Source organism: Paucibacter soli, from assembly GCF_037482845.1.
In the GTDB taxonomy this organism is placed as follows: Bacteria; Pseudomonadota; Gammaproteobacteria; order Burkholderiales; family Burkholderiaceae_C; genus Paucibacter_B; species Paucibacter_B soli.
Genome location: NZ_JBBHJW010000003.1, coordinates 337,287 through 392,936 on the forward strand (window position 1 = coordinate 337,287; position 55,650 = coordinate 392,936).

48 protein-coding genes, 1 pseudogene and 2 riboswitches (2 of these 51 running past the window's edge) are annotated in these 55,650 nt (G+C 68.7%); of the genes and pseudogenes, 28 read left to right on the forward strand and 21 right to left on the reverse strand.

From position 1 onward, the window contains the following. A protein-coding gene (locus WG898_RS09590) for an MFS transporter (protein WP_339602550.1) crosses the window boundary here: on the reverse strand, positions 1–314 show its beginning. The gene continues 1,081 nt to the left of window position 1, outside the view; only the first 314 of its 1,395 coding nucleotides appear in the window; its start codon is at positions 312–314; the stop codon falls past the left edge of the window. A gap of 96 nt (positions 315–410) precedes the next feature. Here WG898_RS09590 and WG898_RS09595 point away from each other — a divergent pair, with 96 nt between their 5' ends. Together WG898_RS09595 and icmF are read left to right on the forward strand one after the other, a co-directional pair. Next, a complete protein-coding gene (locus WG898_RS09595) occupies positions 411–1,205 on the forward strand; it encodes an AraC family transcriptional regulator (RefSeq protein ID WP_339602551.1) in 795 nt (264 codons plus the stop codon). Positions 1,206–1,297: 92 nt separating this feature from the next. After that, a complete protein-coding gene (icmF, locus tag WG898_RS09600; RefSeq protein ID WP_339602552.1) occupies positions 1,298–4,588 on the forward strand; it encodes a fused isobutyryl-CoA mutase/GTPase IcmF in 3,291 nt (1,096 codons plus the stop codon). A gap of 30 nt (positions 4,589–4,618) precedes the next feature. On the opposite strand, the gene WG898_RS09605 is transcribed toward icmF, so the two are convergent. Continuing rightward, the gene (locus WG898_RS09605; RefSeq protein ID WP_339602553.1) at positions 4,619–5,554 is read right to left on the reverse strand and encodes a VTT domain-containing protein; all 936 of its coding nucleotides are present in this window, start codon (positions 5,552–5,554) and stop codon (positions 4,619–4,621) included. A gap of 99 nt (positions 5,555–5,653) precedes the next feature. Between WG898_RS09605 and WG898_RS09610 the strand changes: the two genes are divergently transcribed. Beyond that, entirely contained in the window at positions 5,654–6,028 is a 375-nt protein-coding gene (locus WG898_RS09610; RefSeq protein ID WP_339602554.1) for a rhodanese-like domain-containing protein, read from the forward strand. A gap of 64 nt (positions 6,029–6,092) precedes the next feature. Here the strand turns inward: WG898_RS09610 and WG898_RS09615 are convergent, their stop codons facing one another. Then, positions 6,093–7,313 (reverse strand): NAD(P)/FAD-dependent oxidoreductase, encoded by a 1,221-nt coding sequence (locus tag WG898_RS09615; protein ID WP_339602555.1) that lies wholly within the window; start codon positions 7,311–7,313, stop codon positions 6,093–6,095. Between the two features lie 92 nt (positions 7,314–7,405). Here WG898_RS09615 and WG898_RS09620 point away from each other — a divergent pair, with 92 nt between their 5' ends. Further along, positions 7,406–8,317, forward strand: coding sequence for a LysR family transcriptional regulator (locus WG898_RS09620; protein WP_339602556.1), 912 nt, complete (start codon positions 7,406–7,408; stop codon positions 8,315–8,317). A gap of 119 nt (positions 8,318–8,436) precedes the next feature. On the opposite strand, the gene WG898_RS09625 is transcribed toward WG898_RS09620, so the two are convergent. Further along, positions 8,437–8,892 carry a rhodanese-like domain-containing protein gene (locus WG898_RS09625; protein ID WP_339602557.1) on the reverse strand — a complete coding sequence of 152 codons (456 nt, stop codon included), beginning with the start codon at positions 8,890–8,892 and terminating at the stop codon, positions 8,437–8,439. 92 nt (positions 8,893–8,984) lie between these two features. Here WG898_RS09625 and pdxR point away from each other — a divergent pair, with 92 nt between their 5' ends. The 3 genes from pdxR (at position 8,985) to WG898_RS09640 (ending at position 12,048) form a co-directional block, all read left to right on the forward strand. Then, entirely contained in the window at positions 8,985–10,439 is a 1,455-nt protein-coding gene (gene pdxR / locus WG898_RS09630; RefSeq protein ID WP_339602558.1) for a MocR-like pyridoxine biosynthesis transcription factor PdxR, read from the forward strand. Between the two features lie 78 nt (positions 10,440–10,517). Then, positions 10,518–11,333: a class I SAM-dependent methyltransferase gene (locus WG898_RS09635; RefSeq protein WP_339602559.1), complete on the forward strand. Its 816-nt coding sequence runs from the start codon at positions 10,518–10,520 to the stop codon at positions 11,331–11,333. Between the two features lie 73 nt (positions 11,334–11,406). Beyond that, positions 11,407–12,048 (forward strand): class I SAM-dependent methyltransferase, encoded by a 642-nt coding sequence (locus WG898_RS09640; RefSeq protein WP_339602560.1) that lies wholly within the window; start codon positions 11,407–11,409, stop codon positions 12,046–12,048. Here the strand turns inward: WG898_RS09640 and WG898_RS09645 are convergent. From WG898_RS09645 to WG898_RS09655, 3 genes are read right to left on the reverse strand one after another with little or no spacing between them, the layout of a single operon-like run. Continuing rightward, entirely contained in the window at positions 12,045–13,016 is a 972-nt protein-coding gene (locus WG898_RS09645; protein ID WP_339602561.1) for a lytic transglycosylase domain-containing protein, read from the reverse strand. The two genes, WG898_RS09640 and WG898_RS09645, sit on opposite strands and share 4 nt — an antisense overlap. A 29-nt stretch (positions 13,017–13,045) precedes the next feature. Further along, positions 13,046–14,692 (reverse strand): hypothetical protein, encoded by a 1,647-nt coding sequence (locus WG898_RS09650; protein WP_339602616.1) that lies wholly within the window; start codon positions 14,690–14,692, stop codon positions 13,046–13,048. Between the two features lie 10 nt (positions 14,693–14,702). Then, entirely contained in the window at positions 14,703–16,790 is a 2,088-nt protein-coding gene (locus tag WG898_RS09655) for a TonB-dependent receptor plug domain-containing protein (protein ID WP_339602562.1), read from the reverse strand. A 148-nt stretch (positions 16,791–16,938) separates the two neighbouring features. Between WG898_RS09655 and WG898_RS09660 the strand changes: the two genes are divergently transcribed. Together WG898_RS09660 and WG898_RS09665 are read left to right on the forward strand one after the other, a co-directional pair. After that, positions 16,939–17,988 carry a proline racemase family protein gene (locus WG898_RS09660; RefSeq protein WP_339602563.1) on the forward strand — a complete coding sequence of 350 codons (1,050 nt, stop codon included), beginning with the start codon at positions 16,939–16,941 and terminating at the stop codon, positions 17,986–17,988. Positions 17,989–18,000: 12 nt separating this feature from the next. Further along, on the forward strand, positions 18,001–18,744 hold the full coding sequence (locus WG898_RS09665; RefSeq protein WP_339602564.1) for a helix-turn-helix domain-containing protein: 744 nt from the start codon (positions 18,001–18,003) through the stop codon (positions 18,742–18,744). Here WG898_RS09665 and WG898_RS09670 read toward each other — a convergent pair. The 3 genes from WG898_RS09670 to WG898_RS09680 form a co-directional block, all read right to left on the reverse strand. Then, positions 18,741–20,837, reverse strand: a complete 2,097-nt coding sequence (locus WG898_RS09670; protein WP_339602565.1) for a prolyl oligopeptidase family serine peptidase — start codon at positions 20,835–20,837, stop codon at positions 18,741–18,743. The two genes, WG898_RS09665 and WG898_RS09670, sit on opposite strands and share 4 nt — an antisense overlap. After that, positions 20,837–23,629, reverse strand: a complete 2,793-nt coding sequence (locus WG898_RS09675; RefSeq protein ID WP_339602566.1) for a TonB-dependent receptor plug domain-containing protein — start codon at positions 23,627–23,629, stop codon at positions 20,837–20,839. Before WG898_RS09675 ends, WG898_RS09670 begins: the two co-directional genes overlap by 1 nt. A 113-nt stretch (positions 23,630–23,742) precedes the next feature. Then, positions 23,743–24,438 carry an ArsR/SmtB family transcription factor gene (locus WG898_RS09680; protein ID WP_339602567.1) on the reverse strand — a complete coding sequence of 232 codons (696 nt, stop codon included), beginning with the start codon at positions 24,436–24,438 and terminating at the stop codon, positions 23,743–23,745. A 51-nt stretch (positions 24,439–24,489) separates the two neighbouring features. Here WG898_RS09680 and WG898_RS09685 point away from each other — a divergent pair, with 51 nt between their 5' ends. From WG898_RS09685 to WG898_RS09700, 4 genes and pseudogenes are all read left to right on the forward strand, one after another. Then, positions 24,490–25,416 (forward strand): cytochrome P450 family protein, encoded by a 927-nt coding sequence (locus WG898_RS09685; protein ID WP_339602568.1) that lies wholly within the window; start codon positions 24,490–24,492, stop codon positions 25,414–25,416. A 7-nt stretch (positions 25,417–25,423) separates the two neighbouring features. Further along, a pseudogene (locus WG898_RS09690) lies at positions 25,424–25,763 on the forward strand (antibiotic biosynthesis monooxygenase family protein). 133 nt (positions 25,764–25,896) lie between these two features. Further along, a complete protein-coding gene (locus WG898_RS09695; protein WP_339602569.1) occupies positions 25,897–26,679 on the forward strand; it encodes a PEP-CTERM sorting domain-containing protein in 783 nt (260 codons plus the stop codon). A 103-nt stretch (positions 26,680–26,782) separates the two neighbouring features. After that, positions 26,783–27,277, forward strand: coding sequence for a CreA family protein (locus WG898_RS09700; protein ID WP_339602570.1), 495 nt, complete (start codon positions 26,783–26,785; stop codon positions 27,275–27,277). A gap of 34 nt (positions 27,278–27,311) precedes the next feature. Here WG898_RS09700 and WG898_RS09705 read toward each other — a convergent pair whose 3' ends face one another. Genes WG898_RS09705 through WG898_RS09715 form a run of 3 tightly spaced genes read right to left on the reverse strand, consistent with a single transcriptional unit; the run spans position 27,312 to position 28,746 of the window. After that, positions 27,312–27,566 (reverse strand): Txe/YoeB family addiction module toxin, encoded by a 255-nt coding sequence (locus tag WG898_RS09705; RefSeq protein ID WP_339602571.1) that lies wholly within the window; start codon positions 27,564–27,566, stop codon positions 27,312–27,314. Then, on the reverse strand, positions 27,563–27,814 hold the full coding sequence (locus tag WG898_RS09710) for a type II toxin-antitoxin system Phd/YefM family antitoxin (protein WP_339602572.1): 252 nt from the start codon (positions 27,812–27,814) through the stop codon (positions 27,563–27,565). Before WG898_RS09710 ends, WG898_RS09705 begins: the two co-directional genes overlap by 4 nt. A gap of 35 nt (positions 27,815–27,849) precedes the next feature. Beyond that, a complete protein-coding gene (locus WG898_RS09715; RefSeq protein ID WP_339602573.1) occupies positions 27,850–28,746 on the reverse strand; it encodes a LysR family transcriptional regulator in 897 nt (298 codons plus the stop codon). 70 nt (positions 28,747–28,816) lie between these two features. On the opposite strand from WG898_RS09715, the gene WG898_RS09720 reads away from it, so the two are divergent. Beyond that, the gene (locus tag WG898_RS09720; RefSeq protein WP_339602574.1) at positions 28,817–29,011 is read left to right on the forward strand and encodes a YjiS-like domain-containing protein; all 195 of its coding nucleotides are present in this window, start codon (positions 28,817–28,819) and stop codon (positions 29,009–29,011) included. On the opposite strand, the gene WG898_RS09725 is transcribed toward WG898_RS09720, so the two are convergent. From WG898_RS09725 to WG898_RS09745, 5 genes are all read right to left on the reverse strand, one after another. Further along, positions 28,968–32,525, reverse strand: a complete 3,558-nt coding sequence (locus WG898_RS09725) for an alpha-1,6-glucosidase domain-containing protein (RefSeq protein ID WP_339602575.1) — start codon at positions 32,523–32,525, stop codon at positions 28,968–28,970. The two genes, WG898_RS09720 and WG898_RS09725, sit on opposite strands and share 44 nt — an antisense overlap. A gap of 117 nt (positions 32,526–32,642) precedes the next feature. Further along, the gene (locus WG898_RS09730) at positions 32,643–33,710 is read right to left on the reverse strand and encodes a lactonase family protein (protein WP_339602576.1); all 1,068 of its coding nucleotides are present in this window, start codon (positions 33,708–33,710) and stop codon (positions 32,643–32,645) included. A gap of 13 nt (positions 33,711–33,723) precedes the next feature. After that, a complete protein-coding gene (locus WG898_RS09735) occupies positions 33,724–34,854 on the reverse strand; it encodes a DUF5009 domain-containing protein (protein WP_339602577.1) in 1,131 nt (376 codons plus the stop codon). Then, on the reverse strand, positions 34,854–37,475 hold the full coding sequence (locus tag WG898_RS09740) for a TonB-dependent receptor (RefSeq protein WP_339602578.1): 2,622 nt from the start codon (positions 37,473–37,475) through the stop codon (positions 34,854–34,856). Before WG898_RS09740 ends, WG898_RS09735 begins: the two co-directional genes overlap by 1 nt. A gap of 22 nt (positions 37,476–37,497) precedes the next feature. After that, a complete protein-coding gene (locus tag WG898_RS09745) occupies positions 37,498–38,208 on the reverse strand; it encodes a chitinase (RefSeq protein ID WP_339602579.1) in 711 nt (236 codons plus the stop codon). Positions 38,209–38,329: 121 nt separating this feature from the next. Here WG898_RS09745 and WG898_RS09750 point away from each other — a divergent pair, with 121 nt between their 5' ends. The 4 genes from WG898_RS09750 to WG898_RS09765 are packed head-to-tail and all read left to right on the forward strand — an operon-like array spanning position 38,330 to position 43,097. Then, a complete protein-coding gene (locus WG898_RS09750; RefSeq protein WP_339602580.1) occupies positions 38,330–38,992 on the forward strand; it encodes a response regulator transcription factor in 663 nt (220 codons plus the stop codon). Next, a complete protein-coding gene (locus WG898_RS09755; protein WP_339602581.1) occupies positions 38,992–40,386 on the forward strand; it encodes an ATP-binding protein in 1,395 nt (464 codons plus the stop codon). The genes WG898_RS09750 and WG898_RS09755 overlap by 1 nt, the downstream gene beginning before the upstream one ends. Continuing rightward, positions 40,383–41,888: an AMP nucleosidase gene (locus WG898_RS09760; protein WP_339602582.1), complete on the forward strand. Its 1,506-nt coding sequence runs from the start codon at positions 40,383–40,385 to the stop codon at positions 41,886–41,888. Before WG898_RS09755 ends, WG898_RS09760 begins: the two co-directional genes overlap by 4 nt. Positions 41,889–41,936: 48 nt before the next feature. Next, positions 41,937–43,097, forward strand: a complete 1,161-nt coding sequence (locus WG898_RS09765) for a GGDEF domain-containing protein (RefSeq protein WP_339602583.1) — start codon at positions 41,937–41,939, stop codon at positions 43,095–43,097. Between the two features lie 42 nt (positions 43,098–43,139). On the opposite strand, the gene WG898_RS09770 is transcribed toward WG898_RS09765, so the two are convergent. Next, complete coding sequence (locus WG898_RS09770; protein WP_339602584.1) at positions 43,140–43,937, reverse strand: TetR/AcrR family transcriptional regulator; 798 nt, start codon at positions 43,935–43,937, stop codon at positions 43,140–43,142. Positions 43,938–43,983: 46 nt separating this feature from the next. Between WG898_RS09770 and WG898_RS09775 the strand changes: the two genes are divergently transcribed. Beyond that, positions 43,984–44,997: a GNAT family N-acetyltransferase gene (locus tag WG898_RS09775; RefSeq protein WP_339602585.1), complete on the forward strand. Its 1,014-nt coding sequence runs from the start codon at positions 43,984–43,986 to the stop codon at positions 44,995–44,997. Here the strand turns inward: WG898_RS09775 and WG898_RS09780 are convergent. Beyond that, positions 44,978–46,138, reverse strand: coding sequence for a serine hydrolase domain-containing protein (locus WG898_RS09780; RefSeq protein WP_339602586.1), 1,161 nt, complete (start codon positions 46,136–46,138; stop codon positions 44,978–44,980). The genes WG898_RS09775 and WG898_RS09780 overlap by 20 nt on opposite strands. Positions 46,139–46,569: 431 nt before the next feature. On the opposite strand from WG898_RS09780, the gene WG898_RS09785 reads away from it, so the two are divergent. Next, on the forward strand, positions 46,570–48,228 hold the full coding sequence (locus tag WG898_RS09785; protein ID WP_339602587.1) for an acyl-CoA dehydrogenase family protein: 1,659 nt from the start codon (positions 46,570–46,572) through the stop codon (positions 48,226–48,228). Here WG898_RS09785 and WG898_RS09790 read toward each other — a convergent pair. Continuing rightward, positions 48,223–49,017, reverse strand: coding sequence for an alpha/beta hydrolase (locus tag WG898_RS09790; protein WP_339602588.1), 795 nt, complete (start codon positions 49,015–49,017; stop codon positions 48,223–48,225). The two genes, WG898_RS09785 and WG898_RS09790, sit on opposite strands and share 6 nt — an antisense overlap. Positions 49,018–49,092: 75 nt before the next feature. Next, a riboswitch (glycine riboswitch) is annotated at positions 49,093–49,185 on the forward strand. Between the two features lie 3 nt (positions 49,186–49,188). Beyond that, positions 49,189–49,304, forward strand: a riboswitch (glycine riboswitch). A gap of 91 nt (positions 49,305–49,395) precedes the next feature. On the opposite strand from WG898_RS09790, the gene WG898_RS09795 reads away from it, so the two are divergent. From WG898_RS09795 to WG898_RS09830, 8 genes are all read left to right on the forward strand, one after another. Then, on the forward strand, positions 49,396–50,700 hold the full coding sequence (locus WG898_RS09795) for a D-amino acid dehydrogenase (RefSeq protein ID WP_339602589.1): 1,305 nt from the start codon (positions 49,396–49,398) through the stop codon (positions 50,698–50,700). Between the two features lie 83 nt (positions 50,701–50,783). Continuing rightward, positions 50,784–52,913, forward strand: a complete 2,130-nt coding sequence (fusA, locus tag WG898_RS09800; RefSeq protein WP_339602590.1) for an elongation factor G — start codon at positions 50,784–50,786, stop codon at positions 52,911–52,913. 105 nt (positions 52,914–53,018) lie between these two features. Next, positions 53,019–53,549: a hypothetical protein gene (locus WG898_RS09805; RefSeq protein ID WP_339602591.1), complete on the forward strand. Its 531-nt coding sequence runs from the start codon at positions 53,019–53,021 to the stop codon at positions 53,547–53,549. Between the two features lie 373 nt (positions 53,550–53,922). Next, positions 53,923–54,105 (forward strand): hypothetical protein, encoded by a 183-nt coding sequence (locus WG898_RS09810; protein WP_339602592.1) that lies wholly within the window; start codon positions 53,923–53,925, stop codon positions 54,103–54,105. A gap of 48 nt (positions 54,106–54,153) precedes the next feature. Beyond that, a complete protein-coding gene (locus WG898_RS09815) occupies positions 54,154–54,438 on the forward strand; it encodes a hypothetical protein (protein ID WP_339602593.1) in 285 nt (94 codons plus the stop codon). Beyond that, positions 54,419–54,625, forward strand: a complete 207-nt coding sequence (locus tag WG898_RS09820; RefSeq protein ID WP_339602594.1) for a hypothetical protein — start codon at positions 54,419–54,421, stop codon at positions 54,623–54,625. Before WG898_RS09815 ends, WG898_RS09820 begins: the two co-directional genes overlap by 20 nt. 130 nt (positions 54,626–54,755) lie before the next feature. Further along, positions 54,756–55,595: an HDOD domain-containing protein gene (locus WG898_RS09825; protein WP_339602595.1), complete on the forward strand. Its 840-nt coding sequence runs from the start codon at positions 54,756–54,758 to the stop codon at positions 55,593–55,595. A 9-nt stretch (positions 55,596–55,604) separates the two neighbouring features. Further along, positions 55,605–55,650, forward strand: partial view of a methyltransferase domain-containing protein gene (locus WG898_RS09830; RefSeq protein ID WP_339602596.1) — the start only. Its footprint extends 572 nt past the window's final position; only the first 46 of its 618 coding nucleotides appear in the window; the start codon lies at positions 55,605–55,607; the stop codon falls past the right edge of the window.

Sequence of the window (55,650 nt, forward strand, 5' to 3'; positions counted from 1 at the left end):
GCCAGGCCACCGGCCAGGCTGGCGCCGGTGAACAGCAGCAGGCCGGCCGAGAGCACCGGCCGGCGTCCCCACAGGTCGCTGGCGCGCGCCGCCAGCAGCGTGAAGCCGCCCAGGCACAGCAGGTAGGCGTCGACCACCCAGGGCTGCTGCACGGCGCTGAGGCCCAGCTCGGCGCGCATGCTGGGCAGCGCCACGTTGACGATGGCGCCATCCATCACCACCATGAAGGAGGCGATGCAGGCGATCAATACGGCCACCCAGGCGGGCACGCCGGGGCGCAGCAGGGTGGCGGGTGGGGAGGCTTGAGGCTTCATGGCCGGCTCACAAGGAATGGAACATGAGCGCCAGTGTTGGTGCGCGGGCGCCGGACGCGTTATCGTTGTTCGGACCAAAAATAGCGAGATTCAGCCATGACCCTGGACGCCAGCGAACGCCTGGATGGCCCGGCCCTGATCGCCCTGCGTGGCGATGCCGCCCCCGATACCGAATTCCAGCTCGGCACCCGCGAGGTGGACTGGCACCGCCACGCGCGCGGCCAGCTGTTCTGCGTGGAACGCGGGCTGGTGCATGTGCGCACCGCCCATGGCTCCTGGCTGCTGCCACCCGGGCGCGCCGGCTGGATCCCCGCGGGCATGCCCCACCACAGCACGTTGGTCGGCGCGATCAGCGGCTGGAGCCTGTACCTGCACCCCGACGCCTGCGCCGCCCTGCCCGCCTCGCCACGGGTGCTGGGCGTCAGTGCGTTGGCGCTGGCGCTGGTGCGGCGTGCGGTCGCCTGGTCGCACCGCCTGCCGCTGGCGCCGCCCCAGCAGCGCATGCTGGCGGTGCTGCTGGACGAGGTGCTGGCCGCGCCGCAGCAGGCCCTGCACCTGCCCATGCCCAGCGATCGCCGCCTGGTCCGCATCACCCACGCCCTGCTGCAGGCGCCCGACGACGGACGCAGCCTGGCGGCCTGGGCCGCCTGGGCGGGGCTGTCGGCACGCACGCTGAGCCGGCTGATGCTGGCCGAGACCGGCCTGAGCTTTGCGCAATGGCGCGCCCAGGCCGGGCTCAGCCTGGCGCTGGAGCGCCTGGCACGCGGCGAGCCGGTGGCCCAGGTGGCGGATGCGCTGGGCTATGCCACGCCCAGCGGCTTCATCGCGATGTTCCGGCGCGCCTTTGGCGACTCGCCGGCACGCTACTTCGCCAGAGTCGTCAACAATTGACGTTTACGTAAACGTTAATCAACCTCTAGAATCGCGCCACCATTGCTGCTAGAACCGGGCGTTGCGGCCACGCAGCCCTTTGGAGACATCTCATGACCGACCTGTCCGCCGAATACAAGGCCCTCGCCGACTACCGCCCCACCCACAAGGTTCGTTTTGTGACGGCGGCCAGCCTGTTCGATGGGCATGACGCGGCCATCAACATCATGCGCCGCATCCTCCAGGGCATGGGCGCCGAGGTGATACACCTGGGCCACAACCGTTCGGTCGACGAGGTGGTGACGGCGGCGCTGCAGGAAGACGCGCAGGGCATCGCGATCAGCTCCTACCAGGGCGGCCACGTCGAGTATTTCAAGTACATGGTGGAGCTGCTGAAGGCGCGCGGCGGCGAGGATATCCAGGTCTACGGCGGCGGCGGCGGCGTGATCGTGCCGGCCGAGATCCGCGACCTGGCCGAGCACGGCGTGCGCATCTTCAGCCCCGAGGACGGCCAGCGCATGGGCCTGGCCGGCATGATCGGCGAGATGGTGATGCGCTGCGACCTGGATCTCTCGGTGCACGCGCCCACGCAGCTGGAAGCCATCCAGGGCCATGACGAGGCCGCCTGGCGCGCGCTGGCGCAGCTGATCACGGCCTTGGAGAACGGCAAGGCCGAGGCCGGCCTGGTGGCCGCCTTGCAGGCCGCAAGCAAGGACATCAAGACCCCGGTGCTGGGCATCACCGGCACTGGCGGCGCCGGCAAGTCCAGCCTCACCGACGAGCTGATCCGCCGCCTGCGCCTGGACCAGGGCGACAGCCTGCGCGTGGCGCTGATCTCGATCGACCCCTCGCGCCGCAAGAGCGGCGGCGCGCTCCTGGGCGACCGCATCCGCATGAACGCCATCGGCCCCTGGAAGAACGGCCAGCGCGTCTTCATGCGCAGCCTCGCCACGCGCGACTTCGGCAGCGAGATCTCCAAGGCCCTGCCCGACGTGATCGCGGCGGCCAAGCTGGCGGGCTTTGACCTCGTCATCGTCGAGACCTCGGGCATAGGCCAGGGCGACGCCGCCATCGTGCCGCATGTGGACATCCCCATGTATGTGATGACGCCCGAGTTCGGCGCCGCCAGCCAGCTCGAGAAGATCGACATGCTGGACTTCGCCGAGTTCGTGGCCATCAACAAGTTCGACCGCAAGGGCGCCGCCGACGCGCTGCGCGATGTGGCCAAGCAGGTGCAGCGCAACAAGGAGGCCTGGGGCAAGAAGCCCGATGAGATGCCGGTGTTCGGCACCATGGCCAGCCGCTTCAACGACGACGGCGTGACCGCGCTCTACCAGGCGATCAAGAGCCGTCTGGCCGAGCTGGGCATGGCCTTCGCCGAGGCGCGCCTGCCTGCGGTGCAGACCCGCCATAGCACCAACCAGACTCCCATCGTGCCGGGCGCGCGGGTGCGCTACCTGGCCGAGATATCGGATGCGGTGCGTGGCTACAAGAAGCGCGCGCGCCAGCAGGCCACCCTCGCGCGCGAGATCCAGCAGCTCTGGGGCAGCACGCGCATGTTGCTCGAAGCCAACCCCGACAAGCACCGCGCCCGCGACGCGTTGAGCGAGCTGGCGCAGGCACGCGAGGGCCAGCTCGACCCCGCGGCGCGCAAACTGCTGGCGCAATGGCCCGATATGCAGAAGGCCTACGCCGGCGACGAATACGTGGTGAAGATCCGCGACAAGGAGATACGCACCAACCTCGTCTCCACCAGCCTCAGCGGCACCAAGATCAAGAAGGTGGTGCTGCCGCATTACGAGTGCCATGGCGAGCTCTTGAAGTGGCTGATGCTGGAGAACGTGCCCGGCAGCTTCCCCTACACCGCCGGCGTGTTCGCCTTCAAGCGCGAGGGCGAGGACCCCACCCGCATGTTTGCCGGCGAGGGCGATGCCTTCCGCACCAACCGCCGCTTCAAGCTGGTGAGCGAGGGCATGGAGGCCAAGCGCCTCTCCACCGCCTTCGACTCGGTCACGCTGTACGGCAACGACCCCGACCCGCGCCCCGACATCTACGGCAAGGTGGGCAATTCCGGCGTCAGCATCGCGACCCTGGAAGACATGAAGGTGCTGTACGACGGCTTCGACCTCTGCAGCCCCAGCACCTCGGTGTCGATGACCATCAACGGGCCCGCGCCCTCGATCCTGGCGATGTTCATGAACACCGCGATCGACCAGAACCTGGCCAGGTTCAAGGCCGACAACGGCCGCGAGCCCACCGACGACGAGGCCGCCAAGATCAAGGACTGGGTGCTGGCGAATGTGCGCGGCACCGTGCAGGCCGACATCCTGAAGGAAGACCAGGGCCAGAACACCTGCATCTTCTCGACCGAGTTCAGCCTGAAGGTGATGGGCGACATCGCCGAGTACTTCGTGCACCACAATGTGCGCAACTTCTACTCGGTGTCGATCAGCGGCTACCACATCGCCGAGGCGGGCGCGAACCCGATCAGCCAGCTCGCGCTGACGCTCTCCAACGGCTTCACCTTTGTGGAGGCCTATCTGGCGCGCGGCATGCACATCGACGACTTCGCGCCCAACCTCAGCTTCTTCTTCTCCAACGGCATGGACCCCGAGTACACCGTGCTGGGTCGCGTGGCGCGCCGCATCTGGGCGGTGGCGATGCGCGACCGCTACGGCGCCAACGAACGCAGCCAGAAGCTGAAGTACCACATCCAGACCTCGGGCCGTTCCCTGCACGCGCAGGAGATCCAGTTCAACGACATCCGCACCACGCTGCAGGCGCTGATTGCCGTCTACGACAACTGCAACTCGCTGCACACCAACGCCTTCGACGAGGCCATCACCACGCCGACCGAGGAGAGCGTGCGCCGCGCCATGGCGATCCAGCTCATCATCAACCGCGAGTGGGGCCTGGCCAAGAACGAGAACCCCAGCCAGGGTGCCTTCATCATCGACGAGCTGACCGAGCTGGTGGAGGAGGCGGTGCTGGCCGAGTTCGAGAAGATCGCCGAGCGCGGCGGCGTGCTGGGCGCGATGGAAACGGGCTTCCAGCGCAGCAAGATCCAGGAAGAGAGCATGCATTACGAGATGCTCAAGCACACCGGCGAGTACCCCATCATCGGCGTCAACACCTTCCGCAACCCGCATGGCGACACTGTGCCCGAACACATCGAGCTGGCGCGCTCCACCGACGAGGAGAAGCAGAGCCAGCTGCAGCGCCTGCACGATTTCCACGAGCGCCATGCCGGCGCCAGCGCCGCCATGCTGCAGCGCCTGCAGCAGGCGGTGATCGCCAACCAGAACGTCTTCGAGGTGCTGATGGACGCTGTGCGCGTGTGCTCGCTGGGCCAGATCACCGCGGCGCTGTTCGAGGTGGGCGGGCAGTATCGGCGCAGCATGTAAGCCGCCGGCTACGCACGGAGGCGCGGGGATTCAGCCGCCTTCGAGCGCCTGCCCGTCGCGCACCCAGGCCTCGATGCCGCCTCGCAGCACGCGGGCCCGGCGGCCTTGTTGGCGCAGCCAGACGGCCGCGCGCACGGCCGAGGCGTCCTGCGGGCAGGCGCAGTAGGTAAAGAACTCGGCGTGAGCCGGCCACTCGGCCAGGTCGGTCTGTTCCAGGCGGCCCAGATCGAGCTGGCGCGCACCTGGGATGCGGCCTGGCGCCGGCATGCCGGGTAGACTGGCACGCACGTCCAGCACCACGACATCAGGCTCTCGCGTCAGCAGGGCCGCCAGCGCGGCCGGGTCGATGCGCTCGAAGCGCAGCAACTCGCGCCGCTTGTGCCAGCGCCGCCAGATCCGCCATGCCAGGTAGGCCAGCAACATGGCCAAGCCACCCCAAAGCGCTGCGCTGCCGAGCTCGCCGAGCCCGGCCAGCAAACGCTCGATCTGGCGGCCAAACAGCCAGCCCACGCCTATGCCCGTGGCCGCCCACAGCAGCGAACCGGCCAGATTGAAGAGCATGAAGCTGCGCAAGGGCATGCCAAGTGCGCCGGCCAAAGGCGGCGCCAGCACCGACAGCCCCGGCACGAACTTGGCAATCAGCAGCGTGCGCGCGCCGCGCCGTGCAAAGCTCGCCTCGTTCTGCCGCACGCAACTGTCGGGCGAGATCGAGATGCGGCAGAGCGTGGACAGCACGCGCCGCCCGAGCCGGCGCCCGGCATAAAACCACAGCGTGTTGGCCAGCATCGCCGCCAAGGTGGCCAGCAGCAGGGATTGCAGCGCAAAGCCGGCATTCGCAACCGCCTGCGCGCCGGCCAGCATGAGCAAGGGCGTGGACGGCAGGGGCGCGCCGATCTGTTCGGCAAACACACCGATAGCGACGGCCAGCAGGCCATGCTGCGACAACAATGTGGCAAGTTCCTGCATGACGGGAGCCAGGATAGCAGCGCCGCGCCGAAGCCCCTGCCCCTCGCGGCCGGAGCAAATTCGGGGTAAAAGGGAACTGTCGCTACGAAGGAGGCCGCCATGAACTGGAACACCGGACTGCTACCCATCGAAGCCCAGATGGCGAACCCGCCGGACGGACCGACCGAGCACCCCGCCGAGCCGCCCAGCGCCCTGCCCGAGCAGGCCATGCTGATCGACGTGCGCTCCTACGCCGAGTTCATGCAGGGCCATCTGCCGGGTGCGCATTGCCTGCCGCTGCCCAAGCTCGACGAGATGATCCACGCGCTGGCGCCGGACCCGCAGACCCCGCTGATCGTCTACTGCGCCACCGGCGCACGCGCCGAGCTGGCACTCGGCCAGTTGCAGCGCCTGGGCTACCGCCAGGCCCACTACGGCGGCGCGGCGATGGCCCTGGCCAAACGGCTGGGGCTGGCGCTGAGCGCGGGCATGTAGGCATGCGGCCAGCCTTCGGCACCGCAGCCGGAGGCGGTGTTGAAGGAGGGCGCCAGCGGGCTTGCTAGGCGTACTGCTGCAGGCCGCGCAGCAACTGGGGCAGCATGCGCACAGGCGGTAGCGCCGGCACGGGCTCGGCTGCTGTCAGGCCTATGGTCGAGAGCGTGCTTCGGCAGATGTACTCCTTCCAGGCCGCGGCGTTGGCGCCCGTCCAGACGACGCGGCGCGGCAGGTCTCGGCGGTCCACAAACTGCACCACGCCATCGTGGCGCCCCAGGCTGATATTGCGGAACAGGTACACAAACTGGAATGCCGGAGGCGTTCGGCCCGCCGCCAGCGCCTTCAGGGTTCGTGCCGCTGCGGTGCCCATGGCCAGGGCAGTGGCACTGCCCATGCGGCATGGCCCGGCCGCATCGGAAGCGGCCTGCGCTGCATCGCCAACGGCAATGATGTTGGGGTGGCTGATTGAGCGCAGGCCGCTGTCGGTGAGGATCTGCCCATGCGCATTCACGCCGATGCCGGCGGCGCGTGCCAACGCCGGTGGCGCAAAACCGCTGGTCCAGATGCAGGCATCGAACGCCAGTTCGCTGCCGTCGCTGAATTCGGCATGGCCGGCACGCAATGCAAGCACCCTTGCGCCGCTCCTCAGCGCAATGTGGCGCTTTTCAAACGACTGCTGCAGATAGGCGATGATCCGCCGGTCGAATCCGCCCGGCACCATGGCCTTGCCCCAGGGCTGGTCGATGGCAAGAGTGATTTGCGCGTGCGGCTGGCACTCGGCCAACTCCGCCGCGGTCTCGATCCCCGTCAGGCCGCCGCCTACGACCAAGACGCGTGGCCTCTGAAACTGCGCCAGCGTGGCGTACATCTGCTGTGCGGCGCCCACCGACTGGAAGACATGCGCATGCTCGCGCACCCCTGGCACCACATCAATCTTGGCGCTGCTGCCCAGCGCGTACACCAGGTAGTCGTAGCCCAGTTGCGCTTCGCTGCCGTCGATGCGGCGCAAGCTCAGCGCCGACAAGCCCGGCTGCAGCGCCATGACCTCGGCCTGGATGAACTCGACCCCCAGCGGCGTCAGGAAGCTGCGGTAGTCAAAGCCCGCCAGCGCCTGACCAGCCGCCACCTGGTGCAGGCGAACACGCTCCGTGAATTCGGACTTCGCGTCAATTAAGGTGATCGACCAGCCCCGCTTCTGTTGGGCCAGGCGATGTGCCACCGTGAGGCCGGCGTAGCCGCCACCCAGGATGACGACGCGGAGAGGTTTGGATGCTGCGGCTGCCATGAACTGACCAAGGTCTGATGCGGATGGGGAGAGCTTAGGAGTCATTGACCTGTCTGATAATCCATCTAATTCGGACCACATCTGTCCAAAATATGAAGCAATCCGAGCTTGACCTCAACGCCATCAAGGTGCTGGTGGCGGTGGTGCATGCGGGCAGTTTTTCGGCGGCTGCGCGGCGCATGGGTGTGCCGCCCAATCGTCTGAGCCGGCAGATTCAAGGCCTGGAGGAGTCGCTGGGGCTGCGCCTCTTGCAGCGCAGCACCCGGCGCCTGAGCCTGACCACGGTGGGGCGCACGCTGCTGGACCGCGCCGAACCCGCCGTGCAGGAGTTGGAAGCCCTGTGGCGCGAAGCGGGCGCACAGGCCGAGCTGCCGAGTGGCCATCTGCGGGTGGCGGCACCGGCCGATTTCATGAGCGTGCTGGCTGCGGATCGTCTGGCCAGATTTCTGGACCTGCATCCGCAACTCAGCCTGGAGATCATCCTCTCGGACGAACCGGTGGATCTGTTCGGCAGCGGCATCGACATGGCGTTTCGTGCCGGCCCCATACGCGACGAGAGTCTGGTGGCCCGCAAATTGGTTTCAAGCAAGCTGGTGCTGGTGGCCAGCCCCGCCTGCGTCAAGGCCCATGGGCTGCCCAAGGACGCCAAGGCCCTGGCGGCTTACCCCTGCCTGGTTTCGCGAGGGCGGGAAGGCCGCGCCGTCTGGACCCTGCGCGGCCCACGCGGTACGGTTGCCGTGCCGGTACATGCTCGCCTCAGCATCAATGGCATGGGCGCGCTGGTCGCGGCCGCCATGGCGGGCCTTGGCGCCGCGCTGGTGCCCAAGCAACTCGCCGACGCCGCCATCGCGGCAGGCAGCCTGGTGCGCTTGCTGCCCCGCCACGACCATGACGGCGGAGGCATCTTTGCCGTCTATCCCAGCCGGCGGCATCCACCGGCCGCCTTGCGGGCCCTGATCGACTTTGTGGTGCAGGAGGCTCGGGCAGCGCCCCCCGAGGCATGACACGGCGGCCGGGATGGCTTGCGGTGTAGCCTTCGAAGGCAGCATGCTCGGCGCACAAAGCAGGCAAGCCCTCGACATCATCGGGCCCGCCCTGCCGGACCCGCAAGCCCGGCATGCGCTCAAGCACAGCTGCAGGCGATCAGCGATTCGCCCTGCAGCCGACCCGGCGCAGCGCCGGTCGCCAGCGGGAAGCCGTCGCGGATCCAGAAGTCCAAGCCGCCCAGCATCTCCTTGACCATGAAGCCACGCGAGGCCAGCGCATAGGCGCCCTTGGTGGAGCCGTTGCAGCCGATGCCATCGCAGTAGGTGACGTAGACCTTGCTGCGGTCCAGCCCCGCCAGGCTTGGGTCGTCCTGCAGCAGCAGCTTCAGGCTCAAGGCGCCGGGCACATGGCCTTCCACGTAGGCGGACTCGCGCCGGGTGTCCAGCACCACGACGTCCGCACAGCCGGCCAGCAAATCCTCGGCCACATCCCAGGCATCGGTATGGAAGCCCAGCTTGGCCTGCATATAGGCGGCGCTGTCGGCCGGGCTGGGGGCGGGGAAGGAAAGCACGGAGGAGTTGGGCTTGTTCATGAGACAGGACCTTTCGTTGGAGCTGCGGATAAGACAGTTTCACGTTTATTGGACTTAACATTGATACCAATATTTCAATCCAAATAAGACCAATGCCTCCATCGCGCCTGTGGTTGCAGCTGTTTGAACGCCAGGCCGGCCAGGGCCTGGGGCGTCGTGAGCAGCTCTGCGCCAGCCTGCGCGCGGCGATGCGTGCCGGCGAGCTGGGGCTGGGCGAGCGCCTGCCCGCCAGCCGCGTGCTGGCGGCCGATCTGGGCCTCTCGCGGGTCACCGTCGAGGCGGCCTATGCCCAGCTGGAGGCCGAAGGCTATATGCGGCGCGAGGTCGGCCGCGGCAGCTTTGTCGCGATCACGCTCAAGGCCGGCGGCGGCGGGGCGCGGCGCGCGCCGCATCTGGCGCTGGCGCAGGCCGCGCTCTCGCGCCGCGGCGAGCGCATCGCCCAGGGTGGCGGCTGCAACGATCCGCGCCAGCCGCAGGCATTCGCGGCCGGCAGCCCGGAGCTGCGCGCCTTCCCCATCGCGCTGTGGCGCCTGCTGACCAACAAGCGCCTGCGCCAGCAGCCCGGCCTGCTGGGCTACGGCGACCCGCAGGGCCATGAGGAGCTGCGCAGCGCCATCGCCGGCTACCTGAACCAGTCGCGCGGCCTGCGTTGCCGGGCCGAACAGGTGCTGGTGCTGACCAGCTCGCAGCAAGCCCTGCAGCTGCTGGCCGGCATGCTGCTGGACGATGGCGACACGCTGTGGATGGAGGAGCCGGGCTACCGCGGCGCGCGCACCGCCTTTGCCGCCGCAGGCGCGCGGGTGCTGCCGGTGCCGGTGGATAGCGAGGGCCTGCGCCCCGCTGCCGGCCTGCCGGCGCCGCGCCTGATCTATCTGACGCCCTCGCACCAATACCCCTGCGGTGTGGCGCTGAGCCTGGCGCGCCGCCTGGCCCTGCTGGCGCTAGCGCAGCAGGCCGGCGCCTGGATCGTCGAGGACGACTACGACAGCGAGTTCCACTACGAGGGCAAGCCCATGCCGGCCCTGCAGGGGCTCGACGAGCAGGGCCGCGTGATCTATGTCGGCACCTTCTCCAAGACGCTGTTCCCCTCGCTGCGCCTGGCCTATATGGTGCTGCCCGAGGCGCTGGTGCCAGCGCTGGTGACGGCGCGCAATATCCACGACGGGCACAGCGCACAGCTGGCCCAGGCGGTGACGGCCGACTTCATCACACAAGGCCACTTTGCCGCGCATCTGCGCCTGATGCGCCAGCTCTACCGCCAGCGCCGCGAGGTCCTGCTGCAGGCCTGCCATCAACACCTGACCCCCTGGCTGCACCCCCAGCCCAGCGCCGGCGGCCTGCAGCTGGCGGCCCTGCTGCCCGCTGGCGAGGAAGCGCGCTGGACGCGCGCCGCCGCCGCGCTCGGCGTGCTGACGCCCAGCCTGCGCGCCCTCTATGACGAGCCTCACGGGCCGGCCGCGCAGGACGGCTGGCTGCTGGGCTATGCGGCGCTGACGCCGGCGGAAATCCTGGCCGGGGTCGGCAGCCTGGCGCGCCTGCGTCCCTGACATGGCTTTGTGCAGGGTGAGCGCCGCCGCCCCATACTCCGGGGCAGCCTCTTTTCCACCCACAGGAAACTCCCCGCCATGAAACACTACTGGATACTGCCCCTGCTGACCTCCGCGCTGCTGGCCACCGCGCCCGCTCATGCGCAGGACGTCGCTTTGAAGGCCGCCATCGCGGCGCCGCACCGCACGCCCGCCAACGTCGCTCGCGACGTCTGGCGCCACCCCTATGAAACGCTGAGCTTCTTCGGCATCAAGCCCACGCAGACGGTGGTCGAGCTCACGCCAGGCGGCGGCTGGTACACCGAGATCCTGGCGCCCTATCTGCGCGAGCGCGGCCAGCTGATCGTGGGCGCTGACGATCCCGCCTCCAGCAGTGCCTACTCGCAACGCAGCGCCGCGCGCCTGCAGCAAAAGCTGGCTGCCCTGCCCTCGGTATACGACAAGGTCCAAGTCGGGGTGTTCGACGCTGAGGCCGGCAAGCTGCAATACGCCAAGCCCGGCAGCGCCGATCTGGTGCTGACCTTCCGCAATGCCCATAACTGGGCCGCGCTGGGCGAGGCGCAGACCCTGGCGGTCTTCAAGAGCGCCTTCGACGCGCTCAAGCCGGGCGGCGTGCTGGGCCTGGTGGACCACCGCCTGCCGGCCGATCGCGTGCAGGACGCCAAGGCCAGCAGCGGCTATCTGCACCAGGCCTGGGTGGTGCGCATGGCCGAGAGCGCCGGCTTCAAGCTGCTGGCCAGCGCGGAGATCAACGCCAACCCCAAGGACAAGGCCGATCACACGAACGGCGTCTGGGCCCTGCCACCCACCTATGCCAACAAGGACGAGCAGCGCGCCCGCTACGAGGCGATCGGCGAGAGCGACCGCATGACGCTCAAATTCGGCAAGCCCTGAGTGTTGTTGCCCTAGGTCATGGGCGGCATGCGCATGGCCACGCATGCTGGAGGCATCGCAGGAGAGCGGCCACATGCACCATCCGCAAACACCCGAAGCCCAGCAGGCCGCCCTGGCCCTGTACCAGCGCCGTGCCGAACGCTACGACCTGGAGCTGGCCGCCTTCGACGCGCTGCGCCAGGAGGCCATCGCGGCCCTGCACCTGCAGCCCGGCGAAACCGTGCTGGACCTGGGTTGCGGCACCGGCCTGAGCCTGCCGGCGCTGCAGGCTGCGGTGGGGCCTGGCGGCCATGTGCTGGGGGTGGAGCAATGCCCGGCCATGCTGGCGCAGGCCGAGGCGCGCGTGCGGGCGGGGCATTGGTGCCATGTGCGGCTGCAGGGCTGCGCGGTGGCACAGGCGCGCCTGCCGCGCCGGGCCGATGCCGCGCTGTTCTTCTTCACCCACGACATCCAGCAGCAGGAGGCGGCGCTGGCGCGCGTGTGCGCCCATCTGCGCCCGGGTGCGCGCGTGGTGGCGGTGGGCCTGTGCTGGGCGCCGCCCTGGCTGGGCCTTGCCAATCTGTTCGTGCTGGGCGCGGCGCTGTATTCGATCCGCGCGCCCGACTATCTCGCCAGCCTGAGCCAGCCCTGGCGGCTGCTGGCGGCAAGGCTCGCCAGCCACCGCGTCGAGAAGCGCTGGCTGGACAGCATCTATCTGCTGCGCGGCTGCATCTAGGGTCGCCGCGGCGGCGCCGGCCGCCACAGGTCCAGCACCGGCGAGGGCGGGGTCACCGAGGCGTCGAAGGGGTGCGAACGCTGGCCGTTGATGGCGGCGATGATGCGGCGCACATAGAGCCGCGTCTCGGCATAGGGCGGCACGCCGCGGTAGCGCTCCACCGCGCGCTCGCCGGCGTTGTAGGCCGCCAGCGCCAGCGTCAGGTCGCCCTCGAAATAGGCCAGCAGCCAGCGCAGATAGGCCATGCCGCCGCGGATGTTCTGCACCGGGTCGGTGATGCGGCCGACCTTGAAGCGCCGGGCGGTGTCGGGGATCAGCTGCATCAGGCCCTGCGCGCCCTTGGGCGATGTCGCCAGGGGGTCGAAATTCGACTCGGTGGCCATCACCGCCAGCACCAGATGTGGCGCCAGCCTGTAATCCGGCGCCACCATCTTGACGAAGTTGACGATGATCTCGGGGGCGTTCCTGGGCGGCGGGGGTGGCGCCGGCAGCGCCCAGGCGGCGGGCTTGCCGCGCGCAGTGGCGACGATGGGCTGCGGATCGCTTTCGGGCGGGCGCAGGCATTCGGGCGGCGCACCGCGCGGCTCGCCCATCGCCGCCGCCATATTTTTTGCCTGCTCCAGGCCCTGCTCAGCGGCGGCATTGAAGAGGTGGGCGGCCTGGGCATCGTCGCGCGCGATGCCGCGCGCATGCACCAGCATCCAGGCCAGGTTGAACTGCGCCACCGGGTCGCCATAACGGGCCGCGCGGCAGTAGAGCTGTGCCGCTGCCACCGGGTCGCGCGGCACGCCGTCGCCATGCTCCAGCGCCTCGGCCTCCTGGCGCCAGCGCTCCACCTGGGCCGGCACCACCGGGCCGCGCTCGGGCGGCGGGGTGCTGGGGCGCGGCAGATTCTCCAGGCTCAGGCCGGGGATCTGGGCACAGGCGCTGCCCACGAACAGGGCGAGCGCAAGAGGGGCATGACGCATCGCGCGGCAGTGTAGCGGGCTCAACGGGCTCAATCCTTGCCGCGCCGCCACACCGCGGCGAAGGCCAGCAGCTTGTGCCTGAGGCTCAGGCGCTCGTCCGACAGCGCATCCAGGAAGTCCGAGAGCCGCTTGGACTTGATCATGGTGTAGACGGTGAGCGCAATCGTCACCGCCAGGGTGATCGCAAACCAGGCCAGGCGCTCGGACAGCGGCGCGTCAGCCTCGGCGAGCAGATTCATGCCCAGGAAACCGGTGGTGATGGTGCCCACCAGACCGAAGATGGTCACCACGGTGAGCCGCACCACCGTGTTGGCCTGGCGGCGGATGCTGTCGGTTTCCAGATAGGCGCTCATATCGCCGATGCGCTCCTTCACCTCGGCATAGAGCGCGTCGGTCTCCAGATGCCGGGCGCAGAGCCGGAACAGCGCGCGCGCCTGCGCCTGCTCGGCCACCTCGTGGAACCAGTAGCGGTGCGTGAAGCGCAGAAATCCCTCGAAGCAGCTGCGGATGGCGCGCTTGAAGCGGCGCACATTGTCGGGGTCCTGCACGTTCAGGCGGCGCAGCGCTTCCACCAGCCGGTCGGAGAACATCAAGAGCGCCGCCTTCTGGAAATGCGCCAGCAAAAAGATCAGGAAATGCTGGTGGCGGAACTGCGCCAGCACGCCGCGATCGCGGCAGGTGTAGAAGGCGGCGTCGGCGCGGCCCAGCACCACCAGGGCATGGCCGCAGCTGAGATAACGCGTGTGTGGCGCGGCACCGCCGGGGCTCCAGAAACGGTCGTAGCAATAGCGCTGCTCGAAGTCCTGCAGATGCTGCTCGCCATAGGGCAGGCCACCCTCCCCCGCCCCCGCCACCAGGCCCAGGCGCACGAAATCGCTGCGGCTCAGAGCGCCCGGATCGTCCAGCGCCAGATAGGCCATCACCGGCATGCGGTAGTACTCGATCTGTCGGTAGCGCAACAGGCCCGGCTCATCGGCATGCTCGCTCACCAGCGGGCGCAGCACGAAATCCCAATGCGCGGCGATGCGTGGCGCGCGGTGCGCCTGCACATGGGCGATGTAGCGCTCGCGTTCGCGCGTGTCCGAGCGCGCCAGCACCGCATCGCCCTCGCCCAGCCATTCGGCGCCGGCCAGGCAATGCAGGGGCTGACCCTGCGCGTCCCAGCCCGAGGGGTAGGCGCGGCCCAGGCGGTAGAGCAGTTCCTGCACCTGGGCCAGCGGCAGCTCGGTGGCGGCCAGCTCGACGTTGAGTATCACCACATCGACGTCGAAGAAAAAGTAGAGGTCCACATGCACCAGCTCCAGGCGCAGCGGCTCGTCTCCGGGCCGCAGCCAGGCGCGCAGGGCGCGGATGTCGTGGCGGCGAAACACCTTCATGCCAGATTCGCCGAGCGCATCGTCGGAGCGCTGGCTGGAGCGGCCCTCGCCGTAGAGCACGCGCTGCACATAGGGCAGAAAGGTCACGAACTCCTGGTAATGGCGCTCGTGAAAGGCGCCGGGCTCGCCGGTGTATTCGTCCTGCACCTCGCGCCAGGGGCTGTCCTGCCCGCTGCCGCCCAGTAGCTCCCAGGGCCGGCGCGGCGCGCCCGGGTTGTCGCCAAGCGGCATCAGGCGTAGCGGCCAGAGCAGGATCTGATGCAGGCGCTGGACATGCACGGCGGAGCTCATGGCCGCCATCATGCCCGAATCAGAAGCGCCAGCTGCCCTCCACAGACCAGGAGCGCCCGGCCAGCGGCAGGTCGCCCGGCAGGGTGCCGCCGGGCAGGCTGGGCTCGCGCGGCTTGGCATCGAGAGCATTGCGCAGGGCCAGCGCCCAAGCCAGGCCGCGCTGCTCGCCGCCGTGGCGCAGCTGCAGGTCTACCGTGCGGTAATCGGCCACCGGCGGCCTGGCATCACCGGCGGCGCGCGCACGCCCGCCCACTGCATTCAACTGGGCTCCCAGCACATAGACGCCCGTCAGGCGCCAGTCGGCGCGCGCGAACAGATGGTGATGTGGGGCGTAGCCGGCATCCGTGCCGCTGGCCACGTCGAGAGTGTGCTGCAAGGAGAGCTGCGCCGTCAGCTGCAGCTGACGCAAGGTCTGCCAATGCACTTCCATCTCCAGGCCCTGGCCGCGTAGGCGGCCCAGGTTCTGGTAGCTCGCCCCGGTGGCCGGCGCCGGATTGGCCACCACGCGCACCTGGTCTCGCATGTCGAAGCGGTAGACGTTGAGCTTGAACTGCAGATCGCTGCGGACCTGCCAGTCCAGTGCCAGCTCGTCGGTGGCGATGCGTTCGGGCTTGAGCTGCGGATTGCCGGTGGAGACCGGGTTGACGGTGTACTGCTCGTTGAAACCGGGGGCGCGGAAGGCCTGGCCGTGCAGCAGCTTGACGGTGAGGTTGTAGGCCGCATCCCAGACCAGCGCCAGGCGCGGGTTGAGGGTGCTGCCGAGGTCGGAGTAGCGGTCCTGGCGCAGGCCCAGGGTCAACGCCCAATCGGGCGCCAGCTGCCATTCGTCCTGCACAAAGACGAAGTTGTTGCGCCGCCGCGCCGGCGGGATATGCGGCTGAATCGCGCTGTACTCGATCACCGGGCCGGTCGGGATCGGTACGCCGGTGGGGCTCAACAGGAAGTTCTTGTAGGTACGCGAGGCGTAGAGGTCGATGTCCTCGCTGCCCAGCCCGACTCGCAAGGCATGGCCCTGCCAACCCGCATAGCCGGCGTTGACCGAGACGCGGGTCTGGCGGTCCCAGCGCCAAGGCCCACCGCGCATGCCGTCGGGAAACAGATTCGGGCCGATACGCGTGCCGGGCGGGAACAGCATCAGCCCGGCAGGCGTCTGCTCGGTGTAGCGGGTATGGCTGAGGCTGGCGCCGAGCAGCCAGTCGCGGTCCGCACTGGTGCTGGTCCAGCCCAGCTCAAACATGCTGCGGCGCGAGTTGGTGTAGCTGTCGGGGTCCAGCGCCGAGTTCACGCCGGCGCCGGTGCCAATGCGTGGCTGCCACTGCTGGCTGCTGTTGAGATGCCAGTCGCCCCAGTTCAGCTTCAGGCCCAGGTCCAGCTCGCGACGGAAGGTGTTCACCGGCCCGGGCGCGCGACTCGCATGGGTGCCGAACAGCTTGTCCAGCCGGCTTGCAGCATCGGCCGCGATGAGCTCGCGCTGGCCGTCGCTACGCCCGGCATGGGCGTAGGCCACCAGCTGCAGCGGGCCGACGCTGCCGCCATGCTGCGCCCAGGCCTCGTGGCTGCCGAAGGCTCCAAGGCGGATACCGACCTCGCTGCCGCCGATGTCGGCCGCGCTCTTGCTCACCACATTGATCACCCCCGCGAAGGCGTCCGCCCCATAGAGCGCCGAGCCCGGGCCGCGTATCACCTCGATGCGCGCCACATACTCCAGCGGCAGGCCGGTCCATGACGTGCCCTTGTCGCCGCTGTAGGCGCCCTTCATCGGCACCCCGTCCAGCAGCAGCAGCACATGGGGGTTGGTGGGCGCGCTGTAGAGACCGCGCAAGCTGTAGATCGCGGCGTAGTTGATGGCGTTGACCGACACATGCAGGCCCGGCACCGAGGCCAGCACCTGGTCCAGGTTGGTGGCACCCATGGCCACGATGTCGGCCGCGGTGATGACGCTGGCCACCGCAGGCGCGCGCCGCAGCGGCTGGCTGCTGCCGGTGGCAATGCTGACGGTGGCGGCCTCGCCATAGGCCAGCGCCAATTCCTCATCCCGGTGCTGCGCCAGCGCAGCGCCCGCCCACAGGCCCAGGCCGAGCAGCCCAAGGCATCGTTTTCGCCGCATCGGCCCTCCTGGCATCGGTGAAGCGTCATCCTAAGCCAAACGTGCCGCCTCGCAGCCAATGCCGTGCCCCAGGGTCGGCCCCAGCATGAGCACTCATATATTAACCATATACTTCACTCGAAACAATTTGGGACGAGGTTCACCCGCCATGAGCACGCCGCTGTTTTTCGACTGGCACCATGAGCCGCCCGCGCATTGGCAGCAATTGCAGACGCTGGACATGCACACCGGCGGCGAGCCGCTGCGCGTGATCACCGCCGGCCTGCCCGAGCTGCCGGGCGCCAGCGTGCTGGACAAGCGCCGCTATTTCAGCCGCGAGCTCGACCATCTGCGCCGCGCCCTGATGTGGGAGCCGCGCGGCCACGCCGATATGTATGGCGCGGTGCTGACGCGCTCGCAGAGCGCCGACTTCGACGTGTTCTTCCTGCACAACGAGGGCTACAGCACCATGTGCGGCCACGCCATCATTGCGCTCACCAAACTGGTGCTCGAGACCGGCCTGCATCGCGGCGCGCCGGATGCGCAGGGCCTGCACCGCATCAGCTTCCAGGTGCCTGCCGGCCGCGTCGAGGCGAGCGCCCGCCTGGTGGACGGCCTGGCGCAGCAGATCAGCTTCGTCAACGTGCCCTCCTTTGTCTATCTGGCCGGGCAGCGCGTGGAGGTCGAGGGCCTGGGCGCGGTGCGCTTCGACATCGCCTATGGTGGCGCCTTCTACGCCCTGGTGGAGGCGGCACCGCTGGGCCTGCAGCTGCTGCCGGAGCAGCAGAGCCGCCTGATCGACGCCGGCCGCCGCATCAAGCAGGCGGTGATGGCGGCGCTGACCATACGCCACCCCTTCGAGCCCGAACTGGGCTTTCTCTACGGCACCATCTTCACCGGCCCGGCGCAGCACCCGGCCCACCACAGCCGCAATGTCTGCATCTTTGCGGACGGCGAAGTGGACCGCTCGCCCACCGGCTCGGGGGTGTCGGCACGCGCCGCCCTGCACCATGCGCGCGGCGAGCTGGCGCTGGGCGAGACGCTCTGCATCGAAAGCATCCTGGGCAGCCTGATGACGGTGCGCGTGGCCGCCACCGAGACCTTCGGCCCGCATGCCGCGGTACGGCCCGAGGTGGGTGGCAGCGCGCATTACACCGGCCGGCACCGCTTCTATCTGGACCCCGACGACCCTCAGGGCGCCGGCTTCCTGCTCCGCTGAGGCCTTGTCGCCATGCTGGCGCTGCAACAGGCCCTGCGCAGCTGCGAGCTGAGCCTGGTCGAGGCCTTGTTCGACCCGCTCCCCGACGTGGTGTTCTTCGTCAAGGACCGCGATGGCCGCTATCTCTCGGTGAACCAGACCCTGGTGCGCCGCAGCGCGCTGCGCAGCAAGCAGGCCTTGCTGGGCCGCACGCCGCGCGAGGTCTTCCCCGGGGCGATGGGCGAAGCCTTCGCGCGCCAGGACCATGCAGTGATCGCCAGCGGCGCCGCCATGCCGCGCCAGCTCGAGCTGCACCTCTATGCCGACGGCGGCGCCGGCTGGTGCCTGACCCACAAGCTGCCGCTGTGCGACGCGGGCGCGGTGCTGGGCGTGGCCGGCATCTCGCGCGACCTTGGCATGCCCGACCAGGGCCATCCGGTCTACGCCCAGATCGCCGAGCTGGCCGCGCACATCCGCGCACATTACGACCAGGCCGTCAACCTGGGCGAGCTGGCGCGCCAGGCCGGGCTCTCGCTCGATCGGGTGGAGCGCCTGTTCCAGCGCATCTTCCATCTCAGCCCACGCGAGATGCTGCTGCAGGCGCGCCTGGACGCGGCGCGCCACCTGCTGCACAGCGAGCCCGGGCTCAGCGTGGCCGCGGTGGCGGCCAGCTGCGGCTACAGCGACCACAGCGCCTTCGCGCGCCAGTTCAAGGCCACCACCGGCATGACGCCCTCGCAGTACCGGGCGCTGCAGCGCGGTACGGAAACGCGCTAAGGCATCAGCTGAGCAGCCAGAAAGCCATAGCTCAAGGCCCACAGCTGCACCTGCTGCTCGATGCTGGCCGCGCCGGCATGGCCGCCTTCGGTGTTCTCCCAGTACAGCACCTCATGGCCCTGGGCCTGCAGGCGCGCCACCATCTTGCGCGCATGGGCGGGATGCACGCGGTCGTCGCGCGTGGAGCTGGTGTAGAGCACCTTGGGATAGGCCACGCCGGCTCGGGCGTTGTGATAGGGCGAGTACTTGGAGATATAGGCCCATTGCTCGGGCAGGTCGGGGTTGCCGTATTCCGCTATCCAGGAGGCGCCGGCCAGCAGGCGGTGATAGCGCCGCATGTCGGTGAGCGGCACCTGGCTCACCACCGCGCCGAACAGCTCGGGCCGCTGCACCAGGGCCACCGAGGTCAAGAGCCCGCCCAGGCTGCCGCCCATGATGCCCAGGCGCTTGGGCGTGGTGATGCCGCGCGCGATCAGGTCCTCGGCCACGGCGATGAAGTCGTCGAAGCTGCGCTGGCGCTGCTCGCGCTGCGCGGCCTGGTGCCAGCGCGGCCCGAACTCGCCGCCGCCGCGCAGATTCGCCAGCACATAGACGCCGCCCTGCGCCAGCCAGCCGCGCCCCAGCACGCCGTTGTAGCCCGGCTTCATCGAGATCTCGAAGCCGCCATAGCCGTACAGCAGGCTGGGCCAGCCGCCGGCCGGCGGCGGCATGCCGCGCGGCTTGACGATGAAATAGGGCACGGCCGTGCCGTCGCGGGAGCGCGCTTGCAACTGCTCCACCACATGGCAGCTGGCATCGAAGAAGGCCGGCAGCTGCTGCAGGGTCTGGCGCGCGTCGCGGCCGACCTCGGCCAGCTCCAGCGTGGCCGGGCTGAGGAAGTCGCTGCGGGTGAGCAGATAGCGATCGCTGCGCTGACCGGCCAGCGCCGTCACGCTCAGGCTGCCCAGCTCGCCGGCGGGCAGCGCACGCACGCGCCAGCGGCCCTGCGTGTAGCGCCATTCGGCCAGGCGCTGCTTCACATCGTGCATGCTGACCAGCAGCACCGCGCTGCGCAGCACCGTGTGGCTTTGCAGGGCGCTGCCGGGCGTGGGCGCGAACAGGGTCTGGAATTGGCGCCCGCCGGCCAGGAACGCGTCCAGCGCTATCGCCAGCAGCGACCCTGCCGCATGGCGCCGGCCTCCGACCTCCCAGTCGGAACGCAGCTCGATCAGCAGCTGATCGCCGAAGGGCGTGGCGCTGGCGTCGTCGGGCTTGGGAAGTTTCAGCAACTTGCCTTGGCGCAGCAGGTATTGCTCGCCCGCGAAGAAGCTCGTGCGACGCTCGATCAGATGGGTGGCGCGACCGGGCGCATCGTCGGCCCAGGTCCACACGCCGACGTCGTCGGCGCCGGCCTCGAACAGCAGCGGCGCCTGGGCCAGCGGCGTGCCGCGCTTCCACAGCCGCACCTGGCGCGGATAGCCCGAGGCCGTCATGCTGCCGGGGCCGAAATCGCTGTAGACGCTGAGCGTGTCGGCATCGACCCAGCTGGCGCCGCCCTTGGCCTCGGGCAGCCGAAAACCATCCGCCACGAAGCGCCCGCTGACCGTGTCGAACTCGCGCAGCACATGGGCATCGCCGCCGCCGCGGCTGAGGCTCACGAGGCAGCGCCGGGCCTGGGGCAGCAGACAGCTGGCGCCACCCCAGACCCAGCGTTCGCCCTCCTCCTGGGCGAGTCGGTCCAGATCCAGCACGGTCTGCCATTGCGGTGCCGCGCTGCGGTACGAGGCCAGGCTGGTGCGCCGCCAGATCCCGCGCGGGTGCGTGGCATCGCGCCAGAAGTTGTAGACGAAAAGCTTGTCGCCGAGCTGCTGGGCCGGCGCCAGGCGCTGCGGCGAGGCCAGCACCTCGCGCAGGCCCTCGGCCAGCGCCGCCTGGCCGGGCCGGGCCTGCAGCGCCTGCTCGGCGGTCTGCTGCTGCTCGCGCACCCAGGCCAGCGCGCGCTCGCCCTGCACCTCCTCCAGCCACAGATAGGGGTCTACTTCTTCTTGCTCGGCCTGCGCCGGTGCGGCCAGGGCCGCAGCACACAGCGCCAGCAACAGCCAGCGTTTGCACATCAGAACTTGGCCTCCAAGGCCAGCTTCAACACCCGGCCCGCCAGCGGCAGCGCCGAGTTGGGGCGATGCTCGATCAGGCTAGGCTGATTGAAGGCGTTGAACAGATTGGCCGAGAGCGTGAAGCCCTTGATGCCGCTGTAGCTGAACCACAGATCGGTGCTGGTCCAGGCCTTGATGCGGCAGTCCGCCTCCGCCACATCGCGCTTGGCGCAACCCTCGGGCAGGTTGTCGCTGTCCCAGTCGGCGGCGGCGAGCTTGGTGGCGCTGGTGTAGTTGACGCGCGCGCCCAGCTTCCAGTCGCTGCGCGCCCAGTTCAGCTTGAGCACCGAGTTCTGGCGCGGCGTGCCGCGATAGCCGACGCGGTTCTCGGTGTAGTCGGCGGCAAAGCTGTCCCAGTAGCGCACGCCCAGCTTGACGTTGGTTTCCAGGTTCACATCCAGCGTGCCCCATTCGCCCAGCTTCCAGCGGCTGCGCAGATCCAGGTCCAGGCCCGAGACCTTGGTCTTGCTGAGGTTCTGGTACTGCAGGCCCACGGTGCGGATCGAGCCGACGGCAAAGGCGATGTCCTTGCCCGACAGCTCCTTGACCCGCTTGGCATAGTCCTTGTCCTGCGCGCTCACCGGATCGCGCGGCGCCAGGCCGGGGTGCGCATCCTCGTTGCTCAGCACATCGTTGATGTCCAGCGTGCCGATCTCGTCGCGGCGCTGGATGTTGTAGTAGTCCAGCGAGGCGCTGATGTTCTGATTGGCCTGGAACACCAGGCCCAGCGAGGCATTGTTGGAATGCTCGGGCTTGAGGCCGGGGTTGGGCGTGATCACCGAGGGGAAGCTGATCGAGCACCCCGAGTTGTAGACCGCGGTGGCATCGAGCTTGTCGTTCGCATCGCCGGTCTTCAGCACATCGCGCATCTGGCGCGCGCTGTCACAGCGCTTGGGGTCGAGGTAGCCGTTGTTGAACCAGGAGGCGCCGCCATTGCCGGTCTCGGGCAGGCTGGGCGCGCGGAAGCCCTGGCTGGCGGTGCCGCGCAGCATCAGCTCGCGCAGCGGACGCCAGGCCAGTTGGACCTTCGGCGTGATGGCACCAAAACCGTTGAAGACCTTGTCGCCGCGCAGCGCCAGCGTGGCCTCGATCTGCTTGGTGACGGGGGCGCTGAATTCGGTGAAGAGCGCCGCCACATCGCGCTGGCCGTGGATGTCCACGCCCGAGAAGCCGACGATGCGGCCCTCCAGGATGTTGTCCATGCTGCGATGCTCGAAGCGCTCATGGCGCAGCTCGGCGCCCAGCGCCATCATCAGCGGCCCACCGGGCAGCGTGCCGATCTCGCGCGAGCCCTTGAAGTCGGCGAAATGCTGGCTGTAGGTGCCCGAGGAACCCATCTCGGGGAACATTTTTTCGAGCAGCTCGGGCGCGTTGACCTGGCCGAACTTGTAGGCGCCGCTGGTGATCGCGTCGGCATAGGCGTAGCGGTCCTTGTAGAGGTGCTGGCGCTGGGTGGCGTGCGAGCGCATCGTGCCCAGCGCGCTGTCGATGTCCCAGCCCCAGGCCGTGCCTTCCACGCCGGCCAGCAGGCGGTAGTCCTGCGAGGCGCCGACGTTCTTGAACATCTCCGGGTTGTCGACGAAGCGGTAGGCCAGGCCGATCGGGAAACCATAGGGGTTGTTGGCATGGCCAGCCGGCAGCAGCGGGTCGGTGAAGCGTTGCAACTCGCCCTTCAGCGAGTTGTACCAGCTGCTCACCGAACCCGGGCTGCTGCGCGGGATGTTGGTGTAGTACTTGGCCTTGATGTCGGCGCCCTGCAGCTCGGCAAAGGCGGTCAGATCCTTGTTCAGCTGCAGGCGCGCGCCGGCCAGGAAGGTGACGCGCTCGGTGGCCGGGCGGGCGTCGCTGTCCTTCCAGTAGTCGTACTGGCACACGCCGCCAATCAGGTTCTCGGCCGCGCAGCCGGGCGCCGGCTTGTTGATGCGCTTGCCGGCCAGCGCAGCGTCCGCGTAGTTGGCCGGGTAGCTGCCGGTGTAGTTGCCCGGGAAGGAACCCGCCGAGCGCTGGCTGCGCGAGGGGTTCTGCTCCAGGAACCAGTCGGGCAGCAGCGGGCGCACCTCGCTGTCCTTGTAGCTACCGCGCTTGTAGAGCTCCAGATGCGCGTAGGCGTTGAAGCCGTCGCGGTCCAGATTGCCGTGACCCACGGTCACCGAGCCCTGCTGGTCCTGCGAGAGGAAGCTGCGCTTGAGCGACTGCTGGGCGCTCACCGCCAGCCCGACGCCGCTGTAGTCGCGCTTGGTGATGATGTTGATGACGCCGCCGATCGCGTCCGAGCCGTAGATGGCCGAGGCGCCGTCCTTCAGCACCTCCACGCGCTCGATGATGTTGGCGGGAATGGCGTCGATATTGGTGAAGTTCAGCTGCAGGCCATCGGCAAAGCCATAGCTGGCCAGGCGTCGGCCATTCAGCAGCGTGAGCGTGCCGCCGGTGCCCAGATTGCGCAAGGACACGCCCGAGGCGCCGCTGGCCCAGGAGTTGGCGCCGCCCAGATCGCTGAGCGCGCTGCCGTCGTTGGTGCTGAGATTGGCCAGCACATCGCCCAGGGTGAGCGCGCCCATCGCCTTGATCTCGTCGCCAGAGACAACCTGCAGGGCCTGCGAGGTCTCGCTGTCGGTACGCTTGATGTTTGAGCCGGTCACGACCACGCGGTTCAGCGTGGCATTGGCTGGTTGCAACTGCTGCTCTTGCGCCTGCACGGCCAGGCTGCTGACGGCCATGGCGGCGGCCAGGGCGATAGGGGTCGGGTGGGGCATGCGCACGGGTCTACTCCGGATGGCTCAAAAGAGTTCCGCAGCTTAGGAAAGGCCCCGCCGCAGGTCTTGATGCCAGCCGTCGGCGCGCCCGCCGAAATCGGCACAAGCAGGGTTTAACCCAGCAGCTGATTCAGGCCCAGCTGCCCCTTGGGCGTGACACGCAGGGCCCGGCTGTCCAGCTCGCCCTCAACCCAGCGGCGCTCCAGCAGCAGCGTGAGCCAGGCCGCACCCAGCGCCCCGCCCAGGTGCGGGCGGCGTTCGCTCCAGTCCATGCAGGCGCAGGCCAGGCGGCGGCGCTTGGCGGTGGCAGCCGCCACGTCCAGGCCCAGGGCGCCGAGCGCGGCCGCGCCGCGCTCGCTCAGCGCATAGGCGCGGTCCTGGCTGCGGTCGGGCTGCAGCCAGGCCTGGCGCAGCGCATGGTCGTGCAGGCGCACCGCCCAGCGGCCGGCCATGTGGTCGTAGCAGCGCCGCGCCTCGCGCAGCTGCACGGGGGTGCTGGGTTCGAAGCGTGGCGCGCTGCGACCGGCCAGCACCAGCATCGCTTCCAGCGCCGCCCCCACCTCGCCGCCGGCCAGGCGGTAGTAGCGGTGCCGGCCCTGGCTCTGGCAGTCCAGCAGGCCCTGCGCCTGCAGGCGCGCCAGGTGCGCGCTGGCGGTGGAGGCGCCCACCTCGCCCACCGCGGCCAGCTCGGTGGCGGTGCGCGCATGGCCATCCATCAGGCAGCACAGCATGCGCGCGCGCGCCGGCTCGGCCATGCATTGCGCCAGCTCGGCGAGGGCGCTGTCGGTGTCCCGTGTCTTGCTTTCCATGTTTCGATGCTAAGCGAAGCATGAGTGCCGGCAACAGGCCACAGTCGCGCCATGCACTGCCCCTCCTCACTCCATGCCCTGAACGCGGCCCAGCACGCCGACCCCGACTCCCTCTACCGCAAGCTTGTTGCGCGGCCGGGCCTGCACTTCGATCCCCAGCTGCAGCTATGGATCGCGGCCGAGGCTGCCAGCGTGCGCGCGCTGCTCGATCACCCCGAGCTGGGCGTGCGCCCACCGGACGAGGCCGTGCCACTGCAGCTGCAGGGTCGCGCCTTCGGCGCGGTGTTCGCCCGCTGGCTGCGCATGCGCGACGACGCCGGCCATGCCGGCGAGAAGGCCGCACTGCAGCTGGCGCTGGCGGCCTGGCCTCCCGAGCGCGTGCTGCAACTGGCCGAGGCGACCAGCCGCCTGGCCGCCCAGGGCGGCGCACGCCACTGGCAATGGGCCTGCCTGCCCTGCAGCATCGCCGGCCTGCTGGGCTTCGCGCTGCCGGACCTGGCGGCGCAGCGCGCCCTGCTGCAGCATCTCGCCCACTGGGCCGCGGCGCTGCGGCCCGGCGCGTCGCCCCAGACCCTGGACGCCGCGGACGCGGCCGTGGCGGCGCTGGCGCCATTGGATGCACAGGCGCTGGCCCTGCTGTGGCAGAGCTACGAGGCCGGCGCCGGCCTGCTGGGCAATGCCTGGCTGACCGGCGCCACCGTGGAAGGGACGCCGCCACCCATTCACCACACACGCCGCTTCGCGCGTACCGACATGCAGATGGCCGGTGTCACCCTGCCGCGCGGCGCCTGTGTGCTGTTGCTGCTGGTGGCCGAGCCGGCCTTGGGCTTTGGCCATGGCCGGCATCGATGCCCCGGGCAAGACCTGGCCCTGCAGATCGCCAACATCGCCCTGCGGCACGCGCCGCCGCGCCCGCCTGGCCTGCAGCCCGGCTACCTGCCACTGCCCAATGTCCGCATTCCCGAACTCCCGCTGTGAGCCCGCCATGATTGCCGTGATCTTCGAAGTCAGCCCCGCCCCAGGTTGCCTGCAAGCCTATCTGGACCATGCAGCGGCCTTGCGCGCCGAACTGCAGGCCATTGACGGCTTCATCAGCATCGAGCGCTTCCAGAGCCTGGCCGATCCGGCGCGCCTGCTGTCGCTCTCGTTCTGGCGCGACGAGGCGGCCGTGCAGGCCTGGCGCCAGCTGGAATCGCACCGCCCAGGCCGCCGGCCGGAACGGCATGTTCAGCGACTACCGGCTGCGCGTGGCCGCGGTACTGCGCGACTACGGCATGCATGAACGCGAACAGGCCCCGGTCGATAGTCGCCGCGCACATGGTTGAGCGCCATTCGTTGCCCCCCCAAGTTCGCAGGATGGGCACGACGGCCTGCCATCCCCAGAATCAGGCACTCGCCTCGCGTGCCGGCAAGCTGCTGCGCCCGGTCGCAGGGCCTTAGTGATCCAAGGAGCCTCAAATGCGCAAGCGTAGTGTTAAAGCCATCGCCGTCGGGGCCTTGCTGCTCGGCAGCGGCGGATCGGCATTGGCCGTCACCATCGGCGGTCTGACGCTGCCGACGGGGCCCAGCTTCATGGCCGGCCAGATCTACGAAACTGCTTCGGTGGCGAGCATTGGCGATGTACTGGCTGGCTACGGCAAGGTCGACTCGATCGGCTCCACCGCCGTCGCTGACCTGTGCGCCGGCTGCGAACTGACCTACGCCTTTGGCGGCTACACGGTCAGCTCGATATCGGCCAGCGAGGTCCGCTTCAGTGGCGGCTGGGTCAAGTTCTACCTGGGCTATGGGGCCGACAAGGACTTCAGCACCAGCAACCCCGGCGGCTCTGCCGGCGATCTCATCGAGGCGACGAACGGCACGCTGTTCCTCTCGCTCAAGGGCCACGCCGTGGATGCCGCGGGCCATACCTTCATAGGCACGGGCGTGGGCATAGGCACGGTGTCGCCCGCGGGCTTTGGCACCGGCCTGGCCGATGTCGACACCAGCGCCGGCGGCATCGCCAACGCTCATTTCAACGCAAGTGCCATTCCGGCGCTGTTCGGCGGCCCGGCCGACTTCGAGATTGGTTCGTCCTTCAGCGCCCTGCACCCGGTCTACCCGGCCGAGTGCCCAGGCGGTGCCGCCTGCCTGCGCGGCAGCGTTGACCTCAGCGTGACGACGGTGCCGGAACCGGGCAGCTATGCCCTGTGGCTGGCCGGGCTCGCCGCGATCGGCTTTGTCAGCCGCCGCCGCCAGCGCTGAACAAGCCCGTGCTGCCCACCACAGGCCTCGGCATGCGCCGGGGCCTTTTGCTATGCGCCCGGCACCGGACCTAGACTGCAGCTCCCGAGACCGGAGCGCAACCATGACCAAAATCCATCTGCCGACCCGTTTGGCGCCGCTGTTGGCGGCCCTGCTTGCCAGCCTTTGCTGCGGCCTGGCCGGCGCCGAGCCCATCGGCGAGGTGGACACGGTGTTCAAGTTCATTGGCCCCGACCACAAGATCGTCGTCGACGCCCATGACGACCCCAAGGTGCAGGGCGTGACCTGCTATGTCTCGCGCGCCAAGACCGGCGGCATCAAGGGCGCGTTGGGCCTGGCCGAGGACAAGAGCGAGGCCTCGATCGCCTGCCGCCAGACCGGCCCCATCGGCTTTCTGAAACCCCTGCCCCAGCAGGAGGATGTGTTCACCGAGCGCATCTCGCTGATCTTCAAGAAGCTGCGCATCGTGCGCATGGTCGACACTAAGCGCAACACGCTGGTCTACCTGACCTATTCCGACCGCGTCATCGAAGGCTCGCCGCAGAACAGCGTCACCGCCGTGGCGGTGGACCGGGGCACGCCGATACCGTTGAAGTAGGACGCCAGGCGCCTCACAAGCAAACGAAGGGGCGTCAATAGTGATATCGCAGTTGCGCGATCAGCAGCGCGTCGCCCTCGACCTTGTAGACCACGCGATGCTCATCGCTGAGGCGGCGCGACCAGAAACCTGAGAGCGCGTGCTTGAGCGGTTCCGGCTTGCCAATGCCCTCAAATGGATCACGCTGAATCTCGCGAATCAGCTTGTTGATGCGCTCGAGCATCTTGCGATCCTGCTTCTGCCAATAGAGGTAGTCTTCCCAGGCCTCATCAGCAAAAACCAGCTTCACTTGGACAGCTCACGCTCAACGCCGTGGCCGGCGCTCAGCTGCAGCGCGGCGGAAATCAGGCGCTTGGCGTTCGCCGGGTTGCGCAGCAGGTAGGCCGTCTCTTCCATCGCCTGGAAGTCCTCCAGCGAGAGCATCACGACGGACTGCTCGCCATTTCGCGTGATGATCAGGGCTTCGTGATCGTTGCAAACCCGGTCCATCGTGCTCGCCAGGTTGGCGCGGGCTGCCGAGTAGGTAATCGCATCCATGGGGGGCTCCGTTGTTGTACGCATTATTGTACGCCTCACTGCCGATGCGCCTGCAGCACCGCCAGCAGCTGTTTCACGCTGGGCGCCAGCGCCTTGCTACGCCGATGCGCCACCGCCATCTCCCGATGCATGGCCGGATGCAGCGGGCGCAGCTGGATGCGGCCATGCAGGGCCAGTTGGTGGGGTTCGGCCTCGCCGTCCAGCGGCAGCACCGCAGCACCATAGCCGGTGGCCACCAGGCTCTTCATCGCCTCGGTGTAGTTGAGCTCGATGCGCGCACCCGGGTGCAGGCCGGCGGCAGCGAACCAGGCCATGGTCTGGCGGTAGATCTGCGAGCCCGGTTCATTGAGGATCAAGGGCTTGTCGGCCAGCCATTGCGGCGTGATGCGCTTGGGGGCCTGCCATTGCGGCGGGAGCAAGGCCATCACCGGATCGACGCGCCAGCGCTTGAGCACCAGATCGGCCGACTCCTGCACCGGCATCGACACCAGCGCCACGTCGACGCTACCGGCCAGCACGCGTTCGCAGGCCTGCGCCGTGCCCAGCAGGCTCAGCTCCACCTGCACCTCCGGATGCGCACGCGCCATCTGCTCCAGCACCGGCGGCAGCAGATGCACCAGCGGGCCGGTGCTGGCGGCCAGGCGCACGCGGCCGGTCAGACCCTTGGCATGCAGGCCGATGTGGCGCTCGGCCTCCTCGGCGTCCTGCAGCAGCTGGCGCGCCCGTGGCAGCAGCGCCTCGCCGGCGGCGGTGAGCGCCACCGCTCGTTTGCTGCGCAGGAGCAGCGGCGTGCCCAGGCGCGCTTCCAGCTCGCTGATATGCAGGCTGACGGTGGGCGGCGCCAGGTGCAGGGCCTGGGCGGCGGCCGCAAAAGTGCCGAGGTCGGCAATCGCCACCAGGGTTCGCAACTGGTCGAGGTTCAGGCTACGCATCAGGATTTCTGACGCGTTACGTCAGATGATTCAACTTTCCAGATGATAGCGAGCGCGGCACGATGCGCTCATGAACACCCACCCAAGCCCCTCGTTGATGAACAGTCTGCTAACCCTGCTGCGGCGCGCCCGCGCGCGCCGGCTGGCACGCCAGCAGCTGCGCGCCATGGAGGCGCGCGAGCTGCTGGACCTGGGCATAGGCCCGGGCGAGATCGATCAACTCACGGCAGCACAAACACCGCCGCGCTGCGCGCCGGCACGCTGAAGCTGCCGTTCACGGCATCGAAGCGCGCCTCGGCGGCGATGCGCGCATCGGCCGCGCCGCTGGCCAGGTGCACCGGGTGCAACGCATAGGCCTTGCCCTTGAGCGCCGGCACCGGCACCGTCTGTGCGACCTTGTCGGTGTTGAGCAGGTAGACGATCTCCTTGAAGCCCGCGCCGGCCAGGCCGGCGCCGTTGAGTGCGCCCACCAGCACCGTGGGCACCTGGCCCGAGCCGGTGTTGTGGAACACCAGGCGGCTCTTGATCTCGTCGGCGCTTTTCAGGCGGAACAGCGTCGAGCTGGCGCGTATCCTGAGCAGATCGCGGAAGGCATCGCGGGTCCAGGCGATGTCGGCGGGCGTGGGCTTGATGGCCGCGGCATCGGCCAGCAAGGGCTTCATCACCGCCCAGCTGTCGCCGTTGTCGCCCTTCATCGGCAGGCCGACGCCGAAGAAGTTGTCCTGGTAGCTCCAGTCCAGGCGGTTGAACCAGTCGCCCGCGTCGTAGCTGTTGCGGTCCAGCGACTTGCTGCGCAGCGTGTCCACCCCGGCATGGAAATAGGCCACGCCCTGGCTGAAGGCATTGATGGCGGCGCCCAGGATCTGCACGCGCGCGCGGTCGACGCGGCTGCTGCCCTGCGGCAGGTGGTAGACGTTGATGTCGAACAGCGTCTGGTTGTCGTGGTTCTCGATGTAGTTGACCACCTCGGACGGATCGGTGACGAAGCCGGCGCCATTGAGCTGATCCAGCGTCACGCTGGCGTCCCAATGCGTCTGCAGTGCATAACTGCGAATCGAACCGGCCAGGCCGGCCTTGATCAGATCGCCCTGCCACATCAGATCGGTCTTGGCGCGGCCGCCGCCCTGGGCGTTCGGATCGAAGTACAGGCCGTTGATCCAGCCCTGGTTCTTCAGCAGGGCAGAGCCAGAGTCGAAGGGGCTGCCGCCGCGCACCGCGTCGCGCAGGAAGGGGTTGAAGCTGCCGATGCCCGAGCCGTTGAGGCTCCACATCGAGGCCTGCACAAAGCGCGCGCCGTCGGCCACCTCGCCGAAGTTCCAGCCCTCGCCCAGCAGCTGCACCGGGCGGCCGGCGGCCGCGGCCACCGCGCTCTTGAGCTGCTCCATCACGCTGCGCGGCTGGTGGCCCATCACGTCGAAGCGGAAGGAGCTGATGTGATAGTCGCGCGCCCAGACGATGGTCGAATCGATCATCAGCTTGGCCATCATCAGGTGCTCGGTGGCAGTGTTGTCACAGCAGGTCGAGTTCTCGACCACGCCGTTCGCGGTCAGGCGGTGGTAGTAGCCGGGCACGATGCGGTCCAGCACCGACTTGCCGTTCTGGCCCGAGGCCGTAGTGTGGTTGTAGACCACATCCATGCCCACGCGCAGGCCGGCGTTGTTGAGCGACTGCACCATCTGGCGGAACTCGACGATGCGCTTGGCGCCGTCGCCCGCGTCGCTGGCATAGCTGCCCTCGGGCGCGGTGTAGTGGTAGGGGTCGTAGCCCCAGTTGAAACAGTCGCTGCCGGCCGTGGCGGCCACCGCGGCCTGCTGGCTCTCGGCGTCGGGCGCGCCGGCGGGCGCGGGCGTGCTGCAGCCGCTCTCGGGCACGCTGGCGAGGTCAAACGTGGGCAGCAGATGCACATCGGTGAGGCCGGCATCGGCCAGCGCCTTCATATGCTTCATGCCCATGCTGCCGGCCTCGCTGAAGGCCAGGTACTTGCCACGGTTGGCGGCGCTGACGCTGGCGTCATTGGCCGAGAAGTCGCGCACATGCAGCTCGTAGATCACCATGTCGGTCGATCCGCTCACCTTGGCGGGCGGGCTGCTGGCATCCCAGCCGGCCGGCTTGAGGCTGGCCGCATTCAGGTTGGCGATATAGCTGCGCCTGGACTCGGCGCTGAGGCTCAGCGAGTAGGGGTCGGTGACCAGGTTGCGCACCAGGCCCGTGCCGCGCACGAACACATCGACCGCGAACTTGTAATAGCGGCCCGAGAGATCGCCCGCCTTGCTGACGCTCCACACGCCGGTGGCGGCATCGAAGGCGAGCTTGTCCACGCTCAGCGCGTCGTCGCGGCCATTGGCGTAGGTGAACACCAGCACCTGCTGGGCTGTGGGCGCCCAGAGCTTGAAGGCGGTGTTGCCGTTGGCCACGGTCACGCCCAGATCGTTGACCTTGGCGGCCGCAGCGTACAGATCGTCCAGCGCGCCGGGCAACTGGGCGCTGGTGGCGTTCTGCACATGGCCGCTGGCATCTTCCTGCACCAGCAGCAGCTGCTTCTTGAAGAGCTCGGGCAACTGCGGCAGGTCGGCGTCCTTCACCGCCAGCAAGGCGCCGGGGCTGAGGAACTTGAAACGCGTGGCCAGGGCCTGGGGCAGCGCCGCGCCATAAGGCTGCAGCGTCAGCGCGCCGTCGGCGCCGGCCACCTTGCCGTCCTTGGGCGCGGTGATCTGGCCGGTGGCGGAGTGGTAGAGCTTGAGCACGCCGCTGGCGTCGACGCGCGGCCACTGGATGATCTGCCTGTTGAGCCAGTAGGCGCGCGCATCGCTGGTCGAGACCGAGCGCGTGTCGGGCGCGCTGGCGTACACGCCCGCGTCCTGCTGCAGCAGCCAGACCTCGGCCACCTGGTTCTTGATGACGAGGCTGCCGAAATCGATCTTGATATTGTCCTTGCGGCCGTCCTTGTCGTTCTCGTTCGGTGCCAGGCCGTGGATGATGAATTCCAGCGCCTTGCGCGAGGCATCGGCCTTGGGATTGAGCACCGGGATGTCGAACACCACCTCGCTGGCGCCGGCGCTGTAGCCGGGCATCTTGGCCAGCGGCACGGCCTGGCCCCAGTCCGAGATCGCCACGCCGGTGCCCAGGCGGGTGCTGTCCAGGCCGCTGCCGGTCCACAGATGCAGGCCCCAGGCCGCGTAGTCGGCGCCATAACGCTTGTAGTGCACGCGCAGGGTCGTGAGGTCCGGCGCCGCGGCGCCCAGCGGATTGCTGAGGTAGGTGGCGCCGTCGTCCTGCACGCGCCAGATCTCGTTCCTTGCACCACTCTTCAGCAGGTATTTCTGGTCGGCGCCGCCGTGATCCTTGCTATCACCTTTGTGGAAGAGGTAGCCCACCTCGCCGCTGATCGCCGCCAGGGGCACCTCGTAGACCGCCCCAAAGCTGTCATTGCTGCTGGCGTTGATGCCGGCGTTCCAGCCCGGGTCCTTGGCCGCGCCCCAGGCATGCAACTGCCAGCCCGCATAGCTGGCGTCGCCGCGGCGGTAATGCACCGTCAGGGTGGTGGGCGTGTCGCCGCTGGGCGCCGGGCCCGGGTTGGCCGGGCTGGCGTTCAGCAGGGTCTGAAAACCATCGCCATTGCCCAGCGCCAGCAAGGGGTCGGCCGGCGCGGGCGCCAGCGGCGCCGGACTGTCCGCCCCGCCACCGCCGCCACAGCCCAGCAACACCAGGCTGGCGATGCCGGCCAGGAGCAGATGGCGCCAGCGGCGCGGCGACTTCACAACAAGGGCGTGCAGATCCATGCTTTGTCTCACTCGACGTTGTTGCCGGACATCGTAATGAAACAAAACTACTTACATAACTTCGGATTTACCCCCGGAACGTCACGTAATCACCGCGTAACAAATGCACCAATCTAGTCAAACTACAAACACCAAGGCGGCCGGCGCGGGCAAAGACTGCAGTCCGGCATGGTGCAGGCCACCGTCGGCCTGAACCCAGAAACGGCTCACATTGCCGCCCCGCTGGTTGCAGACATAGAGCCAGCGCCCGTCGGGGCTGAGCGCGGCGCTGCGCGGGTAGCTGCCGCGGCTCGGCTCATGGCCCAGCAGGCGCGGCTGGCCGTCGCGGCCGAGCTCGAAAATGGCGATCGAATCGTGCAGCCGGTTGAGCGCATAGAGATGGCGGCCATCGGCCGTGATGCGCAGGTCGGAGGCGTAGCTGGTGCCGCGGTGCCCGGCGGGCAGGCTGCTCAGGGTCAGGTCTTGCCGGATGCTGCCGTCGCTGGCATCGAAGTGCAGCCAGCTGAGCGTGGACGCCGTCTCGTTCAGCAGATAGAGCCATTGCGGCCGCAGCGGATGGAAGCGGAAGTGGCGCGGGCCGGCGCCGGGTGGCCCCTGCCAGACCCGGGGCGGCCCCAGCCTGCCCGCGGCCTCATCCAGGCGCCAGCTCAGCAGGCTGCCCTGCCCCAGATCGCTGGCCAGCAGGTAGCGGCCGCTTGGATCGCAGCCGGCCATATGAGCATGGCTGGGGCCCGGGCCGCTGGCGCTGGGCAGCAGCGCCAGACGCTCGCCCAGCAAGCCCTGGGCATCCAGGCGCCAGCAGGCAATCTCGCCGCTGCCGTAATGCGCCACGAAGGCCAGCCCGCCCTGCAGGCTGATATGCACCGGCCCGACGCCGCCGCTGGCGCGCTCCTGCAGCAGGCGCAGGCCGCCATCGGCCGCGCGGGCATAGACGCCCAAGGTGCTGGCGGCCTCGTTGGCGGCGTAGAGCAGGCCGCCGTCTGGCGCGGCGCATAGCCAGGAGGGCTCGCCGCGGTTTTCCACCCGGCCGCGCGGCTGCAGCAGGCCCGACTCGGCGTCCTGCAGATAGCAGCCCAGGCCCTCGGGGCCGTAGCTGCCGAGATAGGCGTGGACGGGGGCCGGGCTGGCGCGGGATGGCATGAGCGGGGCGCAGGCCAGGGCCTGTAGCGTGTTGCGGCGTCGCATCCCTGCCGGCGCCTCAGATGCGCAGCCGCAGGCCACGCGCAGCCAGCGCGCGCACCGCCAGCAGCACCAGCAGCGCATAGGCCGGGCCCCACAGCACGCCGGGCCAGACGCTGCGCAGCGGCGCCGGCAGCTGCCAATGCAAGAGTTCCATCGCGGCACCGACAACGAAGGGAATCAGGTAGGCCAGCAGCGGATGCGCCGCCACCGACCTGAGCCAGGCGGTCCAGGCGCGCCGGCCGCGCCGATCGATCTGCCAGTGCAGCAGCGCGAACACCAGCACGCAGGCGGCGGCGCTGTAGAGCGCCCAGCTCGGCGTGGCATGGATCTTGGAAATGCCGTAGGCCGGGCGCAGCAGCGTGGCCAGCAGCGCCAGGCCAGAGGCAAAGGCGAGCGCCCAGGCAAAGCGCCGCGTGCCCGCATCGAAGAAGATCAGCGTGCACAAGCTGCCGCAGACCACGATCAAGCCATGCACCACATGCCCGCTGCGATCGACGCGGGCGTAGTACAGCAAGCCCAGCGCCAGCGCCAGCAGCAAGCCCCAGCGCCGCCCGCGCGTGAGCATGAAGGCCAGGCAGCCCAGCAGGTAGGCCCAGCCGATCAGGCCCAGAATGCCCCACCACTGCGGCCGCATGCCGGCGCTGCCATCGGCGCCGCCGCGCCAGGCCCAAGCCAGGGCCAGCAGCAGCAGCACGCCGGCCGCGCGCCAGGGCCCAGCCAGGGCCGGGCCGCCGCGCAGCGAACCCCAGACCAGGAAGGCCGCCAGATAGCTCAAGAGCGCCCAGGCCGCGATCGGCATGGGCATGGCGCTGGCCAGGAAGCCGTCCTCGGCGTTCACCATGAACACGCCTATCACCACCAGGCCCAGGGCCCGCAGCAGCACATGGCGCAAGACCTGACCCTGGCTTTCGCCGGCCGCCATGCGCTGGCGCAGCGCCAGCGGGATGGACATGCCGACGATGAAGAGAAAGGCCGGGAACACCATGTCGACGAAGCTCATGGCATCGGCGTCGGCCGGGTAATGCTTCATCCAGGCCGGCAGCCCGGCCACGCCGTGCCACTCGTTCACGGTGATCATCAAGAGCACCGTGAGGGCACGGAAGGCGTCGATGGCCAGGCTGCGGCCGGCGCCCTGCGACTCACTCATCAGTAGTTCAAGGTGGCGCGCAGGCCAAACATGCGCGGCTCGTTGTAGCTGTTGAAGGTGTAGCCGCCGGCCGTGCCCTGGCCCATCCAGTTCTTCACGATGTTGTTCGTCAGGTTGGTGCCCCACAGCTCGACATCCCACTTGCCGTCAGCTGCGGCCAGCTTCACCGAGCCATTCCAGTTGGTATAGGGCTTCTGGTAGTCGCCTATCACCGGGTTGTCGAGGTTGCGCACGGTGAAGTACATGCGGCTCTGCCAGCGTGCCCCCAGGGTGGGCGCCAGCGTCATGCCGCCGGGCAGGGCGAACTCATGCGTGTAGTTCAGCGCGAAGCTGTACTTGGGCGCATAGGGCAGCTGGTGGCCGCTCACGTCCAGGATGGCACGGCCACGCTTGCTCGGGTCGCTGCCGAGGTAGATGGGTGCACAGGCCGGGGCACCGAAATCGGCGCGGAAGCCGCACATCCAGTTGTCATCGTAGGTGGGGTAGCTCTTGACCTTGGTGTCGAGGATCGCGGCATAACCCGAGAAGCTACCGCCCTTCCAGGGCAGCAGCTTGTATTCCAGCTCCAGGCCCTGGATGTCGGCATCGCCGATGTTCTCGGTCTTCCAGGCGGTGACGATGTCGCAGGCGGGGTTCCAGTCGGGGCAGGTCTCGCCGGCCTTGAGCTTGCGCACCCCCACCGCGTTCATGCCGGTGACATGCATGCCCTTGTACTTGGTCTTGAAGTAGGTGGCGCTGAAGTCAAAAGTATTGCCCAGATGGCGGCCCTTGTAGCCCAGCTCCAGATTGGTGGTGGTTTCGGGGCCGTAGTCCAGGAAGCTGTACTTCTGCTTGCTGCCATCGGTGCATTCGCCGCCGCCGCAGGTGTCGAACTTGTCGCCAAAGCCACCCGGGCGGTAGCTGCTGGCGAGCGAGCCGAACACCATCTGGGATTTGCTCAGGTCGACTTGCAGGCCCAGGCGGTAGGTGGCTTTGGCCCATTTGGCGCTGTGCGTGTTGACCACCGGTTCGGGGTAAACGGCGAGGCCGGCAAAGGGCCCCATGCCCAGGCTCAGGTCGCTGCCGTTGTGCGGCGTGCACAGGCCGGGCGCGCAGGGCGGCGTGTATTTGCCGTTGTAGTACCAGGGCGCGCTGGCATCCCACAGGCCGGCGCTGATGCCGCCGTTGTCGCTGCGGCTGTCGCGGGTGTAGCGCAGGCCGGCGGTGGCGGTGAGGTTCTCGGCCAGCAGCAGATCGCCCTGGGCGAACAAGGCCTTGGAGCTGATGCGCCGGTCGCCTTGCGAATAGAACTGGCCCTGCGGCATGGCATAGGGCGCGGCAACCAGATTGTCCTGCGCGAAGTCGATTGCGTTCTTCTCCGACATCGAGAACAGGCCCGCCACATAACGCCAGGTCTTGCTGGCCTGCTTGAGCTGCAACTCATTGATCCAGCTGCGGTAGTTGGAGTTGAGCGTGTAGCTGGCCTGGTCGATGGCGTGCTGGCGGCCCCAGTTGCCCCATTCCTGCATCGGGTCCACCTCGGCGTCGAGGAAGCTCTGGCCGCCGTCGTCGTCATGCTGCTGGTAGCGCTTTTGCTGCGCATAGGCCAGCTTGTAGCTCAGCTCGGTGCTGTCGCTCAGCTTCCAGGTGAGGGTGTTGCGCAGGGTCGCGATCGACATATCGATCTTGCCCGGCACATTGATGATGGCGTGCCACTGGCCCTCGGGGCCGCAGGCATACCTGGTGCCGGCCGCCATCGCGCAATCCTTCAGGCCGATGTCGCCCGCGCCCTGGTTCTTGAAGTACTCGAAGCCGCCCTGCCACTCCAGCTCCTTGTTGATGGCCCAGCGCGCCGTCAGGCGTGCGCCCCATTGGTCGGAGTTGTTGTAGTACTCCGAGGGGTCGAGCTTGCGGTTCAGGCGCTGGTCGTTGTCGGGCTTGCCATCGGGCGAGAATGTGCCGTCGGGCTTCTTGATGCCGCGGTCGCGCAGGTCCTGCTCCTGCGTCAGATAGCTGTCGCGCTTGTCCACCATCACGGCGGCGCGCAGCGCGAAGTTGTCGCCCAGCGCGAGGTTGTAGGCCGAGCGCAGCTGCTTGTCCTGGTAGTTGCCCAGCTGCAGGCTGGTCCAGCCGTAGTTGGACTTGAAGTCGGGCTTGGCCGGGATGATGTTGACCACCCCCGCGGTGGAGCTGCGCCCGAACAGCGTGCCCTGCGGGCCGCGCAGCACTTCCACCTGGTCGAGGTCGAACATCAAGGCCAGCGAGCCCTGCGGGCGCGGCGAGTAGATGCCGTCCACATGGATGCCCACGGCGGGGTCGCCGATCTCGGTGAAGTTGGTCGAGGTCACGCCGCGGATCGAGGCCAGCACGCCGGAGTCGCCGTTAGACAGGCCCAGCTGCAGGTTCGGCACCGCGCCGCTCAGGTCCAGCATGCTCTTGACGTTGTCGCGCACCAGGTCGTCGGCCTTCAGCGCCGTCATGGACACCGGGGTCTTGAGCAGGTCGGTGGCGTTGCGGGTGGCGGTCACCACCACCTGGGGCAGCTCGCTCTTGGCATCGGCCTGGGCTTGCTGGGCCAGCACCGGCAGGGCGCTGACCAGGGCCAGGCTCAGCGGCAGCAGTTGGAATTGCTTTGTTTTCATCGACAGGCTTCTCCTCGTTGTCTCAACAGCCCAGGGCCGCGCCGGGCGGCACCTGGAACAGCGCCGCGGCGCGGCGGTAGAACTCGGCGCGGCGCGCCAGCTTGGCTTGCGCCTGGGCGTCCTGCGGGCGGTCGCACTCGATCAGGCCATTGATGGCGCGCACCGTCTCGCCAAAGCCGGCCCCGCTCACCATCGCCTGGTGCGGGCTCATGCGGCCCGGCCCGGCCTGGGTCATCCAGTACCAGAGCGCTGTCTGCCAGGCGACGCTGGCATCGCGCACCACCAGATCCGGGTCGCTCCACAGGTCCAGGCCCAGCACCTTGCCCACTTCCGCATAGTTGAAGTTCCAGGACAGCTGGATAGGCCCGCGGCCGTAGTACTGGCGGCCGGGCGCGCAGCCGGGTGGCCGCGCCGGGTCGCAGTAATGGTCGTAGTTGGCCCGGTTGTATTCGCGCAGCGCCTGCAGCGAGTCGGACTCATGCGCCAGATTGGCCAGGAAGGCGGCCATCTCCTGGCGCTGGCGCTCGGCCCCGCCCTCGCTGGCAAAGGCCGGGAAGGCGCGCAGCGCGGCCGCAAAGCCGGCGTGGCTGTAGAAGGGCAGGCGGGCCGGAAACAGCGCGTCGAACTGCGCCTCGCTGGGCAGGAACTGGGTCCCCGTGGGCGATACCGGCGCGCCGGCGCAGCCCGCCAGGGCCATGCTGATGACTGCCACGCCAAACCGAAACGCTGCCATTGCTGCTTGCCCTCTCACAATCTGGTTTTGAATTGGTATCAAATATCCGCGACCCGCAGCCGCAGGTCCATAAAGATTCTCTTAAGAGGGAATCAAGACATACCCCGAGAGCGAGGCCGGCATGCGCGTGTGTTTGGTGGAAGACGATTTGGTATTGGGTCGGTCTTTGCAATCGGTGTTGCAGGACGCCGGCCATGAGGCCCTGTGGGTGCGGCGCGCCGGCGACGCCCGCGCCTGGCTGGCCGAGCAGAGCTTCGACGCCTTGCTGCTGGATCTGGGCCTGCCGGACGGCGACGGCATGGACCTGCTGCGCCTCATTCGCCAGAGCAAACCGCAGCTGCCGGTGCTCGTGATCACCGCGCGCGACAGCATCGAAGACCGCCTGCAAGGCCTGGACAGCGGCGCCGACGACTATCTGGTGAAACCCTTTGTGGGCGCCGAGCTGCTGGCGCGGCTGCGCGCGGTGGCGCGCCGCGCCGGCCACTTTGGCGAGGCCGGCGAGCCCCAGCTCTGGCGCGCCAAGGATCTGGTGCTGGACGAGGCACGCATGCAGCTGACGCGCGCCGGCCAACCGGTGGCGCTCTCCAAGACCGAGTTTGCGCTGTTGCTCACGCTGCTGAAGTTTGCCGACCGCGTGCTCACGCGCCGCGAGCTGGAGGCGCGCGCCCTGCCGCACAGCGACAGCCAGGCACTCGACGTGCACATGTTCAATTTGCGCAAGAAGATCGGCGAGGGCTATGTGCGCACCGTGCGCGGCGTGGGCTTTGTGCTGGAGAAGCAGTGATGCTGCTGCTGATGAAGCCGCCTGCCAGCAAGTCGCTCTTCAAGCGCGCCCTGTTGGCGTTTTATGCCGTGGTGCTGGGCGCCTGGTGCGCGATGCTGGCCAGCGAGGTCTATGACGTCAAGGTGGTGCAGGCGCGCAATGGCCAGGCCTGGAACCAGGTCTGGGCCGAGCATGTGCGCCTGCAGGCACGGCTGTGGGCCGATCAACCGGCGCGGCTGCAGGCGGTGCTGGCCGAGCTGGAGCGCTTGCGCGCCCAGGAATGGCAGCAAATGGGCTATGAGCCGCCCATCATCCTCTTGCAGGTCTGGCGCGGCGGCGCGCTGATCCACCGCTTCGCCTCGCCGGCCATCGCGCGGCGGCCGCCGCCCGACGAGACCCTGCATGCCAGCGACCCCGCCTGGCTGTATGTGGAGCTGGCCGATGCCGGCCAGGGCCTGCTGATCCGCCGCTGGCAGGAGGTGCCGGGCGACTGGCACCTGGGCCTCAACGGCCTGGCCTACTACGCCCGCCCGCTGTTCTACAGCCTGCCCCTGGTGATGGGCCTGGCCTGGCTGCTGCTGCGGCGCGGCTTCCGGCCGCTGCGCCGCATCGGCCGCCAGATCGCCCAGCGTTCGGCGCAAGACCTGGCGCCACTGCCGGCCTCGCCCTATGTGGAACTGGCGCCGGTGGTGGACGGCGTCAACACCCTGCTGCTGCAGCTGCGGGAGCGCCAGCAGCGCGAACGCGAATTCCTGCTCGACGCCGCCCACGAGCTCAAGACCCCGCTGGCGGTGATACAGCTGAACGCCGAGGCGCTGGCGGCTGCCGCGGATGCGCCGCGCGCCGCGGCGGCACGCGCGCGCCTGGACGAGGGCGTGCGCCGCGCCACTCACACGGTGCACCAGCTGCTCTCGCTCTCGCGTTCGGCCGGCGACGGCCGGCCCGAGCCGCGTGAGCTCGACCTGGTGACGCTGGCGCGCGACCGCATCGTGCTGGCCAGTCAGCTGGCAAGGCAGCGCGGCATCGAGATCGAGCTGCATGCCCCCGAGCAGGCGCTGCTGCCCATGCACCGCGAGAGCATGGCCGCGCTGATCGACAACCTGCTGGACAACGCCGTCAAGTACGCGCCCGCCGGCAGCCGCGTGGAAGTGGCGATCGGCGCCGCCGCGCCGGGCCTGACGCTCAGCGTCAGCGACCAGGGGCCAGGCATACCCGCAGCCTTGCGCGCCAAGGTGTTCGAGCGCTTCTTCCGCCTGCCCGACCAGGATCAGCCCGGCAGCGGCCTCGGCCTGGCCATCGTCGAGCGCGCCGCCACCCTGCATGGCGCCAGCGTGCAGCTGGACGATGGGCCGGATGGCCGCGGCCTGTGCGCCAGCATCGTGCTGAGGCCGGCGCGGAGCCACAATGGCGTATGAGCTCGCCCTTCTTCGCCCCTCTTGCCTTTGACGACGCCGCCGCGGCGCTGGCCTGCGCACAGCGCATCTACAGCGCCGGCGTGACCCATCTGCGCGAGGCGCTGCAGCGCTTCGTGGCCGGCGAGGACCTCGCCCGCACGCGCGCCTGCTACCCCTTTGTGCGCCTGCGCACCAGCACGGTGGCGCGCGCCGACTCGCGCCTGGCCTATGGCTTCGTGTCCGGGCCAGGCAGCTTCGAGACCACGCTGACGCGGCCCGATCTGTTCGGCCCCTACTACCAGGCCCAGTTCGAGCTGCTGTTGAAAAACCATGGCGTGAGCCTGGAGGTGGGCAGCAGCCACCAGCCGATCCCGCTGCACTTCGCGCTCGGCGAGCACGACCATATCGAGGGCGCGCTGAGCCCCGAGCGACGCATGCTGCTGCGCGATCTGTTCGACCTGCCCGACCTCGCCGCGATGGACGACGGCATTGCCAACGGCACGCACGAGAGCGCGCCCGGCGAGCCGCAGCCGCTGGCGCTGTTCACCGCGCCGCGCGTGGACTATTCGCTGCAGCGCCTGCGCCACTACACCGGCAGCTCGCCCGAGCATTTCCAGAACTTCGTGCTCTTCACCAATTACCAGTTCTATATCGACGAGTTCGTGCGCATGGGCCAGGCGCTCATGCAGGCGGCGCCCGATCCGGCAAGACCTGACCCCCTGGACGATTGCATCGCCTTCGTCGGGCCCGGCAATGTGGTGATGCGGCGCGTCGGCTGCGCGGCCGAGGCGCTCGACGCGCTGGGCGCCGCACCGCCGCGCCTGCCGCAGATGCCGGCCTACCACCTGCTGCGCCGCAACCGCAGCGGCATCACCATGATCAATATCGGCGTCGGCCCGGCCAATGCCAAGACCATGACCGACCATGTGGCGGTGCTGCGCCCGCATGCCTGGCTGATGCTGGGCCATTGCGCCGGCCTGCAGAGCAGCCAGGCCCTGGGCGACTATGTGCTGGCGCATGGCTATGTGCGCGAGGACCATGTGCTGGACGAGGAGCTGCCGCTGTGGGTGCCAATTCCCGCGCTGGCCGAGATCCAGGTGGCGCTGGAGCGCGCGGTGGCCGAGGTCACGCAGTTGCAGGGCTTCGAGCTCAAGCGCGTGCTGCGTACCGGCACCGTGGCCTCCACCGACAACCGCAACTGGGAGCTGCTGCCCAGCCATCACAAGGGTGGGCCCGAGCGCCGCTTCAGCCAGAGCCGCGCGATCGCGCTGGACATGGAGAGCGCCACCATCGCCGCCAACGGCTTCCGCTTCCGCGTGCCCTATGGCACCCTGCTGTGCGTCAGCGACAAGCCGTTGCACGGCGAGATCAAGCTGCCCGGCATGGCCAACCAGTTCTACCGCGAGCGCGTCGATCAACACCTGCGCATCGGCCTGCGCGCCGTCGAGCTCTTGCGCTCCGGGCCGCTGGGCCAGTTGCACAGCCGCAAGTTGCGCAGCTTTGCCGAAGTGGCCTTCCAGTAGCGGCATAGTTCCACCACAATCGGCCAGCGCCCACCTCACAACACCCTCATGCGCCTGGACATCCCCACGCTTTTCAGTCTGCTGCTGATCCAGTCGCTCGCGATGGCGCTGATGCTGCCCCTGCTGATGGGCTGGAAGCAGAGCCGCGGCGCCCGCATGGCGCAAGGCGCGGCGGAGTTGCAGGCCCTGGGCTGGCTGCTGCTGATGATCTCGCCACTGGGCCTGCAGCGCTGGCTGGCCGGCGCCGCCATGCTCTCGCTCAGCGCCAGCCTGGCGCTGCTGTGGTTTGCCATCCAGCATTGGCTGGGGCACCGCCCCGGACGCTGGCTGGCGCTGGCGATCCCGCCTCTGCTGACGCTGGGCTATCTGCTCGGCTTCGACAGCTATGCCTTTCGCCTGGGCTGGAGCAGCGCCTTCTTTGCACTGCAGATGCTGGCCATCAGCCTGGCCCTGCTGCTGAAGAGCCCGCATGCCGAGCGGCACAGCCTGCGCTGGCGCGGTCTGCTAGCCGGCAGCCTGGGCCTGATGGCCGCCTTCAGCCTGGCGCGTGCCTATGTCGCCGGGGTCGACACCGCGGCCCTGCCCAGCTACACCGCCGAGCATTGGATCAACACCGGCTTTGCGTTGATGGGCAATATCAATCTGCTGGCGGTGATGCTGGCGGTGCTGGTGGCCTGGCGCGGCGAGGCCGAGACCCAGCTGAGGCGGCTGATCCAGCTCGACGACCTCACCGGTCTGTGCCACCGGCGTGCCTTCGGCCTGCGTGCGGTGGACATGATCTCGATGGCGCGCCGCTACGATGAGCCGCTGGCCCTGATGCTGATGGACTTGGACGGCTTCAAGCAGATCAATGCCGAACATGGCGAGGCCGCGGGCGACCAGGCCCTGGCCCTGTTTGCCAGTTGCCTGGAGCAGCAGATGCGGCTGGGCGACCTGGTGGCGCGAGTGGGCGGGCAGGAGTTCGCCGTGCTGATGGTGCGCACCGCGCCCGAGGGTCCGCTTGCCATGGATCTGCGTGTGCGCGCGGCGCTGGCCGCCCGCGCTCCCGGTGAGCTGGGCTTTGCGCTCAACTTTTCGGCCGGCTGGGCCAAGCTGCGCCATGGCGATCGCAATATCGACGACCTGATGAGCCGCGCCGACGCCGCACTCTATGAAGCCAAGCGCGCCGGCAAGGGCTGCCTGGTGGCCGAGCCGGGGCTGGAGGTCTGAAACCCGCCAGACAAGACCTGGCACTGGCGTGAGCTAAGCCAGTCAGCCAAAGCCGGTTTCGATGAGGCGCGCCAGGCCTTCCAGGCGCGCCTCGAAGTCGCACCAGGGGTAGCCGGTTTCCCTGCTCAGGCTAACTTCCAGCAAGGCCGCCCCATGCAGGGCCGCCCACAACGTCTGCGTCGCCAGGTCCAGGTCCGGCCAGGCCGAGCCGGCCTGCTGCAGGGTCGCTCGCAACAGGCCATAGGCTGCCAGCGCGGCCGCCTCGTCCAGCGCCGGATCCACGCACAGCAGCCGGTAGTGATGCGGATGCGCCACGGCCCAGCGCACATAGGCGATGGCCATGCGCGGCAGCGCGCGCCGGCGCTCGGCAACGCCCGCCGAGGCCGGCCCGGCCTGCCCAGCCAGACAATCGCGCAGCAGCTCGGCGCCCTCCTCGCTGAGCCGCGCCAGCAGGCTGCGCTTGTCGGCAAAAAAGCTGTAGATGGTGGCGTGTGAATAGCCCACCGCGGCCGCCACCTCGCGCAGCGTGACGGCCTCATGGCCACGCTCGGCGAACAGGGCGCGCGCCGCATCGAGGATGGCCTGCTCCAAGGCCTCCTTGTGCGCCGCCCGGCGCAGCTTGGACGCGCTGGGCGCCGCCGCATCCTCGGCGGCGCTCTTGCGCGCCTCCTGTCGCTTCAGCGGCCCTTCCGGTTTGACCAATTTCTGGCGTGTGCGCGGCACCGGCTTGGCAGCCGGTTTTATGTCCCCTGCAGATGCGGGCGTCACCACCCCGGTGCTGGGGTGCAAGCCCTTGGCGCCGGTGGGGCCGGCGGTGGGATTTGCGTTTTTGCTAACCATTGGTTAATAATTTGTCACTGGATACATTTTTACCGCAGGCTCTACCATGCCACAGATTGCCGCCGAAGCCACCGCCCATCGCCTGCTGCCGCTCGACCCCGCAGCGCCGATCGCACTCGAATTGATGCGGGCCTTGAACGCCGAGCTCGCCGCCATCAGCGGCGACAGCGGGGCCGCCCGCTTCGATCCGGAGTCGGTGCGCCAGGAGCGCGCGCTCTTCATGGTGGCCCTGGGCGCGCAGGGCGAGGGCCTGGGCTGCGCGGCGCTGCGCCCGCTGGGCGAGAGCCATGCCGGGGTGGCCGAACTCAAGCGCATGTATGCACAAGCCGGCACGCGCGGCGTGGGCAGCGCCCTGCTGCGCCATCTGGAGCTGCAAGCCGTGGATCTGGGCTACCGCGAGCTGTGGCTGGAAACGCGGCCGGCCAATGCCCGCGCGTTGGCGTTCTACCGCCGCCACGGCTACCAGGAGATCGCCAAGTACGGCGACTATGCGCTGCGGCCCGACTCGATCTGCCTGGGCAAGACCTTGGCGCAGCCCCTGCGCTTGAGCGAGGTGAGCGGGTCGGACGAGGCGCTGCATGCCCAGCTCTGCGAGCTGCTGATCGACAGCGTGCAGCACGACGCCTCGGTGGGTTTTCTCAAGCCCCTGGGCATGGCCGAGGCCGCGGGCTATTGGCAGGGGGTGGCGCGCAGCCTGGGCCCGGCCCAGCGTCTGCTGCTGTTGCATGAGGGCCAGCAACTGCTGGGTTCGGTGCAGCTGGCGCTGTGCCAGAAGCCCAATGGGCGGCATCGCGCCGAGCTGCAGAAACTGTTCGTGCACAGCCGCGCGCGCGGCCGCGGCCTGGCCACGCTGCTGCTGCAGCGCGTGGACGAGATCGCGCGCGCCGCCGGCTGCAGCCTGCTGGTGCTGGACACCGAGAGCGGCTCCAAGGCCGAGCAGGTCTATCGCCACCTGGGCTGGCAGCATGCCGGCAACATCCCCGACTACGCCACCACCCCGGAGGGCAAGCTGCACCCGACGGCGCTCTATTTCAAGCAGCTCAGGGCAACATCGCCTTGAGTGCCCGCAGCGCCACCTCGCGCACCGCCTTGTCGGCGCGCGCGTCTTCGGCGGCATTGCTGACCACCAGCACCGCATCTTCGCTGTCGGGCTTCATGGCGATGAGCGCAAACCAGGCCTCGTTGCTGCCGGTATGCGCCAGGTGGCGCGCACTCACGCCCGCCATGCTGGCCTGCAGCCGCCAACCCAGCGCGAACTTGCCGCTTGCGCGCGCCGCCTGATGCAGGAAGCGATAGCTCTCGGGCTTCAGCAGCTTGCCGCGGCCCTGCTCCCCGGCCATCTGGTCGATGGCAAAGCGGGCCCAATCCGCCAAGGACATATGGATGCCACCGGCCGGCGCCAGCACGGCCGGGTTGTCGGCCTCCGGCCCGTCCACGGGGACGCCGGCCTTGTGCCCCAGCGGCTGGCCGCGGTGCGTGGCACCAAAGCCCGCACTGGTCAGGCCCAGCGGTTCGAACAGCTCGCGCCGCATCAAGGTTTCATAAGGCAGGCCGGTGGCGCGCTCGGCCACCAGGCCGGCAACCAACACCCCGCTGTTGGAATAGCCATCGGCGCTACGCGCGGCAAAGGCAGGGCTCTGGGCCAGGGCCAGGCGGGCAAATGCCAGGCGTTGCTCATGCAGCGCGCGTTTGTCCCGCTGAAAAACGGGCGCCCAGGACTCATCGATGTCCGGCTGCAGGCCGGCCTGGTGCGCCAGCAGATCGCGCAGCGTGACATCGCGGTAGCCGGCCTGCATCTCGGCGGCCAGTTCGGGCAGCAATTGATGCAAGGGCGCGTCCCAGGCCAGCTGGCCGCGTTCCACCAGGCGGGCCACCAGCACGGCCGTCATGGCCTTGCCATTCGAGCCGAGATGCCAGACATCATCGGCCTGCACTTGGTCGGCACCGTCGCTGGCACGCAGGCCGCGCACCGCTTGCTCGGTCACCTGGCCCTTGCGTATCAACAGCGCGCCCATCGCCGGCAGCTTGTATTCGGCCAGCGCGGCTTGCAGCAAGGCATCCAGGCCCATGGCCTGCGCAGGGGCGGCAGGCCGAGTGGCTTCAGCGGCCGGCTCGCCAGCCATGGCCGGGCTGCCTGCGAGGATCGCGCTACAGAGGGCGGCAGCGGCTGCCAGGGTCTTGATGGAGGGTCTGTTCGACATGGTGAATGAAGTTCTTTGGGTTCGTGAAGAAGGCCGCGCAGTGTCGCCAGGCAAAGGCAGCCGCGCTGTGACCGAGCGACGCGGCGCCCAGGCGCCGGCATGAACTGCCGTGGCGAGCGATGCACGGCGGCTCAGCAAGCGTCGGGCTCGGGAACAAAGTTCTTGAGCCAGTAGCCGCCGGCCAGCAACTGCTTGCGCACCTGGGCATGCGCCCTGTGCAGGCGGCTCTTCACTGCCTCCAGGCTGAGCCCAAGCCGGACCGCCAGCTCGGCATCCTCGTTGCTAGGGTCGGGCCGCTAGAGTCGCCACAGCGCCAAAGGGATTCAGCCTTCCAGGAAAGGAAATCCTCCGCACCCGGCCTGCCCCCGATGGCACAGGACGAGCGACTGCGCTCTACTTCCAGCATCCACGCAGCAGGAAGGAGACCGGGCATGTGGCAAACGCACAGCATCAGCAACCAGGTCGATGACTACGCCGACTACAACCTGTTGGCCACCGATCCCATCTTGCGACAGGCGCTGGCGCGTGCCGGCGCCGACTGGGCCGAGCCGGCCCTGCTCGATTTCGGCGCGCAGCTGGGCCAGCGCGAGAGCTATGCCCAGGCCGAGCTGGCGAACCGCCATGGCCCCGAGCTGAGGAGCCACGACGCACGCGGCCGCCGCATTGACCAGGTGGAATTTCACCCGGCCTGGCATGAGTTCCTGGCGCTGTACCGCGGCCAGGGCCTGGTGAGCCTGGCCTTCGAGACCGAACGGCCCGGGCGCTGGAGCGCCTTTGCCGCCGGTTTCTATCTGCATGGCCAGATCGAGGCCGGCAGCCTCTGCCCCGCCACCATGACGCAGGCCTGCATCCCAGTGCTGCAGAAGGAGGCGGCGCTGTTCGAGCGCCTGCGCGGCCAGCTCTACAGCCGCGACTACGACCCGCGCGACCTGCCGCTGGAGCGCAAGACCAGCCTTTGGGTGGGCATGGGCATGACCGAGAAGCAGGGCGGCTCGGACCTGCGCAGCAACAGCACCGAGGCCACCGCCCTGGGCGCGGGCGGCCGCGGCGCCGAATACCTGCTGCGCGGCCACAAATGGTTCTTCTCGGCACCGATGTGCGACGCGCACCTTGTGCTGGCGTGCACCGAGGCCGGGCCGAGCTGCTTCTGGCTGCCGCGCTGGCGGCCCGATGGCACGAAGAACCCCATCCACATCCAGCGCCTCAAGTCCAAACTGGGCAATCGCAGCAACAGCAGCAGCGAGGTCGAGTTTGCCGATGCCTGGGGCCTGATGGTGGGCGAGGACGGGCGCGGCATTCCCACCATCATCGAGATGGCCGGCTACACGCGGCTGAACTGCGTGATCGGCAGCGCTGCTATTCAAAGGCAGGCGCTGGTGCAGGCCCTGCACTATGCGCGCGAACGCATGGCCTTCGGCAAGCGCCTGGCCGAGCAGCCGCTGATGCGCAGCGTGCTGGCCGATCTGGCGCTGGAAAGCGAGGCCGCGGCGCTCTTGATGATGCGGCTGGCCCAGGCCTTCGAGCGCGGCGCGGACGATGTGGCCGAGCGCGCCTGGCAACGCATCATGACGCCGGCCGCCAAGTTCTGGGTCTGCAAGCGCGCCGTCGAGCTCTGCGGCGAAGCCATGGAGGTGTTGGGCGGCAACGGCTATGTCGAGGAAGGCGTGCTGGCGCGCCTGTACCGCGAGGCGCCGGTGAATTCGATCTGGGAAGGCTCGGGCAATGTGATGTGCCTGGACGTGCTGCGCGGCATCGCACGCGAGCCGCAGGCCACCCATGCCCTGCTGGACGAGTTGCAGCAGCTCGCCGGCGACAGCGCGCCGCTGCGCAGCGAACTCGCCGCCCTGCGCGACCTGCTCACGCGCACCCCGCCCGCCGACTTCGAGGCCCTGGGGCGCCAGTTCGCGCAGCGCCTGGTGCTGCTGGCCCAGGCCTGCCTGATGAGCCAGCATGCGCCCAGCGAGGTGGCCGAGGCCTTCATCGCCAGCCGCCTGCTGGACGCGCAGAGCGGGCGCGTATACGGTGCGCTGGATACGCGCGGCATCGCCGTCGATGCGCTGCTGGCGCGCGCGCTGCCGATCCCGTCATAGCGCGGCGAGCGCCTCGCGCAGGGTCTGCTGGTATTGCTCGAAGCGCTGCATGTCGTTGTGCGCCGCACCGGGCACCAGCACAAGCCTGGCCTGCCCTTGCTGCCGCAACAAGGCCTCGCTGTGCTGGGGTGCGATGAGGCTGTCCTGCTCGCCATGCACCAGCAGCAGCGGGGTGCGCAGCCGGGCCACGTCGGCGCCGGTGTCCAGCGGGTAGCGCAGCAGGCCCCGTGGCACCCAGGGGAAGTGCTCGCGCATCAGCGCCGACATGCTGGCATAGGGCGATACCAACACGGTCAGCTCCGGCCCGACCTCGGCGGCCAGCCCCGCCGCCAGGCCCGTGCCCAGCGAGCGCCCATAGATCACATGCTTGAGCCCGCGGTAATGCGGCGCCACGGCGTCCCAGGCGGCGCGCACATCGGCGCGCAGCTGCGCCTCGCTTTCGATGCGGCCGCTGCTCTTGCCAAAACCGCGGTAGTCCAGCATGAAGAGGTCATAGCCGGCGCGACGGTAGAAGTCGGCGTTGACGAACCAGGTCTGCAGATTGCCGGCGTTGCCATGCAGAAAGAACACCAGGCCCTTGGGCCGGGGCAGGCGCAGATGCAGGGCCGATAGCGTGGCGCCGGGCACATTCAGCCTTAGGTCCTGCACGTCCCCGCCGAGCTCGAAGCGATGACCGGCGGCCAGCGGCACGGGCTGGAACAGCAACTGTTCCTGGCGCCAGTACAGCCAGGCCAGGACGGCGCCATAGGCCAGCAGCATCAGGCCCGCCCCCAGAATGGTCTTGCGCATGCAGCAGATCCTCCACGCTTGCCGGCAGTCTACGCAGGCAGCGGGCCGCCGGATGCAAGCCATGGTCTACACTGCGACCCGGATTCAGGAGAGTGCGGCCCGCCCTGCGAGCCGCCGCCGAAGGCGCAAGCTCCCATACTCGCTCAGGCCCCGTACTGGATCTTTGCAATCAAGCCGAATGCTGGAGAGCGCCTCATGTGCAATGCATGGGGCCGCCGAAGGAGCAAGGCGCGGGCCGCCACAGCCCAGCGCTGAATCTCTCAGGCACCAAGGACAGCGGGAGCGGCGCGCCCAGGCGCACGCATCCCTTTTGGCCACCACGCCGCCAAGGAAACGTAGCGCCTGCGCGTTCGTCAACCCGAACGGAGTATTCGCAGCATGCATGTCATCGTTTTAGGCGCCGGCGTCACCGGGATCACCACCGCCTGGTATCTGCGCGCGGCCGGCCATGAGGTCACCGTTATCGAACGCCAGCACGCCGCCGGCCTGGAAACCAGTTATGCCAATGGCGGCCAGGTCTCGGTCTCGCATGCCGAGCCCTGGGCCAATCCGGGCGCGCCGCTGAAGGTGCTGAAATGGCTGATGAAGGAGGACGCGCCGCTGCTGTTTCGCCTGCGCGCCGACGCCGCCCAATGGCGCTGGGGCCTGCAGTTCCTGCGCGAATGCACGCCCGGCCGCACGGCACACAACATCCGCAACATCGTCAGCCTGGGCCTGTACAGCCGCGCCAAGCTGCAGGCCCTGCGCCAGGAACTGGGCCTGCAATACGAGCAGCGCAGCCAGGGCATCCTGCACTTCTACACCAGCGAGGCCGAGTTCGAGGCGGCACAGGAGCCCGCGCGCATCATGCGCGAACAGGGTTGTGAGCTCGACATGAAGACGCCCGACGAATGCGTGGCCATCGAGCCGGCGCTGGCGCAATGCCGCGGCAAGCTTGTCGGCGGCAGCATGACGCCCAGCGACGAATCGGGCGATGCCCATGCCTTCACCCAGGCGCTGGCGGCGCGCTGCGCCGCGGCCGGCGTGCGCTTCGAATACGAGACCCGCATCCTTGGCATGGAACAGGGCCCAAAGGGCATGGGAGGCGTGGAGCGCGTCATCGTCGCCAATGCCGCGGGCGTGGTGAGCCGGCGCAGCGCCGACCGCTTTGTGCTCTGCATGGGCGCCTTCAGCCGCCAGCTGGCGCGCGAGCTGGGCGTCTCGCTCAACATCTATCCCGCCAAGGGCTACTCGGTCACCCTGCCGGTGATCGCGCCGGCACACAGCTACCAGGTCTCGCTCACCGACGACGAGTACAAGCTGGTGTTCTCGCGCCTGGGCGATCGCCTGCGCATCGCCGGCACGGCCGAGCTGAACGGCTACAGCACCGAGCTCAATCTGGCGCGCTGCGAGGCCATCGTGCGGCGCACGCGCGAGCTCTTCCCGCAGATGAGCGATGGCCAGGGTGCCCAGTTCTGGACCGGCCTGCGCCCGGCCACGCCCTCCAACCTGCCCTATCTCGGCGCGAGCAAGGTGGCCGGCCTTTATCTCAACACGGGCCATGGCACGCTGGGCTGGACCCATGCCTGCGGCTCCGGCGCGGCCATTGCCGACATCGTCAGCGGCCGGCGGCCGGCGCTGGATTTTTCCTTCACCGCCGCCACCGCCATCACGCCGCGGCGCCGGCAAGCGGTGGCTGCCTGACAACAATGTGGCGGCTTTGATCAGCCCTCTTGCCGCCGGGCACCGCATCCTCTACGCTGGGGCCATCCCAGAAGGAGGATGCCATGTCCCCGAGCCCAGCCATGCACAAGGACGGAGGCGCGCTGGCCTCCGACAGCCCCAACGGTAGTCGAGTGGGCGCCGGGGGGCCACCGGCCCAGGCCGAGATCGCCAAGATCCGGACCCTGGCCCTGGTAGGTCCCGCCGGCGCGGGCAAGACCAGCCTGATCGAGGCGCTCTTGCATCACTGCGGCGTCATCACGGCGCCGGGCTCGGTGGAAAAGGGCAACACGGTGAGCGACCACGATGCGCTTGAAAAGCGCATGCAGCATTCGCTCTATGCCTCGCTGGTGCATATGCCCTACCAGGGCCTGCGCATCCACGCCATCGACACCCCCGGTGCCCCCGACTTCGTGGGCCTGGCGCTGCCGGCGCTGGAGGCGGTGGAGAGCGCGGTGCTGGTGATCAATGCGCAGAACGGCATCGAGCTGATGGCCTCGCGCATGATGGAAGCGGCGGCGCAGCGCGGCCTCACGCGCATGATCGTGGTGAACAAGATCGACGCCCCCGGCGTCAATCTGCCGGCACTGCTGGAACAGCTGCAGGCCGCCTTCGGGCGCGAATGCCTGCCACTCAATCTGCCGGCCGGCGGCGGCACCCGCATCGTCGACTGCTTCTTCAACCGCGAAGGCGAATCGGACTTTGGATCGGTGGAAGCCGCGCACCGCGCCCTGGTGGAGCAAGTGGTGGAGGTGGACGGCGCCTTTGTCGATCGCTATCTGAACGAGGGCGACGTGGACGCCAGCGAGCTGCACGCGCCGCTGGAGCAGGCGCTGCGCGAGGGCCATCTGATCCCGGTGTGCTTCACCGCGGCGAAGTCCGACCTCGGCATCAGCGAACTGCTGGATGTGGTGGCCAAGCTCATGCCCAACCCCTTCGAGGCCAATCCGCCCAAGTTTCTGGAGGGCGAGGGCGCCGACGCCAAGCCGCTGCGGGCCGAGCCCGATGCCGGCAAGCATGTGATCGCCCATGTCTTCAAGATCAATGCCGACCCCTATCTGGGCAAAATGGGCGTGCTGCGCGTGCACCAGGGCACGCTGACACGCAACAGCCAGCTCTTCGTGGGCCATGCGCGCAAGCCCTTCCGCGTCTCGCACCTCTTTATGCTGCAGGGCAAGGAGCATGTGGAGGTGGACCAGGCGATCCCGGGCGATCTGGTGGCGATCGCCAAGGTCGAGGAACTGCACTTCGACGCGGTGCTGCACGACGCGCAGGAAGACGAGCACATCCACCTCGCGCCGCTGGACTTCCCCACCCCCGTGCACGGCCTGGCCATCAGCCCCTCGCGCCATGGCGACGAGCAGCGCCTGTGGGAAATCCTCAGCCGCCTGGTGGATGAAGACCCCTGCCTGAAGGTCGAGCATGTGGGCCTCACCAACGAGACCCTGGTCTATGGTCTGGGCGAGCTGCATCTGCGCATGCTCTTGGACCGGCTGCGCGACAACTACAAGTTCGAGGTCAAGACGCAGCCGCCGCGCATCGCCTACCGCGAGACCGTCTCGGCCCCGGCCGAGGGCCATTTCCGCCACAAGAAGCAGAGCGGCGGCGCCGGCCAGTTCGGCGAGGTCTATCTGCGCATCGAGCCGCTGGAGCGCGGCGCCGGTTTCGAGTTCCGCGACGAGGTCAAGGGCGGCACCATCCCCGGCCAGTTCATGCCGGCGGTGGAAAAGGGCGTGCGCCAAGCCCTGGCCAGCGGCGTGGTGGCCGGCTATCCGCTGGTGGATCTGCGCGTGGTGGTGTTCGATGGCAAGCACCACAGCGTGGACTCCAAGGAGGTGGCCTTCGTGACCGCCGGCCGCAAGGCCCTGATCGCCGCGGTGCAGGAGGCCCGCCCGCTGGTGCTGGAGCCCATCGTGCATGTGGAGATCGTCACGCCGGAAAGCTCGATGGGCGACATCACCGGCGATCTGGCGGCGCGCCGCGGCCAGGTTAACGGCACGCGCAGCGCCGTGCCGGGCATGATCACGGTGCAGGGCCTGGCACCGCTGGCCGAGCTCTCCAGCTACCAGAGCCGGCTCAATGCCATGACCAGCGGCCAGGGACGCTACAGCCTGGCGCTCTCGCATTACGAGGCGGTGCCGCCCAATACCCAGGCGCAACTGATGGCGGCGTTCAAGGTCAGCGACGAGGAATAGTCGCCACTATCTTGCTCACCCCGGATAAAGGGGTGAAGCCGGCTTTATCATACGCAGATGTGTTCCGCTGCCCGGGACGTCGCCCAGATCCGCTTGGACAACGCGATGCTCCTGTTTGAAGAGTTCGTCGCCGCCACCGTCAAACACGCCGATGCCGCCGCCCTGCGCGGTCTGGAGCGGCGTTTCGCGGAGCGCTTGCAGATCCAGCCCAGCTATTGGAGCCAAATCAAGGGCCGCTCGCGCCAGATCGGCGAGCGCCTGGCGCGCCAGTTCGAGCTCTTGTGCCACAAGCCGCAGGGCTGGATGGACCAGGAGCATGGTGCCCATGGCAAGACCCCGGCGGCCGGCCCGGCCCCACAGGACAGCACGCCCAGCGTTCCACAGGACGACGACGAGCGCTTCATCGTCGGCCTGGTGTTGACCTACTACCGTCGCCATCCGCAGCGCGCGCGCACGCGTCTGCTGGACCTGCTGGGCGAGGTGCTGACACCCGAGCCCGCACCACTCGGTGCGTCCGCCAAGCCGGCGGCTGCGCCGACCTTCAAAGCCGCCCCGGCGCCCAGCCCGGCCGACGAACTGGACGCCTGGCGCCGCCTGCAGCAAGGCATCGCGCCACTCAAGCCCAAAAAGCGCTGATAACGCTGACCCCTAGTTTGTTTATCAAATCCGATAAATAACACTTGCGCAAGATAATCAATCGTTTATCATTTGCGCAAGTCGCGGATGGTTCACCGCGGCGAGGCCCTCTTTCCATTGACGCCTTGACCGGGTGCCGCTCGCCAGAGCTCACCATGCCGCCTGCAGGTCCGAACCAGCCTGCCGTGCCCCGCATGTGCCGCAGCTCCGCGCGACGCTAGCACCCAAACCGAACTCAGCGCCAGGCTGAGTGCTCGCCTTCCTTTTGACGCAGTCGGTCCGTCCGGCCGCTGCCTTTGGCATCGCCTTGTGTTCCCTTTAGACGCTGCAGCGCCGCAGTGGCGCCGCCGCATTGCCCAGGAGTTTTGCACCCATGACCCAGTTCACCTCACCGCGCCCCATGAGCCTGCGACTGAACAAGCCGCGCAATCCCATCGTCGCGCCCAGCCTGCTGCGCCAGGCCGGACGCCATGCGCTAGGCAATCAGCGCCAGGCCCAGCGCCGCGATCTGCACAAGCAGCTGCTGCAACTCGCCCCCAGCGACGGCAGCCCCTGAATTCACCGGCAAGCCTCTGAAGAAGGCTGGTCGGTTTGGAGACCCACCATGAGATTGACCGAATTGCGCGGCCCTCAAGATGCCGCCCAGAGTTTTGATGCCTGGCGCCAGCGCCTCGCCCCCCTGCTGCAATGGAGCCGCGCCGCATGGCAGCTCAGCGCAAGCCGGCTGGCCCGTTGGAAAGCCGCCTATAGCGAGCCCGAACTGGACCTGTACGCCGACGCCGCAGCGCCCGAAGGCGCCCTGGTGGTGCCGCTTCTACCCAAGGACCCGAGCGCCCGACTGCGCAGCGAAAAAAAGACGCGGAGGCAGCATGGTCGCGGATTGGCGTGAGCCCACCACCCGGCTGCTGCTGCGTGGCAGCGCAATGCTGACCCGCACCGCGCTGCGCCTGGCGCAGGTGCGGCCGAGGCCGGAACGCAGCATTGTGGAGTTCCATGCCGAGCGCGGCGCCGAGGGTGGCACCTTGTTTGTGAACGGCCAGCGCGTTGGCATGCTCACCGGCGTGCGCAGACTGTGACGGATGTCGCCTGAGTCCGGGCGCTCCGACGCCCGGACTCAAGCCGGCGAGCGGGCTGTCGATATACGATCAACGCAAACCTCGCGATGTCGCGGGCGCGCTTGCCACCTCATATCGACATGCCGCTGCCATGAACTACGCGCCGCTCACCCAGCCCCTGCCGGACCTGGCTCGTTGGACCGCGCATTTCCGCGGCGAGGAAATCCCCGTGCTGGCCAGCACCGCGGAGCAGCTGGAGTTCTGGCGCGCCAACGAGGACGATGTGGACGCCAACAGCCTTGGCGAGGAGATTGCCTGCGATCCCCTCATGACGCTGAAAGTGCTGGCCTACGCCTCGGCGCATCGCTCAGCACGCCTGCTGGCCGATGCCGAGACCGTCACCGCAGCCCTGGTGCTGATGGGCATCACGCCCTTCTTCAACGCCTTCGGCCCGCAGCCCACGGTGGAGCAGCGCCTGGCCGACCGACCCGACGCGATGGCGGGCCTGCAGCGCGTGCTCAGGCGCGCCGAGCGTGCCGCGCGCTTTGCCTTGGGCTTTGCCGTGCACCGCACCGATCCGGATGCGGCGGTGATACACAGCGCCGCGCTCCTGCATGACTTCGCCGAGATGCTCATGTGGTGCTATGCGCCCGACCTGGCATTGGAGATCCAGCAGCGCCAGCGCCTCGACCCCACCCTGCGCAGCGCGGTGGCTCAGCGTGCCGTGCTGAACATCGAGCTGGGCGATCTGGAACAGGCGCTGATGCAGGCCTGGCGCCTGCCCGAGTTGCTGGCCCATATCACCGACGACAAGCGCGGCAATGATCCGCAGGTGCAATGCGCCAAGTTGGCGGTGCGCCTGGCCCGCCATACCTCCGAGAGCTGGGAGAACCCCGCCGTGCCCGACGATCTGCGCGAGATCGGCAGCCTGCTCAATCTCGGTCCCGAGCACACACTCAAGCTGCTGCAGGAACTCGACGGCGAACTATGATCCTGCGCCATGGCAGGCCCCACCCTCGAGTTTTGGCAGCAGCGCTTTGAATCCG

What these genes read in the sequence shown, in the direction of transcription:
- WG898_RS09595 (WP_339602551.1), top strand. Translation starts at nt 411, where the DNA reads ATGACCCTGGACGCCAGCGAACGCCTGGATGGCCCGGCCCTGATCGCC.
- icmF (WP_339602552.1), top strand. Translation starts at nt 1,298, where the DNA reads ATGACCGACCTGTCCGCCGAATACAAGGCCCTCGCCGACTACCGCCCC.
- WG898_RS09605 (WP_339602553.1), bottom strand. Translation starts at nt 5,554, where the DNA reads ATGCAGGAACTTGCCACATTGTTGTCGCAGCATGGCCTGCTGGCCGTC.
- WG898_RS09610 (WP_339602554.1), top strand. Translation starts at nt 5,654, where the DNA reads ATGAACTGGAACACCGGACTGCTACCCATCGAAGCCCAGATGGCGAAC.
- WG898_RS09615 (WP_339602555.1), bottom strand. Translation starts at nt 7,313, where the DNA reads ATGGCAGCCGCAGCATCCAAACCTCTCCGCGTCGTCATCCTGGGTGGC.
- WG898_RS09620 (WP_339602556.1), top strand. Translation starts at nt 7,406, where the DNA reads ATGAAGCAATCCGAGCTTGACCTCAACGCCATCAAGGTGCTGGTGGCG.
- WG898_RS09625 (WP_339602557.1), bottom strand. Translation starts at nt 8,892, where the DNA reads ATGAACAAGCCCAACTCCTCCGTGCTTTCCTTCCCCGCCCCCAGCCCG.
- pdxR (WP_339602558.1), top strand. Translation starts at nt 8,985, where the DNA reads ATGCCTCCATCGCGCCTGTGGTTGCAGCTGTTTGAACGCCAGGCCGGC.
- WG898_RS09635 (WP_339602559.1), top strand. Translation starts at nt 10,518, where the DNA reads ATGAAACACTACTGGATACTGCCCCTGCTGACCTCCGCGCTGCTGGCC.
- WG898_RS09640 (WP_339602560.1), top strand. Translation starts at nt 11,407, where the DNA reads ATGCACCATCCGCAAACACCCGAAGCCCAGCAGGCCGCCCTGGCCCTG.
- WG898_RS09645 (WP_339602561.1), bottom strand. Translation starts at nt 13,016, where the DNA reads ATGCGTCATGCCCCTCTTGCGCTCGCCCTGTTCGTGGGCAGCGCCTGT.
- WG898_RS09650 (WP_339602616.1), bottom strand. Translation starts at nt 14,692, where the DNA reads ATGGCGGCCATGAGCTCCGCCGTGCATGTCCAGCGCCTGCATCAGATC.
- WG898_RS09655 (WP_339602562.1), bottom strand. Translation starts at nt 16,790, where the DNA reads ATGCGGCGAAAACGATGCCTTGGGCTGCTCGGCCTGGGCCTGTGGGCG.
- WG898_RS09660 (WP_339602563.1), top strand. Translation starts at nt 16,939, where the DNA reads ATGAGCACGCCGCTGTTTTTCGACTGGCACCATGAGCCGCCCGCGCAT.
- WG898_RS09665 (WP_339602564.1), top strand. Translation starts at nt 18,001, where the DNA reads ATGCTGGCGCTGCAACAGGCCCTGCGCAGCTGCGAGCTGAGCCTGGTC.
- WG898_RS09670 (WP_339602565.1), bottom strand. Translation starts at nt 20,837, where the DNA reads ATGTGCAAACGCTGGCTGTTGCTGGCGCTGTGTGCTGCGGCCCTGGCC.
- WG898_RS09675 (WP_339602566.1), bottom strand. Translation starts at nt 23,629, where the DNA reads ATGCCCCACCCGACCCCTATCGCCCTGGCCGCCGCCATGGCCGTCAGC.
- WG898_RS09680 (WP_339602567.1), bottom strand. Translation starts at nt 24,438, where the DNA reads ATGGAAAGCAAGACACGGGACACCGACAGCGCCCTCGCCGAGCTGGCG.
- WG898_RS09685 (WP_339602568.1), top strand. Translation starts at nt 24,490, where the DNA reads ATGCACTGCCCCTCCTCACTCCATGCCCTGAACGCGGCCCAGCACGCC.
- WG898_RS09695 (WP_339602569.1), top strand. Translation starts at nt 25,897, where the DNA reads ATGCGCAAGCGTAGTGTTAAAGCCATCGCCGTCGGGGCCTTGCTGCTC.
- WG898_RS09700 (WP_339602570.1), top strand. Translation starts at nt 26,783, where the DNA reads ATGACCAAAATCCATCTGCCGACCCGTTTGGCGCCGCTGTTGGCGGCC.
- WG898_RS09710 (WP_339602572.1), bottom strand. Translation starts at nt 27,814, where the DNA reads ATGGATGCGATTACCTACTCGGCAGCCCGCGCCAACCTGGCGAGCACG.
- WG898_RS09715 (WP_339602573.1), bottom strand. Translation starts at nt 28,746, where the DNA reads ATGCGTAGCCTGAACCTCGACCAGTTGCGAACCCTGGTGGCGATTGCC.
- WG898_RS09720 (WP_339602574.1), top strand. Translation starts at nt 28,817, where the DNA reads ATGAACACCCACCCAAGCCCCTCGTTGATGAACAGTCTGCTAACCCTG.
- WG898_RS09725 (WP_339602575.1), bottom strand. Translation starts at nt 32,525, where the DNA reads ATGGATCTGCACGCCCTTGTTGTGAAGTCGCCGCGCCGCTGGCGCCAT.
- WG898_RS09730 (WP_339602576.1), bottom strand. Translation starts at nt 33,710, where the DNA reads ATGCGACGCCGCAACACGCTACAGGCCCTGGCCTGCGCCCCGCTCATG.
- WG898_RS09735 (WP_339602577.1), bottom strand. Translation starts at nt 34,854, where the DNA reads ATGAGTGAGTCGCAGGGCGCCGGCCGCAGCCTGGCCATCGACGCCTTC.
- WG898_RS09740 (WP_339602578.1), bottom strand. Translation starts at nt 37,475, where the DNA reads ATGAAAACAAAGCAATTCCAACTGCTGCCGCTGAGCCTGGCCCTGGTC.
- WG898_RS09745 (WP_339602579.1), bottom strand. Translation starts at nt 38,208, where the DNA reads ATGGCAGCGTTTCGGTTTGGCGTGGCAGTCATCAGCATGGCCCTGGCG.
- WG898_RS09750 (WP_339602580.1), top strand. Translation starts at nt 38,330, where the DNA reads ATGCGCGTGTGTTTGGTGGAAGACGATTTGGTATTGGGTCGGTCTTTG.
- WG898_RS09755 (WP_339602581.1), top strand. Translation starts at nt 38,992, where the DNA reads ATGCTGCTGCTGATGAAGCCGCCTGCCAGCAAGTCGCTCTTCAAGCGC.
- WG898_RS09760 (WP_339602582.1), top strand. Translation starts at nt 40,383, where the DNA reads ATGAGCTCGCCCTTCTTCGCCCCTCTTGCCTTTGACGACGCCGCCGCG.
- WG898_RS09765 (WP_339602583.1), top strand. Translation starts at nt 41,937, where the DNA reads ATGCGCCTGGACATCCCCACGCTTTTCAGTCTGCTGCTGATCCAGTCG.
- WG898_RS09770 (WP_339602584.1), bottom strand. Translation starts at nt 43,937, where the DNA reads ATGGTTAGCAAAAACGCAAATCCCACCGCCGGCCCCACCGGCGCCAAG.
- WG898_RS09775 (WP_339602585.1), top strand. Translation starts at nt 43,984, where the DNA reads ATGCCACAGATTGCCGCCGAAGCCACCGCCCATCGCCTGCTGCCGCTC.
- WG898_RS09780 (WP_339602586.1), bottom strand. Translation starts at nt 46,138, where the DNA reads ATGTCGAACAGACCCTCCATCAAGACCCTGGCAGCCGCTGCCGCCCTC.
- WG898_RS09785 (WP_339602587.1), top strand. Translation starts at nt 46,570, where the DNA reads ATGTGGCAAACGCACAGCATCAGCAACCAGGTCGATGACTACGCCGAC.
- WG898_RS09790 (WP_339602588.1), bottom strand. Translation starts at nt 49,017, where the DNA reads ATGCGCAAGACCATTCTGGGGGCGGGCCTGATGCTGCTGGCCTATGGC.
- WG898_RS09795 (WP_339602589.1), top strand. Translation starts at nt 49,396, where the DNA reads ATGCATGTCATCGTTTTAGGCGCCGGCGTCACCGGGATCACCACCGCC.
- fusA (WP_339602590.1), top strand. Translation starts at nt 50,784, where the DNA reads ATGTCCCCGAGCCCAGCCATGCACAAGGACGGAGGCGCGCTGGCCTCC.
- WG898_RS09805 (WP_339602591.1), top strand. Translation starts at nt 53,019, where the DNA reads ATGCTCCTGTTTGAAGAGTTCGTCGCCGCCACCGTCAAACACGCCGAT.
- WG898_RS09810 (WP_339602592.1), top strand. Translation starts at nt 53,923, where the DNA reads ATGACCCAGTTCACCTCACCGCGCCCCATGAGCCTGCGACTGAACAAG.
- WG898_RS09815 (WP_339602593.1), top strand. Translation starts at nt 54,154, where the DNA reads ATGAGATTGACCGAATTGCGCGGCCCTCAAGATGCCGCCCAGAGTTTT.
- WG898_RS09820 (WP_339602594.1), top strand. Translation starts at nt 54,419, where the DNA reads ATGGTCGCGGATTGGCGTGAGCCCACCACCCGGCTGCTGCTGCGTGGC.
- WG898_RS09825 (WP_339602595.1), top strand. Translation starts at nt 54,756, where the DNA reads ATGAACTACGCGCCGCTCACCCAGCCCCTGCCGGACCTGGCTCGTTGG.